This window comes from Agromyces sp. Marseille-Q5079, from assembly GCF_051016555.1.
Classification (GTDB): domain Bacteria; phylum Actinomycetota; class Actinomycetes; order Actinomycetales; family Microbacteriaceae; genus Agromyces.
The window spans coordinates 229113-286783 of record NZ_JBPEJF010000005.1; the positions used below are offsets into that span (position 1 = coordinate 229113).

The 57671-nt window shown below is 71.4% G+C and carries 44 protein-coding genes (2 of these 44 cut by a window edge); 18 read left to right on the forward strand and 26 right to left on the reverse strand.

Features of this window, described 5'->3' with window-relative positions; all coding sequences use genetic code 11:
- From ACR3IO_RS13665 to ACR3IO_RS13675, 3 genes are all read right to left on the reverse strand, one after another.
- A protein-coding gene (locus ACR3IO_RS13665) for a 1,4-dihydroxy-2-naphthoate polyprenyltransferase (RefSeq protein ID WP_434071761.1) crosses the window boundary here: on the reverse strand, positions 1-566 show its 5' portion. Its footprint begins 445 nt before the window's first position; the window shows 566 of its 1011 coding nt (coding positions 1-566); its start codon is at positions 564-566; its stop codon lies off the left edge, out of view.
- 76 nt (positions 567-642) lie between these two features.
- The gene (locus ACR3IO_RS13670) at positions 643-1866 is read right to left on the reverse strand and encodes an AMP-binding protein (protein WP_434071762.1); all 1224 of its coding nucleotides are present in this window, start codon (positions 1864-1866) and stop codon (positions 643-645) included.
- Between the two features lie 34 nt (positions 1867-1900).
- Complete coding sequence (locus ACR3IO_RS13675; protein ID WP_434071763.1) at positions 1901-2827, reverse strand: 1,4-dihydroxy-2-naphthoyl-CoA synthase; 927 nt, start codon at positions 2825-2827, stop codon at positions 1901-1903.
- A 140-nt stretch (positions 2828-2967) separates the two neighbouring features.
- On the opposite strand from ACR3IO_RS13675, the gene ACR3IO_RS13680 reads away from it, so the two are divergent.
- Together ACR3IO_RS13680 and ACR3IO_RS13685 are read left to right on the forward strand one after the other, a co-directional pair.
- Entirely contained in the window at positions 2968-3516 is a 549-nt protein-coding gene (locus tag ACR3IO_RS13680) for a hypothetical protein (protein WP_434071764.1), read from the forward strand.
- 16 nt (positions 3517-3532) lie between these two features.
- The gene (locus ACR3IO_RS13685; RefSeq protein WP_434071765.1) at positions 3533-6544 is read left to right on the forward strand and encodes an ATP-binding cassette domain-containing protein; all 3012 of its coding nucleotides are present in this window, start codon (positions 3533-3535) and stop codon (positions 6542-6544) included.
- On the opposite strand, the gene metH is transcribed toward ACR3IO_RS13685, so the two are convergent.
- Positions 6459-10100 (reverse strand): methionine synthase, encoded by a 3642-nt coding sequence (gene metH, locus ACR3IO_RS13690; protein ID WP_434071766.1) that lies wholly within the window; start codon positions 10098-10100, stop codon positions 6459-6461. The genes ACR3IO_RS13685 and metH overlap by 86 nt on opposite strands.
- A 51-nt stretch (positions 10101-10151) precedes the next feature.
- On the opposite strand from metH, the gene ACR3IO_RS13695 reads away from it, so the two are divergent.
- Positions 10152-11171 carry an o-succinylbenzoate synthase gene (locus ACR3IO_RS13695; protein ID WP_434071818.1) on the forward strand — a complete coding sequence of 340 codons (1020 nt, stop codon included), beginning with the start codon at positions 10152-10154 and terminating at the stop codon, positions 11169-11171.
- 120 nt (positions 11172-11291) lie between these two features.
- Positions 11292-11948, forward strand: coding sequence for a hypothetical protein (locus ACR3IO_RS13700; protein WP_434071767.1), 657 nt, complete (start codon positions 11292-11294; stop codon positions 11946-11948).
- A 31-nt stretch (positions 11949-11979) separates the two neighbouring features.
- On the opposite strand, the gene ACR3IO_RS13705 is transcribed toward ACR3IO_RS13700, so the two are convergent.
- Positions 11980-12255: a hypothetical protein gene (locus ACR3IO_RS13705; RefSeq protein WP_434071768.1), complete on the reverse strand. Its 276-nt coding sequence runs from the start codon at positions 12253-12255 to the stop codon at positions 11980-11982.
- A gap of 165 nt (positions 12256-12420) precedes the next feature.
- Complete coding sequence (pulA, locus tag ACR3IO_RS13710; protein ID WP_434071769.1) at positions 12421-18477, reverse strand: pullulanase-type alpha-1,6-glucosidase; 6057 nt, start codon at positions 18475-18477, stop codon at positions 12421-12423.
- Between the two features lie 242 nt (positions 18478-18719).
- Here pulA and ACR3IO_RS13715 point away from each other — a divergent pair, with 242 nt between their 5' ends.
- Positions 18720-20840, forward strand: a complete 2121-nt coding sequence (locus ACR3IO_RS13715; RefSeq protein WP_434071770.1) for a carbohydrate binding domain-containing protein — start codon at positions 18720-18722, stop codon at positions 20838-20840.
- 114 nt (positions 20841-20954) lie between these two features.
- On the opposite strand, the gene ACR3IO_RS13720 is transcribed toward ACR3IO_RS13715, so the two are convergent.
- From ACR3IO_RS13720 to ACR3IO_RS13750, 7 genes are all read right to left on the reverse strand, one after another.
- On the reverse strand, positions 20955-21191 hold the full coding sequence (locus tag ACR3IO_RS13720) for a hypothetical protein (protein WP_434071771.1): 237 nt from the start codon (positions 21189-21191) through the stop codon (positions 20955-20957).
- A 128-nt stretch (positions 21192-21319) separates the two neighbouring features.
- Positions 21320-23890: an ATP-binding protein gene (locus ACR3IO_RS13725; protein WP_434071772.1), complete on the reverse strand. Its 2571-nt coding sequence runs from the start codon at positions 23888-23890 to the stop codon at positions 21320-21322.
- Positions 23891-23951: 61 nt separating this feature from the next.
- Entirely contained in the window at positions 23952-24950 is a 999-nt protein-coding gene (gene ccsB / locus ACR3IO_RS13730) for a c-type cytochrome biogenesis protein CcsB (protein WP_434071819.1), read from the reverse strand.
- Positions 24951-25001: 51 nt separating this feature from the next.
- Positions 25002-26726, reverse strand: a complete 1725-nt coding sequence (gene resB / locus ACR3IO_RS13735; protein WP_434071773.1) for a cytochrome c biogenesis protein ResB — start codon at positions 26724-26726, stop codon at positions 25002-25004.
- Entirely contained in the window at positions 26710-27465 is a 756-nt protein-coding gene (locus ACR3IO_RS13740; RefSeq protein ID WP_434071774.1) for a cytochrome c biogenesis CcdA family protein, read from the reverse strand. Before ACR3IO_RS13740 ends, resB begins: the two co-directional genes overlap by 17 nt.
- A 1-nt stretch (position 27466) precedes the next feature.
- Positions 27467-28081, reverse strand: a complete 615-nt coding sequence (locus ACR3IO_RS13745; protein WP_434071775.1) for a TlpA family protein disulfide reductase — start codon at positions 28079-28081, stop codon at positions 27467-27469.
- Positions 28081-28725 (reverse strand): histidine phosphatase family protein, encoded by a 645-nt coding sequence (locus ACR3IO_RS13750; RefSeq protein WP_434071776.1) that lies wholly within the window; start codon positions 28723-28725, stop codon positions 28081-28083. The genes ACR3IO_RS13745 and ACR3IO_RS13750 overlap by 1 nt, the downstream gene beginning before the upstream one ends.
- Positions 28726-28872: 147 nt before the next feature.
- Here ACR3IO_RS13750 and aspS point away from each other — a divergent pair, with 147 nt between their 5' ends.
- Positions 28873-30216, forward strand: a complete 1344-nt coding sequence (gene aspS, locus ACR3IO_RS13755; protein ID WP_434071777.1) for an aspartate--tRNA(Asn) ligase — start codon at positions 28873-28875, stop codon at positions 30214-30216.
- On the opposite strand, the gene ACR3IO_RS13760 is transcribed toward aspS, so the two are convergent.
- From ACR3IO_RS13760 to ACR3IO_RS13785, 6 genes are all read right to left on the reverse strand, one after another.
- Complete coding sequence (locus ACR3IO_RS13760) at positions 30213-31856, reverse strand: SulP family inorganic anion transporter (protein WP_434071778.1); 1644 nt, start codon at positions 31854-31856, stop codon at positions 30213-30215. The genes aspS and ACR3IO_RS13760 overlap by 4 nt on opposite strands.
- Positions 31853-32782 carry an HAD family hydrolase gene (locus ACR3IO_RS13765; RefSeq protein ID WP_434071779.1) on the reverse strand — a complete coding sequence of 310 codons (930 nt, stop codon included), beginning with the start codon at positions 32780-32782 and terminating at the stop codon, positions 31853-31855. The genes ACR3IO_RS13760 and ACR3IO_RS13765 overlap by 4 nt, the downstream gene beginning before the upstream one ends.
- A 9-nt stretch (positions 32783-32791) precedes the next feature.
- Positions 32792-35158 (reverse strand): arylsulfatase, encoded by a 2367-nt coding sequence (locus ACR3IO_RS13770; protein WP_434071780.1) that lies wholly within the window; start codon positions 35156-35158, stop codon positions 32792-32794.
- Between the two features lie 97 nt (positions 35159-35255).
- The gene (locus ACR3IO_RS13775) at positions 35256-37613 is read right to left on the reverse strand and encodes an arylsulfatase (protein WP_434071781.1); all 2358 of its coding nucleotides are present in this window, start codon (positions 37611-37613) and stop codon (positions 35256-35258) included.
- Between the two features lie 145 nt (positions 37614-37758).
- On the reverse strand, positions 37759-38028 hold the full coding sequence (locus tag ACR3IO_RS13780) for a glutaredoxin family protein (RefSeq protein WP_434071782.1): 270 nt from the start codon (positions 38026-38028) through the stop codon (positions 37759-37761).
- A 112-nt stretch (positions 38029-38140) separates the two neighbouring features.
- Positions 38141-38239 carry a 30S ribosomal protein bS22 gene (locus ACR3IO_RS13785; protein WP_003792170.1) on the reverse strand — a complete coding sequence of 33 codons (99 nt, stop codon included), beginning with the start codon at positions 38237-38239 and terminating at the stop codon, positions 38141-38143.
- A 141-nt stretch (positions 38240-38380) separates the two neighbouring features.
- Here ACR3IO_RS13785 and ACR3IO_RS13790 point away from each other — a divergent pair, with 141 nt between their 5' ends.
- Positions 38381-38890, forward strand: a complete 510-nt coding sequence (locus tag ACR3IO_RS13790; RefSeq protein WP_434071783.1) for a GNAT family N-acetyltransferase — start codon at positions 38381-38383, stop codon at positions 38888-38890.
- Positions 38891-38905: 15 nt separating this feature from the next.
- Here ACR3IO_RS13790 and ACR3IO_RS13795 read toward each other — a convergent pair whose 3' ends face one another.
- On the reverse strand, positions 38906-39346 hold the full coding sequence (locus ACR3IO_RS13795; protein WP_434071784.1) for an ArsR/SmtB family transcription factor: 441 nt from the start codon (positions 39344-39346) through the stop codon (positions 38906-38908).
- 75 nt (positions 39347-39421) lie between these two features.
- Here ACR3IO_RS13795 and ACR3IO_RS13800 point away from each other — a divergent pair, with 75 nt between their 5' ends.
- A complete protein-coding gene (locus tag ACR3IO_RS13800) occupies positions 39422-40864 on the forward strand; it encodes a TrkH family potassium uptake protein (RefSeq protein ID WP_434071785.1) in 1443 nt (480 codons plus the stop codon).
- The gene (locus ACR3IO_RS13805; protein ID WP_434071786.1) at positions 40857-41525 is read left to right on the forward strand and encodes a potassium channel family protein; all 669 of its coding nucleotides are present in this window, start codon (positions 40857-40859) and stop codon (positions 41523-41525) included. Before ACR3IO_RS13800 ends, ACR3IO_RS13805 begins: the two co-directional genes overlap by 8 nt.
- Before the next feature lie 51 nt (positions 41526-41576).
- On the opposite strand, the gene ACR3IO_RS13810 is transcribed toward ACR3IO_RS13805, so the two are convergent.
- Complete coding sequence (locus ACR3IO_RS13810; RefSeq protein WP_434071787.1) at positions 41577-41972, reverse strand: hypothetical protein; 396 nt, start codon at positions 41970-41972, stop codon at positions 41577-41579.
- Positions 41973-42289: 317 nt separating this feature from the next.
- On the opposite strand from ACR3IO_RS13810, the gene ACR3IO_RS13815 reads away from it, so the two are divergent.
- From ACR3IO_RS13815 to ACR3IO_RS13840, 6 genes are read left to right on the forward strand one after another with little or no spacing between them, the layout of a single operon-like run.
- Complete coding sequence (locus ACR3IO_RS13815; RefSeq protein ID WP_022891167.1) at positions 42290-42379, forward strand: potassium-transporting ATPase subunit F; 90 nt, start codon at positions 42290-42292, stop codon at positions 42377-42379.
- Positions 42379-44052 carry a potassium-transporting ATPase subunit KdpA gene (gene kdpA, locus ACR3IO_RS13820; RefSeq protein WP_434071788.1) on the forward strand — a complete coding sequence of 558 codons (1674 nt, stop codon included), beginning with the start codon at positions 42379-42381 and terminating at the stop codon, positions 44050-44052. Before ACR3IO_RS13815 ends, kdpA begins: the two co-directional genes overlap by 1 nt.
- 53 nt (positions 44053-44105) lie before the next feature.
- Positions 44106-46223: a potassium-transporting ATPase subunit KdpB gene (gene kdpB / locus ACR3IO_RS13825; RefSeq protein WP_434071820.1), complete on the forward strand. Its 2118-nt coding sequence runs from the start codon at positions 44106-44108 to the stop codon at positions 46221-46223.
- A gap of 25 nt (positions 46224-46248) precedes the next feature.
- On the forward strand, positions 46249-46854 hold the full coding sequence (kdpC, locus tag ACR3IO_RS13830) for a potassium-transporting ATPase subunit KdpC (RefSeq protein WP_434071789.1): 606 nt from the start codon (positions 46249-46251) through the stop codon (positions 46852-46854).
- A gap of 11 nt (positions 46855-46865) precedes the next feature.
- Entirely contained in the window at positions 46866-49355 is a 2490-nt protein-coding gene (locus ACR3IO_RS13835) for an ATP-binding protein (RefSeq protein ID WP_434071790.1), read from the forward strand.
- The gene (locus ACR3IO_RS13840; protein WP_434071791.1) at positions 49355-50062 is read left to right on the forward strand and encodes a response regulator; all 708 of its coding nucleotides are present in this window, start codon (positions 49355-49357) and stop codon (positions 50060-50062) included. The genes ACR3IO_RS13835 and ACR3IO_RS13840 overlap by 1 nt, the downstream gene beginning before the upstream one ends.
- Before the next feature lie 126 nt (positions 50063-50188).
- Here ACR3IO_RS13840 and ACR3IO_RS13845 read toward each other — a convergent pair whose 3' ends face one another.
- On the reverse strand, positions 50189-50767 hold the full coding sequence (locus ACR3IO_RS13845) for a DUF402 domain-containing protein (protein WP_434071792.1): 579 nt from the start codon (positions 50765-50767) through the stop codon (positions 50189-50191).
- Positions 50768-50800: 33 nt separating this feature from the next.
- On the opposite strand from ACR3IO_RS13845, the gene rlmC reads away from it, so the two are divergent.
- Positions 50801-51937, forward strand: coding sequence for a 23S rRNA (uracil(747)-C(5))-methyltransferase RlmC (gene rlmC, locus ACR3IO_RS13850; RefSeq protein ID WP_434071793.1), 1137 nt, complete (start codon positions 50801-50803; stop codon positions 51935-51937).
- A gap of 98 nt (positions 51938-52035) precedes the next feature.
- On the opposite strand, the gene ACR3IO_RS13855 is transcribed toward rlmC, so the two are convergent.
- From ACR3IO_RS13855 to proC, 4 genes are all read right to left on the reverse strand, one after another.
- The gene (locus ACR3IO_RS13855) at positions 52036-53331 is read right to left on the reverse strand and encodes a DUF6596 domain-containing protein (RefSeq protein ID WP_434071794.1); all 1296 of its coding nucleotides are present in this window, start codon (positions 53329-53331) and stop codon (positions 52036-52038) included.
- Entirely contained in the window at positions 53328-53717 is a 390-nt protein-coding gene (locus ACR3IO_RS13860; RefSeq protein WP_434071795.1) for a YciI family protein, read from the reverse strand. The genes ACR3IO_RS13855 and ACR3IO_RS13860 overlap by 4 nt, the downstream gene beginning before the upstream one ends.
- Positions 53718-53910: 193 nt before the next feature.
- Positions 53911-55221 (reverse strand): beta-N-acetylhexosaminidase, encoded by a 1311-nt coding sequence (locus ACR3IO_RS13865; RefSeq protein ID WP_434071796.1) that lies wholly within the window; start codon positions 55219-55221, stop codon positions 53911-53913.
- A 98-nt stretch (positions 55222-55319) separates the two neighbouring features.
- Positions 55320-56171 carry a pyrroline-5-carboxylate reductase gene (gene proC, locus ACR3IO_RS13870; protein WP_434071797.1) on the reverse strand — a complete coding sequence of 284 codons (852 nt, stop codon included), beginning with the start codon at positions 56169-56171 and terminating at the stop codon, positions 55320-55322.
- Between the two features lie 23 nt (positions 56172-56194).
- Between proC and ACR3IO_RS13875 the strand changes: the two genes are divergently transcribed.
- Together ACR3IO_RS13875 and ACR3IO_RS13880 are read left to right on the forward strand one after the other, a co-directional pair.
- Positions 56195-57157: a cation diffusion facilitator family transporter gene (locus ACR3IO_RS13875; RefSeq protein WP_434071798.1), complete on the forward strand. Its 963-nt coding sequence runs from the start codon at positions 56195-56197 to the stop codon at positions 57155-57157.
- Positions 57154-57671, forward strand: partial view of a glutamine amidotransferase-related protein gene (locus ACR3IO_RS13880; RefSeq protein WP_434071799.1) — the 5' portion only. Its footprint extends 235 nt past the window's final position; only the first 518 of its 753 coding nucleotides appear in the window; its start codon is at positions 57154-57156; the stop codon falls past the right edge of the window. The genes ACR3IO_RS13875 and ACR3IO_RS13880 overlap by 4 nt, the downstream gene beginning before the upstream one ends.

Consider the following 57671-nt stretch of genomic DNA (forward strand, 5'->3'; position numbering starts at 1 on the left):
AGGCCGTAGTAGCCGTAGGGGTGCTTGCCGCCCGTGTAGAACCAGGCGGCGACGATCGCGACCGCGCCGACCGCGAGGAGCCACCACTGCTGGGTGATGATCGTGAGCGCGAGGCCGGCGAGCGCCGCCACGGCGAAGAACGCGAGCGCGACGTACAGCACGGCCTTCGGGTTCACGAGCCCCGACGCGGTGAGCCGCGCCGGGCCGACCCGGTGGTCGTCGGTGCCGCGGATGCCGTCGGAGTAGTCGTTGGCGTAGTTCACGCCGATCTGCAGCGCGAGCGCGACGATGAGCGCGAGTGCGAAGCGGGTCGGATGCCACGGCCCCTCGGCGATCGCGACGACGCCGGCGCCCGTGCCGAGGGCCACGGGGGCGATCGCGAGGGGCAGGGTGCGCAGGCGCGCGCCGGCGATCCAGTCGCCGGCGGTCAGGCGGGTGCGACCGGCCTGCGCGGGGCCGGCCTTCGCGGCCGCGGCCGCCTTCGCGGGATTGCCGGAGCGGCCGACCGGGGTCGGGCGTCGCTTGGGGTCGGGCTGGTTCGAGCGCTGGGGTTTCGGGCGTGCCACACGATCATGCTAGTTCGCGGTTCCTATGACCCCGCTTCGTGCAGGCTGCACGGGCGCCGAGCGACGACGCGAGCGGTCAGGCGTCGCCGGCGAGCAGGGCGGCCAGCGCGCGGCGGTCGGGCTTGCCCGAGGCGAGATGGGCCATGCGCCCGACCTCGACGAGCCGGACGGGGCGTCCGGCGGGCGGCAGGCCCGCGGCATCGGTCGCCGCGGCGAGGTCGTCGAGGGTGGCGGATGCCGCGGCATCCGCTCGCTCGACCACGACGGCCGGGCGCTCGCCCCAGGTCGCGTCGGCGACGGGCAGCACGACCGCTCCCGCGAACCCGGCGACGCCGCGCACGGCGCGCTCGACCTCGCCGAGCGACACCTTGACCCCGCCCGAGATGATGACGTCGTCGGCGCGGCCCGAGATGCGGAGTCGGCGCGGCCCGCCCGGCTCCTCGGGATCGACCAGCTCGCCCAGGTCGCCCGTGCGGTACCAGCGGGTGCCGTCGGCGTCGGTCGTGAAGGCCGACTCGGTGCGCACAGGGTCGTCGAGGTATCCGCTCGCGAGCATCGCACCGCTCAGCTGCACCTCGCCACGGCCGGCCTCGGGCGACGCGTCGACGATGCGCACGCCCACGCCCGGCAACGGCAGGCCGTCGTAGACGCAGCCGCCGGCGGTCTCGCTCGCCCCGTAGGTGCGGTGCACGCGGGCCCCGAGGGCGGCGGCGCGCTCGACGAGGCCCGCGGGCGCGGCCTGGCCGCCGAGCAGGATGCGGTCGAACGAGCCGAGCGCCGTGCCGACCGCGCGGTCGTGCGCGGCGGCGTCGACCAGGCGGGCGAGCTGCACCGGGACGAGCGAGGTGAACCACGGCCGGTCGGGATCGAGCCCGCGCGCGGCCTCGACGAACGCGGCCGGCGTGAACCCGCCCTGCGGCAGCACGACGGGCTCGGTGCCCGCGACGATCGACCGCACGAGCACCTGCACGCCGGCGATGTAGGTGGCGGGCAGGGCCAGCAGCCACTGGCCGTGCTGCCCGCCGAAGAACCGTTCGGTCGCGTAGGCGCTCGCCCGCAGGGCGCGGCCCGAGAGCATGACGCGCTTCGGGGCATCCGTCGACCCGCTCGTCTCGACGACGACGGCGACCTCGCGCGGCACGTGCGCGGCCACGAGGTCGTCGCCGGAGGGTTCGATGTCGCCCGGCACGGGCAGCATCGCGAGCGCCGCCTCGTCGAAGAGCACGGCCTCGCGCAGCTGCCGGAGCATCGCCGGGATGTCGCCGGCCGCAACCCGGATGAGGGGTTTCCGCTCGGTCACGGCAACCGGCCCAGCCGGTGTCTCGTAACCGGCATCAGTAGTGCCAGGGGTAGGGGCCCCAGTCGGGGTCGCGCTTCTCGAGGAACGCGTCGCGGCCCTCGACGGCCTCGTCGGTGCCGTAGGCGAGGCGCGTGGCCTCGCCCGCGAAGACCTGCTGGCCGACCATGCCGTCGTCGACCGCGTTGAACGCGAACTTCAGCATGCGGATCGCCGTGGGCGACTTCGTGAGGATCGTGCGCGCCATGTCGAGCGCCTCGCGCTCGAGGTCGGCGTGCGGCACGACACGGTTGACGGCGCCCATCTCGTAGGCGCGGTCGGCCGAGTACTCCTCGGCGAGGAAGAACACCTCGCGGGCGAACTTCTGCCCGATCTGGCGGGCGAAGTACGCCGAGCCGTAGCCGGCGTCGAAGCTGCCGACATCCGCATCGGTCTGCTTGAACCGGCCGTGCTCGCGGCTCGCGATGGTGAGGTCGCAGACGACGTGCAGCGAGTGCCCGCCGCCGGCCGCCCACCCGGGCACGACCGCGATGACGACCTTCGGCATGAAGCGGATGAGCCGCTGCACCTCGAGGATGTGCAGGCGACCCGTGCTCGCCGCGGCGGCGGGATCGCGCACGACCTCGGCCTCGTCGGCGGAGTACTGGTAGCCGTCGCGACCGCGGATGCGCTGGTCGCCGCCCGAGCAGAACGCCCAGCCGCCGTCCTTCGCGCTCGGGCCGTTGCCGGTGAGCAGCACGACGCCGATGCGCGGGTTCGTGCGCGCGTCCTCGAGGGCCCGGTAGAGCTCGTCGACCGTGTGCGGACGGAAGGCGTTGCGCACCTCGGGCCGGTGGAACGCGATGCGCGCGATGCGCCCGTCGCTCGAGTGGTGGTAGGTGATGTCGCTGAGCCCCGCGGCGCCTGCGACGGCTGATGCCGCGTCGACCCACTCGCTCGCATCGAACAGTTCGGAAACGCTCACCGTGCCAGCCTACGGCCCCTCCCCGTGGGCGCGATCGTGCGTGCGTTCGTGCTCGCGAGCGCGACCGCGCGTGCGCCCGCGGGCGTACCCGCGACGACACATGCACGACCGCCGGACGGCACGCCGCCTACCCTTGGACCGTGACCACGACTCTGCGGACCTTCGCCGCCACTGCCGCCGCCGCCCTCCTGCTGACCCTGACCGCCTGCGCGGCATCCGCCCCCGCCCCCACCGAGGCGACGAGCGCCTCCCCGACCGCCGAGGCCGGCACCGACTCCGGCGCCTGCGCCGGCGTCGAGGTCGTCGTCGAACTCGCCGAGCTCGACCTGCCCGACTCCCCCGCGGGCACCACCTGCGTCGAGACCGACGCCCCGATCGCCGCGAGCGAGGCCCTCGCCGAGGCCGGCATCACCACCGAGGGCACGACGGAGTACGGCGACCAGGTCGTCTGCCGCGTCAACGGCGTGCCGGCCGAGGACTTCGCCCTCACCGCCGACGACGGCTCCGACTACTTCGAGACCTGCGAGTCGATGCCCGCCGCGTTCGCCTACTGGGGGCTCTGGACCAAGCCCGTCGACGGCGAGTGGGGCTACGCGCAGGAGGGCCTCTCGACCCTCCAGCTGCAGCCGGGCGAGGGCCTGGCGCTCCTCTTCACCGTGAACGACGAGCCCGCCGCCCCGAGCGCCTGATCGCTCGCACCACCCGATGAGCATCCGACCCGCACCGCTCCGAGCCGCCGCCGCCGTCGCCGCGGGCTTCGTGGTGGTGCGGGTCCTCTACCGCATCCTCTTCCACGGGGCGGATGCCGCGGGGCCGGTCGTGCTCGCGCTGCCCGAGATCCCGCTGCCGCCGCCGTTCGCCCACGTCGTGCTGTTCGGCCCGGTCACGACCGGGGGCCTGTGGGATGCCGCGACGAGCGCCGTGCCCATCGCGCTCACGATCCTCGCGTTCGGCCTGCTCAACGCGATGGTCGACGTGCCGCGGATCTTCGCGCGAGGGGCCCGGCGCGGCCCGCTGCGCGGGGTCGCCAGAACCCTCGCCGTGGCGTGGGCCGGCCTCCCGGCGCTCGCCGATGCCGTACGCCGCGTGCGGTTCGCGCAGCGGCTCCGCGGCGAGCGCGGCGGCGCGCGCCTGCTCGCCCCCGTGCTCGAGCGCACGCTGGAGCGAGCGACCGCGGTCGCCGCCGCGTTCGAGCTGCGCGGCCTCGCCGGCCGCCCCGTCGACGGGGCGTGCGAGCGGCCCGTCGAGATCCGGGCGCTCGAGCTCGGGCATCGCGGCGGCGCGACATCCGCCGTGAGGATCGACGGGCTCGACCTCGAACCCGGAACCCTCACGCTCGTGACGGGCGCGACCGGCAGCGGCAAGTCGACCCTGCTCCGGGCGCTCGCCGGGCTGCACACGCACCTCGACGGCGGCACCGCCTCGGGCGAGCTGTTCGCGGTCGGACACGACCGCGTCGCCACGCCGCCGCGCGACACCGCGCGACTCGTCGGCGTCGTGCTGCAGAACCCGCGCGAGGGCTTCGCGACCGAACGGGTCGCCGACGAGATCGGCCTCACGCTGGAGCTGCGCCGGGTCGACGTGGTGCTCGTGCGGGCGCGGGTCGAGGAGATCGCCCGTCGGGTCGGCATCGAGGCGCTCCTCGAACGCGACCTCGACGGACTCTCCGCGGGCGAGGCCACGCTCGTCGCGATCGCGGCGGCCATCGCCGAGCATCCGATCCTGCTGCTCGTCGACGAGCCGCTCGCCGACCTCGACACCGCGTTCCGGGCGCGCATCGTCGACCTGCTCGGCGCGCTCGCGCACGAGGCCGGCATCTGCGTGGTCGTCGCCGAGCACCGCCGCGCCGAGTTCGACGCCGTCGCCGACGGCCGCATCGACCTCTGCGACGGGGTGGCCGGGATCGACCTCGGAGATGACGCGCCCGTCGCCCGAGCCACGCGTGTCGCGGGCACCGCGCCCGCGATCCGCACGTCCACCGCCCGCGACGAGACGGCCCTGCGCGCCGAGGACCTGACGGTCCGCCACGGCGACACGCTCGCCGTCGACGCCGCGAGCCTCACCGTGCGGGCCGGCGAGATCGTGGCGATCACGGGGCCCAACGGAGCCGGTAAGTCGAGCCTGCTCGTCGCCCTCGCCACGACCGGCGGCGACGAGGCCTCGGCCGGCCGACGGCCCGGCTCGTCGAGGGCCGTCGACGGCGTCGCGCTGGTTCCGGATGCCTCGGACGACCTTTTCGCCCGCACGACGGTCGCCGCCGAATGCGCCCGCACCGATCGTCGCGCCCGACTCCCCCACGGCAGCACGGCGGCGCGCCTCGCGGAGTTCCTCGGCCTCGACGCCCGCGGGGCGGCCTTCGAGCAACGCCTGCAGCGGCATCCGCGGGACCTCTCGCTCGGCGAGCGCCGGTGCCTCGCGATCGCGATCCAGTCGGCGCGGCTGCCACGGGTGCTGCTGGTCGACGAGCCGACGCGCGGACTCGACCCCGCGGCGCGGAGCCTCGTCGCCGCGGCACTCTCCCGCGCGGCCGAACGCGGCGCGGCCGTGCTCGTGGCGACGCACGACGCCGACTTCGTCGCCGAGCTCGCCGATCGGGTCGTGCCGATGCGCGCGGGCGTCCTGGGCGAGCCGTTCGCGCCACCCCGGGCCGCAGGGGGCGTCGGGGGCGCCGGCGCGAGCGACGCCGGTGCGATGCCTTCCCTCTCGGTGCCCGCCACCACGACCGCCGCACCGCGCCCCGATCCGGTCGTCGGTCCGGCGGGCCCGTCAGCCGCGCGTCCGGCCGACACCTCACGCGCACCGGCGGCGGCACCAGGCGCTCCCCACGCTCGCACGCCCGCCCCGCGCGCCCTGCACGCCCGCGGCATCCGCCCGGGCACCGCCGCCCTGATCGTCGCGAACCTCGTCGCCCTCGCCTCGTTCACATGGCCGCTCGCCGCCTACGCGCTGCCATCGCAGGCCACCGCCGCCGCCCCCGCGGCGGCCCTCGCCCTCGCCCCGGTGGCGGCGCTCGTGGTGCTCGCCGCCCTCGACGGCACGGTGCGCAGCGCGCACACGCTCGCCCTGCTCGGCACGCTCGCCGCGATCGGCGCGGCCGTGCGCATCGTCGGCACGGGCGTCGGCGGGGTCGAGGCGGTGTTCATCCTGCTGATCCTCGCCGGCCGGGCGTTCGGCGCACGTTTCGGCCTGCTGCTCGGCCTCGTCACGATCGCCCTCTCGACGGTGGTGACAGGAACCTTCGGGCCCTGGACGCCGTTCCAGATGTTCGCCTGCGCCTGGGTCGGCGCCGGCGCGGGCCTCCTGCCACGGCGGATGCCGCGACGCGTCGAGATCGCGATGCTCTGCGTCTACGGCGTGGTGGCGTCGTACGCCTTCGGCCTCATCATGAACCTCTGGTTCTGGCCGTTCGCGATCGGCAGCGGCTCCGACATCTCGTACGAGGCGGGCGCGCCCATCGGGCAGAACCTCTCGAGCTTCCTGCTGTACTCGCTGGTCACCTCGTCGATCACGTGGGACACGCTCCGCGCCGTCACGACGGTCATCGGCGTCGTCACGATCGGCGCCGCCGTGCTCGCAGCCTTCCGCCGGGCCAAGCCCGTGCCGAGCGCCGCGACGAGCGGCGCCGCACCCGTCAGACCGAGAAGTACTTCGCCGCGGGGTGGTGGAACACGAACGCGTCCGTCGACTGCTCGGGATGCAGCTGCAGCTCCTCGCTGAGTTCGACGCCCATGCGCTCGGGCTTCAGCAGCTCGACGACCTTGCGGCGGTCCTCCATGTCGGGGCAGGCGGGGTAGCCGAGCGAGAAGCGCGCCCCACGGTACTCGAGCTTGAAGAGCCCCGCCGTGTCGGTCGGGTCCTCGGCGGCGAACCCGAGCTCGGAGCGGATGCGGGCGTGCCAGTACTCGGCGAGCGATTCGGTGAGCTGCATGACGAGCCCGTTGAGCTCGTAGTAATCGCGGTAGCGGTCTTCTGAGAAGAGCTTCGCGGTGACCTGGTCGATGTGGGCGCCCGCCGTGACGAGCTGCACGGGCAGTACGTCGACCCGGCCCGAGTCCTTCGCGGCCACGAAGTCGGCGAGGCACAGGTGCCGGTCGCGACGCTGGCGCGGGAAGTGGAAGCGCAGGCGCTCCTCGCCCGGCACGCCGCCCGAGCCGCCGTCGGGCGCGAGCAGTCCGGCCTGGCCGAACGCACCGGTCGGGTCGTCGCCGTGGTGCAGCACGATGAGGTCGTCGCCCTCGCTCACGACCGGGAAGTAGCCGTAGGCGACCGAGGCGTCGAGCATGCCCTCGGCGAGGATGCGGTCGAGCCAGTAGCGCAGGCGCGGGCGCCCCTCGGTCTCGACGAGCTGCTCGTAGGACAGGCCGTCCTCGCCGCGACCCGGCTTCAGGCCCCACTGGCCCATGAACGTGGCCCGCTCGTCGAGGAAGGCGCTGTAGTCGGCGAGCGCGATGCCCTTGACGATGCGCGTGCCCCAGAACGGCGGCACCGGGATCGGGTTGTCGGAGGCGACATCCGAACGGCCGGGCATCTCCTCGGGTTCGGTGAGGGTGAGCTTCGAGCCCGCGGAGTGGATGCGCTTCTTCAGCGCCGGCAGCCCGACCTCGGCCGGGTCGGCGCCGCGCGCGATCTTCACGAGCGGCTCCATGAGCGTGAGGCCCTCGAACGCGTCGCGGGCATAGCGCACCTCGCCGTCGAAGAGGCTCGCGAGGTCGTCCTCGACGTAGGCGCGGGTGAGGGCGGCGCCGCCGAGGATGATCGGCCACTTCTTCGCGAGGCCCCGCGACTGCAGCTCCTGCAGGTTCTCCTTCATCACGACGGTGGACTTCACGAGCAGGCCGGACATGCCGATGACGTCGGCGTCGTGCTCCTCGGCCGCCTTGATGATGTCGGCGATGGGCTGCTTGATGCCGAGGTTGATCACCTCGTAGCCGTTGTTGGAGAGGATGATGTCGACGAGGTTCTTGCCGATGTCGTGCACGTCGCCGCGCACCGTGGCGATGACCATCTTGCCCTTGCCGCCCGCCGAGGACTTCTCCATGTGCGGTTCGAGCAGCGCGACGGCGCTCTTCATCACCTCGGCCGACTGCAGCACGAACGGCAGCTGCATCTCGCCCGAGCCGAAGCGCTCGCCGACGACCTTCATGCCCTCGAGCAGGTGGTCGTTGATGATCTGCAGCGCGCTCAGGCCGCCGGCCCGCGCGAGGTCGAGGTCGGCCTCGAGGCCCTTCGACGCGCCGTCGATGATGCGCCGCTCCAGCCGCTCGCCCACCGGGAGGGCCTCGAGCTCGGCGGCCCGCTGGTCGCGGAGGGCCGCGGTGTCGACGCCGGCGAAGAGGTCGAGCATGCTCGCCAGCGGGTCGTAGGTGGTGTTGCCCTCGGCGTCGTACTCGCGCCGGTCCCAGACGAGGTCGAGCGCGACCTTGCGCTGCTCCTCCGAGAGCGAGGCGAGCGGCACGATCTTCGCGGCGTCGATGATGCCGGAGTCGAGACCGGCCTCGACCGCCTCGTGCAGGAACACCGAGTTGAGCACGCTCCGCGCGGCCGGGTTGAGCCCGAACGAGACGTTCGAGACGCCGAGCGTCGTGTGGATGCCGGGGTACTTCTCGTTCAGGCGCCGGATCGCGTCGATCGTCTCGATCGCGTCGCGCCGGGTCTCCTCCTGGCCGGTGGCGATCGGGAAGGTGAGGCAGTCGACGATGATGTCCTCGACGCGCATGCCCCAGTCGCCGACGAGCGCGTCGACGAGCCGCGAGGCGATGCGCAGCTTGTGCTCGGCCGTGCGGGCCTGGCCCTCCTCGTCGATCGTGAGCGCGATGACCGCGGTGCCGTGCTCCTTGACGAGCGGCATGATGCGCCCGAAGCGGCTCGTGGGGCCGTCGCCGTCTTCATAGTTCACCGAGTTCACGACGGGGCGGCCGCCGATGAGCTCGAGGCCGGCGGCGATGACCGCGGGCTCCGTGGAGTCGATGACGAGCGGCAGCGTCGAGGCGCTCGCGAAGCGCGACACGACCTCGCGGACGTCGGCGACGCCGTCGCGGCCGACGTAGTCGACGCAGACGTCGAGCAGGTGCGCGCCCACGCGGATCTGGTTTCGCGCGATCTCGACGCACTCGTCCCAGTTGCCGTCGAGCATCGCCTCGCGGAACGCCTTGGATCCGTTGGCGTTCGTGCGCTCGCCGATCGCGAGGTACGAGGCGTCCTGGTGGAACGGCACGTGCTGGTACAGGCTCGCGACGCCGGCCTCGGGCTGGGGATGCCGCGCCGCATCCGCGCCGAGCGAGTCGCGCAGCGGGCGCAGCCGGTCGACGACGGCCTGCATGTGCTCGGGCGTCGTGCCGCAGCATCCGCCGATGAGGCCCAGGCCGAACTCGCGCACGAACTGCTCGTGCGCGGTGGCCAGCTCCGCGGGTTCGAGCGGGTAGTGCGCCCCGTTCGCGCCGAGCACGGGCAGGCCCGCATTCGGCATGCACGCCACCGGCACGCGCGAGTGCTTGGACAGATGGCGCAGGTGCTCGCTCATCTCGGCCGGGCCGGTGGCGCAGTTCAGGCCGATCGCGTCGACGCCGAGCGGCTCGAGCGCCGTGAGGGCTGCGCCGATCTCGCTGCCCATGAGCATGGTGCCGGTGGTCTCGACGGTCACCTCGACGAAGATCGGCAGGCGGATGCCGCGGCTGACGATCGCCTGCTTGCAGCCGTTGACGGCGGCCTTCGTCTGCAGCAGGTCCTGCGAGGTCTCGATGAGGAAGGCGTCGGCCCCGCCGTCGATGAGCCCCTCGGCCTGCAGCGCGAAGGTCTGCTTGAGGTGGTCGTACGTCGTGTGCAGGAGGCTCGGCAGCTTGGTGCCGGGGCCCATCGACCCGAGCACCCACCGCATGCGGCCGTCGGATGCCTCGGCCGCCTCGACGCGCTCGCGCGCGATGCGCGCGCCGGCCTCGGCGAGCTCGTGGATGCGATCGTCGATGCCGTAGTCGGAGAGGTTCGACCAGTTCGCGCCGAACGTGTTCGTCTCGATCGCGTCGATGCCGACGGCGAGGTACTCGTCGTGGATGTCGGCGATCATGTCGGGCCGGCTCACGTTGAGGATCTCGTTGCAGCCCTCGAGCTGGCGGTAGTCGTCGAGCGTCGGCTCGTGCCGCTGCAGCATCGTGCCCATGGCGCCGTCGGCGATCACCACGCCCGACTGCACGGCGTCGAGGAGCGCCTGCGCGCGCGACGGCCTGGCGACCCCGTCGAGGTCGAGGGGGTGGCGGAGGAGGTTCGACTGACCGGTCACTCGCGCGAGTCTACTGAGCGCTCACGGGTCCTTTGCCATGATGAGGACATGATGACGCTCCCCCCGCTCGACGACCTGCTCGCGACCGCTCGCGTCGTCGCGCTGCCCCTGGTGACGCGGTTCCGCGGCATCGACGTGCGCGAGGCACTGCTCATGCGGGGGCCCGAGGGCTGGACGGAGTTCTCGCCCTTCGTCGAGTACGACGACCAGGAGGCATCGGCGTGGCTCGCCGCGGCGATCGACTACGGCTGGACGCCGACGCCGGCGCCGCTGCGCACCTCGATCCCGGTGAACGCGACCGTGCCCGCCGTCGACCCCGACAGCGTCGCCGCGGTGCTCGCCCGCTTCCCCGGATGTCGCACCGCGAAGGTGAAGGTGGCCGCGAGCGACCAGGACCTGGCCCAGGACGTCGCCCGCGTGCGCGCCGTTCGCACCGTCCTCGGCCCCGAGGGACGCATCCGCATCGACGCGAACGCCGGCTGGAACGTCGACGAGGCCGAGCACGCCATCCACGCGCTCGCGGAGTTCGACCTCGAGTACGTCGAGCAGCCGTGCGCGACCGTCGAGGAGCTCGCCGAGATCCGGCGCCGCACGGCGTACATGGGCATCCCGATCGCCGCCGACGAGAGCGTGCGCCGGGCCGACGACCCCCTCGCGGTCGCCGAGGCCGAGGCCGCGGACCTCCTCGTCATCAAGGCGCAGCCGCTCGGCGGCATCCGCCGGGCGTTGGCGGTCATCGAGCGGGCCGGCCTGCCCGTCGTGGTGTCGAGCGCACTCGACACGAGCGTCGGCATCGCGATGGGCGCCGCGCTCGCGGCATCCGTCGCCGACCTCGAGTTCGACTGCGGCCTCGGCACGGCCTCGCTGCTCGCCGCGGATGTCACGGCGTCGCCCCTGGTGCCCGTCGACGGGGCCATCCCCGTCGGCCGCGTGCAGGTCGACGCCGAGCTGCTCGACCGCTTCGCCGCATCCGAGGAGCGCGCCGACTGGTGGCTCGAGCGACTCGGCCGGTGCCACGCCGTGCTCGAGCGCGTCGCATCCGCCGACGGCGAGGCACCCGGCGACGCCTGAGGATCACGGTCCGTCATCGTTCCCGGCCTCGTGCGGCGCCGCCACTCGCCCGGGTGCGAGAATGCTCGGACTCGACCGTCACCGACCCGGCCCGCCGGGGACACCACCATGGAGGGTTCCATGCAGCCTCGCGCTCGCCTCGCACTGACCGGCTCGATCGTCGCACTCGCGGCCCTGACCCTCGCCGGGTGCAGCGGCTCACCCGACGACGCCTCCGCGAGCGATGCGGCATCCGCGGGCCCGACCTCGACCGCCGATGCGACGGCGAGCGCCCCGGCGACCGACGAAGCCGGCGACGACGCGGGCGACGACGCCGAGGCCGAGGCGTCCAACTGCCTCGTCGGCGACTGGGTGCTCGCCGACGACCAGATGCAGAAGTACTACGACCAGGTCAACACCGACCTCGCGGAGTACGCGATCGTCTACGACCCGTCCGGCACCTCGGGACTGTCCTTCGCCGAAGACGGCACCTACGCGTACACGCCCTCGCTCTCGCTCACCGTCGACATCGCCGGCCTGCCCGCCGAGGCGACGCTCGGCGGAACCCTCTCGGGCGAGTACGCCGTCGACGGCGAGACCGTGCGCACGAGCAACGACACCAACGACCTCTCGATGGACGTCACGGTCGACGGCGAGGCGATGGACGGCACGGCCGTGACCGAGCAGATCCTCGCGTCGCCGATCATGTCGGCGCCTTACGACTGCTCGGGCGAGACGCCCGTGATCCACTTCTCGACCGGCGCCAGCTCGGTGCCGCTCACGCTGTCGCGCGGCTAGCCGCCCCGACTGCCGGCCGAGTCGGTCGGCATCAGGCGAGCTCGCCCTGCTCCGACGAGACGAGCTCGTCGATCGCGGCGAAGAACCGGGCGATGCCGGGGCGGTTCGCGCCCTTGGCACGGGATGCCGCGAAGTCGTCCTCGCTGCGCCACTCGACGATGTCGAGCCATTCGCCGTCGGCCAGCTGCACGAGGCGCGCGTCGACGAAGCCGTCGCGGTCGGCGCGGAAGTCGGCGAGCATCTCCGACCTGGTCGCCAGCAGGGCGAGCGCGTCGGCGGCGCGGAATCTCGTGAGTTCGATGGTCATGTCGTCCCTCTCTTCTCCACACCGGACGCTATAGCCTCGCCAGCCCCCGTGTCGATGACCGCGCCGCACCGGCCCGCCGGTCGAGGTGGCGCCCCGGCCGCCGAATTGCAGGAGATGAGGCGGCATCCATGCCCACCGGCCGGATGCCGCCTCATCTCCTGCGCATCACCAGACGACGAGCGGGATGGGCAGCGACCGCGAGTCGGCGAAGCCCTCGCCTGCGTCGAACGACGTGCGGATCAGGTGCACGCCGCGGGCGAGCTTCGGCAGCTGCACCTGGAACCGCCCGCGATCCTTCGCCGCGACCTCGACCGTGGCGATCGCCTTCCCGCCGTCGAAGACGGTGATCGTGCCGACCGGGCGCCCGCCGTCGACCGCGAACGTCTGGCCGACGACCTTCACGGCCGAGCCTGCCTTGACGAGCAGCTTGTTGGGCGCCGCGACGGTGACGGTCGCGACCGCGGGCGGCGGCTGCTCGTCGACGAGCACGGCGACCGAACGCGCGGGCACCGTGACCGTGCCGGTCGCGGCATCCCACGTCGTCGTCTTCACGACCGCGTCGGAACCGGATGCCTGCGCCTCGGCGAGCGCGAATCCGCGACCCGCGAGCCCGTCGACCTGCTCGGTGACCGCCTCGGGCGAGGCGTTGAACACGACGAGTGCTCCGTCGAGCTCCGGGTCGACGTCGCTGCCGACGAGGTCGTCGACGAGCATCGTGATCACGCCCGGCGTCGCGTCGGCGCCGCTGTTCGGGAACGACAGCTTCTCGTCGATGAGTTCGGCCGAGCCGAGCTGCAGCAGGTCGACCGACGAGCGCACGCGCAGCAGGTCGAGGGCGGATGCCTCGGCCGCGGCGATGTCCGCCGCCGCCGGCTTCAGCGCGGGGTCGGCCAGCAGTGGCTCCATGATCGACCACTTCTCGCCGTTGTCGGCCTCCATCGGCAGGCCGGAGCCGAACGTCGACTCCTGCCCGGTCCAGTCGATGCGGTTGAACCAGTCGCCCGAGTTGTAGCTGTTGCGATCGAGCGACTTCGAGCGCAGCAGCTCCGTGCCGGCGTGCCAGAAGGAGGGCGACTGCGAGAGCGTCACGGTCGCGAGCGACAGCGTGTTCATGCGCACGCGGTCGGCCATCGACGTATCGCGCGGGAGCTTGAACACCGAGAGGTCGTAGAGCGTCTCGTTGTCGTGCGCGTCGACGTAGTTGATGACCTCGTCGGGCTGGTCGGCGTAGCCGGCGGGCGCCCCTCGGTAGTCGAGCTCGTCGCCGCGCACGGTCTCGCCCGCGGCATCCGTCAGCTCGTACCCGCGGAGGTTGCCCGCGAGGCCGAGCTTCACCAGGTCGGTCTGGTGCCCGAGGTCGGCGAGCTGGTCGGCCTGCGACGGCGTGCCGGGCTGCTCGTTGGGATCGGTGCCGAGGCCGGTGCCGAAGCCCTGCTGGAAGGTCGACGTGCCGTCGACGGGGCTGCCGCCGTGCACGGCGTCGCGCAGCCGGTCGTTGAACGTGCCGATGCCCGTGCCGCCGAGCTGGCCCTGCGTGGCCTGCTCGAAGAGGGCGTTGTCCGCGACCTCGCCGAAGTTCCAGCCCTCGCCGTAGAGGTAGACGGCCTTGCCGTCGACGCCGTCTGCGGCGAGCGTGAGCTCGTCGAGCGCGGCGCGGACCGCGAGCAGGTTCTCCTTCGAGTGGTGTCCCATGAGGTCGAAGCGGAAGCCGTCGACCTTGTACTGCTTCGCCCAGAGCACGACCGAGTCGACCATGAGCTTCTGTGCGACCTCGTGCTCGGTCGCCACGTTCTGGCAGCAGGTCGAGGTCTCGACCGCGCCGTACGTGTTGAGCCGCTGGTAGTAGCCGGGCACGATGCGGTCGAGGACCGACTTCTGGCCCTGGCCCGCCTCGGCGGTGTGGTTGTACACCTCGTCGAGCACGACCTGCAGGCCCATGCCGTGCAGGGCGCCGACCATCTCGCGGAACTCGCTCACGCGGGCGCCGCCGTCGGCGTCGACCGCGTAGGAGCCCTCGGGCGCCTGGAAGTGGAACGGGTCGTACCCCCAGTTGAAGCCGTCGAGGTCGCGGATGCCGGCGATGCAGGCCTGCTGCTCCGGCGAGGCCGGCCCGAGCGACGCGAGGTCGCAGTCGGGCGTCGCCTGCGCCGCCCGCTCCTCCTCGATCGTCGCGAGGTCGAAGGTGGGCAGCAGGTGCACGGTGTTGATGCCGGCGTCGGCGAGCTGCTCGAGCTGCGCCGTGCCCGCCGAGTCGGCGGTGAACGCCTTGTACGTGCCGCGCTCGGCCTCGGGCACGCTCTCGTCGCCGATCGAGAAGTCGCGCACGTGGAGCTCGTAGATCGCACGGTCGACGGGCCGGTCGACGACGGGCGCCGCCGTATCGGCCCATTGGGCGGGCGCCAGCGCGTCGTCGTCGAGGTCGACCACGACGGTGCGCGCCGAGTTCGTGGTCAGCGCGACCGAGTACGGGTCGGTCACCGAGTTCGTCTCGATCGCGCCGGTGGACGGGGCGAACACATCGACGCTCCAGCGGTACTCGTCGCCCGCGACGAGGCCGGCGACCGACCAGGTGCCGTCCTCGTCGTCGCGTTCGGCGGCGAGGACCTCGGGGTCGCCCGTGGCGCCGGCATCCCAGCGCTGGATCGACACCGACTGCGCGGTCGGCGCCCAGACGCGTGCCGTCGCGCTCGTGCCGGCGTCGTTCCACTCGAGGCCGAGCGTGGCCGTCGCCACGGCGCCGCCGTAGACGTGGTCGAGCACGCCGGGCAGCTGCACCCCGGTGAAGGCGCTCAGCTCGCCGCCCGTCACCTGCGCGACCGCGAGCTGCTCCGTGAGGAGCTGCTCGACGTCGGCCCGGTCGAGTCCGACCGGGTGCAGGGCGACGAAGCCCTCGAGCGCGGGGAACGTGGCGAGCTGCTCGTCGGTGAGCCCGTCGGGGTCGACCTCGAGCTCCACGGCGCCGCCGCCGCCCGTGACCGCGCCGTCGGCGACCGCGAGGGTCGCCTCGACCGAGTGCTGGAGGGTGAACTCGGCGTCGTCGGCGGATGCCGCGCCGAGGAGTTCGGCCGGCCAGGCCAGCGTGTCCTCGCTCACCCAGTGCGCGCGGGACTGGCCGCTGCCGGCCAGCGGCGGGTCGCTCACGACGATCTCGAGCACGTGCGTCGCGATCGTGTAGCGGAACTGCACGAGCTCGCCGTCATTCGTGGAGAAGGTGTGGTTCGCGCCGCCGGGGGCGCCGCCGACGCCGTAGTTCTCGTCCCAGCTGCGGCCGTGCGCGACCTTCACCTCGTACGACCCGGTCGGCAGCGCCGAGGTCGAGTACGTGTACACGCCGTCGCCCTCGCCGTCCTGCATGAGGGTCGCGAGGCATTCGGGCTGCCAGTCGCCGGGGCAACCGACCTCGGACTGCAGGCTGCCGGGCAGGGTCACCACCGGGCCCTCGGCCGTCGAGGAGAAGACATGCGTCGTCGGGTTCCAGAAGAACGTGATCGGGCTGGTGCCGTCGGTCGAGTACGAGGCGTTGCCGCCGTTCGGCTCGCCGTTCACCCCGTAGTTGAGGTCCCAGCTGCCGTTGATCGCGACCTTGTACTCGTAGTCGCCCGCCGGGATGGCGAAGGTGCCCTCGTAGATGCCGTCGGCGCGGAGCGTCAGCTTCGCGACCTCGCAGCCCGGAGCCCAGTCGCCCGCGCAGCCCATCTCGGAGTTGTGGCTGCCGGGCACCGTCACGAGGTCGATCGGCTGCTCGGGCTCCTCCTCCTCGACGAGGTTCACGGCGTTGCCCACGCTCGCGTAGGTGCTGGCCGCCGAGCGCTGGCCCGCGGCATCCGTGGACACCGCGCGGTACTCGATGAGCGTGCCGTCGTCGAGGCCGGCCGTGTCGTGGAAGACGCGGGGGCTGGTGTCCTCGGCGGTGCCGAGCACGTTCCAGGCGTCATCGCCGGTCGCACCCGCGACGCGCCACGCGAAGCTCGTCTCCTGCCAGGTCGCGTCGTCGACGTCGGCGACGACGGGGGCGATGCCCGAGACGCCGGCGCCCGCCGCCGGGGTCGAGACGGTGATGGCGGATGCCGCGTCGGGGGCGCTCACCGTGCGGTCCGCCTTCCACACCACGGCGCCGAGCGCCGGCACGGTGATGGATGCCACGCCGTCGGCGTCCGCAGTGACGGCGGCACCGTCGCCCGACAGCACCGTGAACGCGCCGTCCTTCGTCAGCGTCGGCACCTCGACGGTGCGCGGCTCGTTCGCGTTGTTCGCCGCGACGAGGTACTCGACCTTCTCGGTGCGGTCGACGCGACTGAACGCGTAGACGCCCGCGCCGTTGTCGACGTAGCGCTCGATCTGGGCACCGGTCGCGAGGGCGGGGTGCGCCTGGCGCAGCTCCGAGAGCGCGGCGATGTGCTCGTAGAGCGGGGCATCCGTGTCGTAGCGGTCGACGCTGCCGGCCGTCTCGCCGGTCACGAGCTCCTGGTTCTCGTACTCGTCGACCTGGCTCGCGAACAGCGTCTGACGGGCGCTCTGGTCGCCGCCGATGCCGGCGAAGCCCTGCTCGTCGCCGTAGTACACGACGGGCTGGCCGCGCGTGAGGAAGAGCAGTTCGTGCGCGAGCTCGTCGCGCTGCAGCGGGGCATCCGTCGACTGCAGGAAGTAACCCACGCGACCCATGTCGTGGTTGCCGAGGAAGGTCGGCAGCGCCGTCGCCGACGAGTCGGCCGTCGTGTAGTAGTCGTCGCCTGCGAACAGCGACTGCAGGTTCTTCGCCGAGTTGCCTGCGGCGAAGCTCACCGCCTGCGACTGGAACGTGAAGTCGAGCACCGAGTTCATGTCGGTCTTGCGCACGTACGGCGAGAGCTTCTGCGGGTCGGCGTCGTAGACCTCGCCGAACATGAAGAAGTCGTCCTTGCCCTGCTCGTGCGCGTAGTCGAGCACCTGCGTCGACCACTGCTCCCAGAACTCGAAGTTGACGTGCTTGGCCGTGTCGATGCGGAACCCGTCGATGCCGAGGTCGATCCACTGGTCGTACACGTCGACGAAGCCGTTCACGACCGTCGGGTGCTCGGTCATGAGGTCGTCGAGGCCCACGAAGTCGCCGTACGTGACCGACTCGCCCTCCCACGTCGAGTCGCCGCGGTTGTGGTAGAGCGTGGGGTCGTTCAGCCACGCCGGGACCTTGAGGTCCTGGTCCTCGGGGCGGATGGTCGGCGTGTACGGGAAGCTCGTCGCGGCGTCGAGCGTCGGGAACGGCGTCTGGCCGTCGGCGTAGTCGGCGAGGTCGATCTCGTCGCCGGCGGCATCCGTGTAGGGGCTCGTCGCCTGGTCGATGTAGGAGTACTGCTGCTCCTCGTAGTCGATGACGTCGGCCGTGTGGTTCGTGATGATGTCGAAGTAGACCTTGATGCCCTTGGCGTGCGCCTCGGCGATGAGCGCCTCGAGCTCGGCATTGGTGCCGAGGTGGGGGTCGATCTGCGTGAAGTCGGTGACCCAGTAGCCGTGGTAGCCGGCGCTCGCGTTCGCGCCCTCGCCCTGCACCGGCCGGTTCTTGAAGCTCGGGGTGAGCCAGATGGCCGTCGTGCCGAGCCCGTCGATGTAGTCGAGCCGGTCGCGCAGGCCCTGCAGGTCGCCGCCGTTGTAGAAGCCCTTGTGGGAGGGGTCGAAGCCCGTGGTCAGCGCGTCGCCCGTGAGCCCGCCCTCGTCGTTCGAGGGGTCGCCGTTGGCGAAGCGGTCGGTCATCACGAAGTAGAAGCTCTCGTCGCTGCCCGGCTGTCGCACGGGGTCGACGGCGAGCGCCGCGTCGTCGGCCTCGGAGTAGGCGCCGCGGAGTCCCGTCGCCTCGAGCCCGACCCGCTTCAGGGTGTCGTCGAAGACGACCCGCACCGGGGTGTCGCCCGCGACGGTCAGCGGGATGTTGTCGCCGCCGCCGTTCAGGCCGTAGGACTCGTCCCAGGCGTCGTTCACGGCGACCTTGTACTCGTAGGTGCCGGCCGGGAGCGTGAACTCGGCGGCGTAGACGCCGGGCGTCGCGGTGGCCAGCAGCTCGGTCTCGGCGCAGTCGGGCGCCCAGTCCGCGGCGCAGCCGAGCTCGTCCTGGAGCGACCCGACGAGGGCGAACGTGCGGGGCTCCTCGGCCGCGGCGGCGATGCCCGGCACGACGGCCAGGGCGGATGCCGCGAGTGCGGTCGAGACGGCGAGTGCGAACCAGCTTCGAGCACGTGCCTGTTGCGTCATCCTTGACTCCCGATTCCGGGCACGACTGCGTGCCACCGACATTGGTGCCGAAGCTAGCAGTGGCCGGAAGGTTAATGCAAGCGCTTGCAGAATTCTGGTGAACCGCTTGCGGTGGATTCCAGCCTGTGCCTATCTTTGGGGGCAGTCGTCGTCGTGACGCGGCCGCCGCATCGACGCGGCGGCGGCGCGAATCGCCCGGACTCCCGGCCGGAGAATCGCTGATCTGCAAAGGATTCAGTCCCATGTCAGACCATCCGATCGACCACGCCTCCGGCGTTGTCGAATCCCGCAAACGCTTGCGATTCCTCGCAACGATCCTTCTGGGGGCGCTCATCGCGACGCTCCTCGCCACCGTGCCGTCGCCCGCCGACGAGACCGCCGACGCCGCCGCACCCGGACCGCGTGACACCACGGCCGTGCTCTTCTCCTGGACGTGGAACGCCATCGCCCGCGAGTGCACGGACAACCTCGGACCGGCGGGCTACGGGTACGTGCAGACCTCGCCGCCGCAGGAGCACGTGCAGGGCTCCGAGTGGTGGACGTACTACCAGCCCGTCAGCTACCGCATCGAGTCGCGCCTCGGCACCCGCGCCGAGTTCAAGGCGATGGTCGACACGTGCCACGCCGCGGGCGTGAAGGTCATCGCCGACGCCGTCATCAACCACATGAGCGGGAAGAGCGCAGGCGGCACCGGCTGGGCGGGTTCGTCGTTCCAGCACTACGACTACCCGGGCATCTACCAGTCGCAGGACTTCCACTCCTGCCGGCGCGACATCGCGAACTACCAGAACCGAACCGAGGTGCAGGAGTGCAACCTCGTCAACCTCTCCGACCTGAACACGTCATCGTCGTACGTGCAGGGCAGGATCGCCGGCTACCTGAACGACCTCGTCTCGCTCGGCGTCGACGGCTTCCGCATCGACGCCGTCAAGCACATCGCCGCGAGCGACATGCAGGGCATCCTGTCGAAGGTGAACGACCGCGCCAGGCTCTACGTCGTGCAGGAGGTGATCCGCGCCAACGAGCCGATCCAGCCCGAGGAGTACACCTCGTACGGCGACATCCACGAATTCGCCTTCGCGCGCAAGCTCAAGGAGGCCTTCGGCGGCGGCACGATCAACTGGCTCGTCACCGGCAACGGCATCGGGCCGAGCTGGGCCGGCTTCCTGCCGAACCAGAACGCGGCCGTGTTCGTCGACAACCACGACACCGAGCGCAACGGCGAGACCCTGAGCTACAAGGACGGCGCGAGCTACGACCTCGCGCAGATCTTCACGCTCGCGTGGAACTACGGCTCCCCCTCGATCCACTCCGGCTACGAGTTCTCGAACAAGGAGGCCGGGCCCGCGCTCGCCGGCAACGGCGAGGTCGTCGACGCCGTCTGCGGGCAGAACGGCTGGACCTGCAAGCACGCGCAGACCTCGATCGAGAACATGGTCGGCTTCCGGGTCGCCACGTACGGCACGGCGGTCACGAACCGATGGGACAACGGGTCCTCCGCCATCGCATTCGGCCGCGGCGACAAGGGATTCGTCGCGATCAACCGCGGCGGATCGCTCACGCGGACGTTCCAGACCTCCCTGCCGGCCGGCGCCTACTGCAACGTCGTCGTGGGCCTGCCGACCTCGAGCGGATGCTCCGCGGGAGGTGTCGTGACCGTGAACGCCGCCGGCCAGTTCACCGCGACCGTCGACGGCAACCAGGCGCTCGCCCTGCACATCGGTGCGAAGGCCGGCCAGGGCGGCACGGACCCCGGGACCGATCCCGGCACGAATCCCGGCGCGGGCGACCTCACGGTGTACTACTCGACCTCGAAGGGGTGGAGCGCGTACAACGTGCACTACCGGGTCGGGTCGGGCGCCTGGACGACCGCTCCCGGCGTCGGCCTGACCGCCGCGTGCGCGGGCTGGGTGTCCAAGACGATCACCGGTGGCGCCTCCGGGGTCACGGCCGCGTTCAACAACGGATCCGGCACCTGGGACAACAACGGCGGCAACGACTACGCGCTGAGCGGCACGATCGCGACCGTGAACGGCGGCGTCGTCGGGTCGGCGAATCCGTGCGGCGGCACGCCGCCGACCACGACGACCACCGTGTACTACGCGACCGGATGGGCCGCCGCGAACATCCACTACCGCGTCGGCACCGGATCGTGGACCGCGGTGCCCGGTGCCGCGATGGCCGCCGCCTGCACCGGCTGGAAGGTGAAGACGATCGAGCTCGCCGGGTCCACCGGCATCACGGCGGCCTTCAACAACGGATCGGGCACCTGGGACAACAACGGCGGCAACGACTACGCGATCGGATCAGGCCCGGTGAAGGTGTCGAACGGCACCGTCACCGCCGGCGACCCGTGTAGCTGAGAGACCTCGCGGCTGCCGAGCCCTTCGGCGCCGCGAGCCGGGAACGGGGCGGCACCGGAGCGATCCGGTGCCGCCCTGTGACGTGCTTCACCCGTGCTCGATCCCGTGGCCCGATCACAGCATGCGACCGACCGCGACCGTGCGGAACCGCTCCTCCTGCAGCTGCGCGGCGACCTGGCGGCGCTCGTGCCGTTCGGCGAGCTCCTCGCGGCTCAGCTCGCGGCGCCGCGGGCGCGTGTCGCCCCACGCCGTCAGGGCGAGCCCGGCGCGGCGCGACATCCGCCGCAGCATGGTGCGGGGTGCGATCGGGCCGATGGATGCCTGCCCGGTTCCGACGAGTGCGGTGTTCATGATGTCCTCGATTCCCTCGGTGCGCCCCGGTTGATGAGCACACCTCAGTTCTACGGCCGGGCGGTCGTACCGCTCATCGGCGACGACTACCGAGATCTCACCGAGTACCTACCGAGATCTGCCCGGCGTCACGCCGGGAGCACGCCGAGCCGCCGCGCCGTGCGCACGGCCTCCTGACGGGACGGTGCCTCGAGCTTCGCGAGGATCGCCGCGACGTGGCTGTCGACCGTGCGCACCGAGACCACGAGCCGCTCGGCGATCTCGACGTTGGTCAGCCCCTCGCCCAGCAGGGCGAGCACGCCGACCTGGCGATCGGTCAGGCCCTCGGGGTTGCGGCGGGTCGGGCTCGTCGGCCCGCGCGGGATGCTGCGCACGCCGCGGGAGCGCAGCTCGGCCCGGACCCGGCGCGCGAGCGGCACCGCTCCGAGCCGGTCGAGGATTCCGAGCGCGGCGACGAGGTCGGCGTCGTGCGGGCTCTCCGCGAGGGCTGCCGCCTCGTGGTACGGCGCGCCGACCTCCCGCCACCGGTCGGCGGCGCCTCGCCAGTCGCCCTGAGCCTGCACCGCGAACGGGTGGTCGACGTCGGGCGCGCCGACGTCGACGCCCGCGTGTCGCAGCAGTGCCGCGAGCTCGGCCTGCTGGTTCACGGCGCCCAGTCGCGCGGCCTCCGCGTGGGCCGGCGCCGCGATGGCGATCGCCTCCGATGCGTCGCCGCGGAGGAGCGCCGACTCGGCGCGGGCGATCGCCACAGGCCCGGTGCGCTGCCATTCGCCGAGCCGGGTCGCGACGGCTCGAGCCTCGTCGAGCGTCTCGTCGCCCTGCGGATCCCCCCGCCTGACCTGCGCCGTGCCGATCACCGTGAGCGCGACGCAGTGCGCGTGCGGAAGCGCCTCGCGCCCGTGCCCGGCCGCGGCGACGGCGTCGTCCCACTCGCCCCTCGCGAGATGGAGCCGCGCCCGTTCGACCTGCTGGTAGGTCCAGAGCCCCATCACCTCGGCGCGCGACGAGAACTCGAGCGCCGCTTCGAGGTGCCGCTCGGCGAACTCGAGGCGGTACTGGTCGAGCAGGCTCCACACCAGGTTGACGTGGGCGCGGGCAGCGTCGTCCATGAGGTTGCCCTCGGCCGCGACGGCGCCCGCCTCGACGAGTTCGGCGATGCCCTCGTCGCGGTTCAGCAGCAGGTGCGCCGTGCCGAGGTTGTTGAGCGAGTGCGAGAGCGCCCGCCGATCGCCCGTCTCCCGCGCGATCGCGACCGCCCTGGGCGCGAGCTCGAGCGTGCGCGCGAGGTCGTGCGCGAGCATCGCCAACTGCGCCTCGTTGCTCAACGCGAGGGCGAACAGCGCTCGGTCGCTCGAATCCACGAGGCAGTCGGATGCCTCCCGCGCCGCGGCCTCGGCCTCGGGTCGCTGCCCCGCCAGCCAGTGGAAGCGCGACGCCCACCGGAGGCTCGCCCCGAGGGCGGTCGCATCGCCCGCCACTCGCCGCGCGCGGAGGACCTCCTCCTGCACCGCGACCGCCTCCTGGTCGTACCCGAGCACGTAGAGCTCGATCGCGTACGCCTGCATGAGGTCGACGCGCTCAGCCGGTTCGAAGGCGTCGGCATGCTCGAGCGCGGCCCGGTAGTGCACGACGGCCTGCCGATGCGCGCCGTTCACCGAGGCGTCGCGGGCGGCGCGCGGCGCCCACGCCGCGACGACCTCGGCGTCGCCCGCCGCCAGGGCGTGCGACACGATGCGCGCGGGATCCGCGTCGAGGTCGAGCAGCACGGCCAGCACGCGGGCGTTCAGCTCGATTCGTCGCGCGGCCGGCATCGCGTCGACGATCGCGCGCCGGGTGAGCTCGTGCCGGAACGCGACCCCCTCGGGACGCACGGTGAGCAGTCCACGCTCCTCGGCCGCGACGAGCGCCCCCGTTCCGCCGGGCACCAGGGCCGCGACCTCCGGGGCGGACACCGCCGACGGGATGACGGCGAGCTGCTCGACCTGCGCCCGGGCCTCGTCGGGGAGGCGGTGCACCCGACCCGTCACGGCGTCGACGACCGAGCGCGGCACGTGCGCGGCATCCGCCGACGCCACCAGTTCGCCGACGAAGTACGGGTTGCCCTGCGTGAGGTCGAACACCTGCCCCGGGTCGAGGCCGCGCTCGGCCGAGATCTCGCGCACGGCGTCGGGCGACAGGCGCGCGATCGCGAGGTGCCGCACGTTCACGTGCAGGTCGCCGAGCAACCGGGCGAGCGGATGCCCCTGATCGACCTCGTCGTCGCGATACGTCAGCACGATGAGCACGGGGAGCGCGTCGATGCGCCGCGCCAGGAAGCTCATCGCGTCGAGCGTGGCCTCGTCCGACCAGTGCAGGTCCTCGATGACGAGCACCGTGCCGGGCGCCGACGAGAGCTCCTCCCAGAGCGCGTCGAAGACCTCCTCGCGGTCACCGGCGCGGAGTGCCGCGGCCAGCCTCGGTCCGACGAACGGCGTCAGGTCGCGCAGCGGCCCCAGCGTTCGCGGCGTGGCGAGGGCGTCGCACGCTCCGACCAGCACGCGGCATCCGTCCGGCGGGTCGGCCTTCAGCGCTGAGACGAGGCTCGACTTGCCGATGCCGGCCTCGCCGTGCACGAGCAGCACCTCGCCGCGTCCGTGGAGCGCCGAACGCGCGGAGGCGGCGAGCTCGCCGAGCTCGCGGCCGCGCTCCAGCAGCTCCATACAGCGATGGTGCTCCCGCGAGGGCGGGCGCGCAATGCCCGGGGGCTGCGCCCGTCGCGGATCAGAGGCCCGAGTAGGCGTGCAGTCCCTTGAAGAACAGGTTGACGACGGTGAAGTTGAACATCACGGTCGAGAAGCCGATGATCGCCAGCCACGCCGAACGCGAACCGCGCCAGCCGCGCGTGGCCCGCGCGTGGATGTACCCGGCGTAGACCACCCAGATGATGAAGGTCCACACCTCCTTGGTGTCCCAGCCCCAATAGCGGCCCCACGCAGCCTCGGCCCAGATGGCGCCGGCCATGAGGGTGAACGTCCAGAGGATGAAGCCGATGATGATGACCCGGTACGCGAGGTTCTCGAGCGTCGCGGAGTCGGGCAGGGTCGCCAGGAACGAGCGCTTCGCGGCCTTCGCGCTCGCGACGATGGCCTCTCGCCTGGCCTGCATGAGCTGCACGACCGAGAGGGCGAAGCCGAGCGCGAGGAAGCCCACGGCCGAGGTCGCGACGAACACGTGGATCACGAGCCAGGCCGACTGCAGTGCCGGCGGCAGCGGCACGACGCTGACGTAGAAGTTCACCGTCGCGATGCCGAGCAGCACGAGCACGAGGCCCGTGATGAACGTGCCGAGGAAGCGCAGGTCGTGCTTGGAGACCACGAGCACGAGCAGGTAGACGGTCGTGATGACGAGCGTGCCGGTGAGCGCGAACTCGTACATGTTGGCCCACGGCACGCGGCCGGCGGCGAGCCCGCGCGTGATGTCGGCGGCCAGGTGCAGCGCCCACGCCAGCACGGTCATGGCGACGCCCACGCGCAGCGACGGCGAGCGACCGTAGGCGACGCTCGCTCCGTCGACCCCTCGAGCGGCCGCGGCGGGCGTCGCGGCACCGGCCGTCGTCGCCGAGCCCGAGGCGCCCTTCGCGGCGGCGCCGACCGCCGCAGGTGCGGCGACGCCCGCGGAGACCGGGGCGCCCGACGCGGCATCCGCGGCCGCGGTCGCGGCCGCCGAGCGGCGCGCGAGGTCGATCGCGTAGGCGATGAAGGCGATCGCGTAGACGGCCATGGCCGAGTACACGAGCGTGATGGAGATGTCGTCGAGCGTCACGCTACAACCTTACGTCGTGGGTTTCGCCGGATCACCGGCGGTTTCGGGGGCGTCCTCGGGTGCCGGCCCACCATGGCGGTCGGCGAACGAGCTCACGGCGTCGTCGAGCCCGGGATCCTCGCCGCGGGCGAGGCCGGCGTACTCGAGCACGACCGAACCGTCGGGGCGCGTCGCGGCCTTGACCCACACGCGGCGGCGCGGGATGAACAGCGACACGAGCAGGCCCGCGATGATGAGGATCGCGAAGACGAGCACCCAGCCCTGCGAGGGATCGCGATGGATGTCGAAGCTCGCGAAGCGGTCGACGCTGTGCGAGTAGTCGCCGTCCTCGGCGTTCGGGAGCCCGTCGGGCGTCGCATCCTCGAAGGTGACCGTGCCGAGCCCGTTCGGCAGCTCCTGCGTCTCGCCGGGCATGAGCTCGATCGAGTCGACACCCGTCTTGCCGCCGGTGAGCTGCTCCATGGTCGACGGGTCGAGCGTGTAGACCGAGGTCGGCGTGCCCTCGTCGATGCCGAGGTCGCCGGCGTAGACGTTGAGGGTCAGCACGGGATAGACGAGGTCGGGGTAGGTGGACGCGAACGCGCCCGAGTCCAGCGTGGTCTGCGTCGGGTAGAGGAACCCGATCATGCCGAGCTGCTCGGGCATGCCGTCGGGCACCTTGACGACGCCGATGGAGGTGAGGTTCGCGTCCTGCGGCAGGAACGGGATCGCGTCGGTGAAGACGACCTCGCCGTCGGCGTTCGTCACGGTGATCGTCGGCGCGTAACCGTTGCCGAGCAGGTACACGTCGGTGCCGTGCACGCGCAGGGGGTGGTTGACCTTGACCTCGCCCTCGGCGACGCCCTCGCCATCGCGGCCCGTGATGCCGACCTCGGCCGTGAAGTCGACCGGCTGCCCGAGGGCGTCCTGGTTCTGGGTCTCGTAGACGGCGTCGAGGTCTTCGAGCGTGAGCTTGTACGGGTCGAGGGTGGCGTCGTTGAAGAAGCGACCCGGGTTGAACGAGTCGTAGGCCGCGAGCGTGTTCACGAAGGACTGCCCCTCGACCACCACGCGCTGGCCCGCGAAGCCGAAGCCGCCGCCGATCGCCACCGTGACCAGCACGCCGAGCAGCGCGGTGTGGAACACGAGGTTGCCGGTCTCCCGGAGGTAGCCGCGCTCGGCGGAGACCGAGGGCTCGCCGCGCAGGTCGTACCGCTCGATGCGGTAGCCGGCCCGCTTCAGGTCCGCGGCGGCGCGCTCGATCGCGGCATCCGCCGTCTCGCCGTCGGGAAGGGCGCGCTCGGTGTAGCCGCCGAGCCTCGCGAGCCGCGCCGGCGTGCGAGGGGGCCGGGCCCGCAACGCGTCGAAGTGGTGCTTCGTGCGCGGGATGATGCATCCGATCAGCGACACGAACAGCAGCAGGTACACGGCCGAGAACCACGCCGACGTGTACACGTCGAACATCTGGAACCCGTCGAGCACGGGCGCGAGGTTCGGGTTGTCGGAGAAGTACTGCGTGACGCCGTTCGGGTCGCTCGAGCGCTGCGGCACGAGCGAGCCGGGCACGGCCGCGATCGCGAGCAGCAGCAGCAGCAGCAGCGCCGTGCGCATGCTCGTCAGCTGCCGCCAGGCGAAGCGCATCCACCCGACGAAGCCGAGCTTCGGCTGGGCGACGGATGCGTCGACCGAGGGTTCGGGCGAATCGATGTGGTCGTCGGGGCGCGAGAGCGCACCCGGGTCAGATCGCGGGGACAAAGCCGGAGATCACCGCCTGCAGTTCGTACATCCAGATGGTCCAGAGACCGGAGAGCATGAGCACGCCGATCGCGATGAGCAGCGACCCGCCGATGATGTTGATCGCGCGGATGTGGCGGCGCAGGAACGCGAGCGAGCCGGTCACCCATCCGAAGCCGAGGGCGACGAGCAGGAACGGGATGCCGAGGCCGAGGCAGTACGCGAGGCCGAGCAGCACGCTGCGCCACACCGAGCCCGAATCGGCGCTGAGCGAGAGGACGACCGCGAGCGTCGGACCGATGCAGGGCGTCCACCCGAGACCGAAGACGACGCCGAGCAGCGGAGCACCGGCGAGCCCGGTCGCGGGGCGCCACGACGGCTTGATCGTGCGCTGCAGGAACGTGAACTGCCCGATGAACACGAGCCCCATGACGATGAGGACGACCCCGAGGAACCGCGTGATCACGTCGCCGTACGCGTTGAACCAGGCGCCCGCGACCCCGGCGAGCAGGTTGAACGTGACGAACACGAGCGTGAAGCCCGCCACGAAGAGCAGCACGCCGAACACGAGCCGGCGACGGTACCGGCGCTCCACGGCGGCATCGGACGACGCCTCGACGAACCCGCCGATGTAGCCCAGGTAGCCGGGCACGAGCGGCAGCACGCACGGCGAGAGGAACGAGACGATGCCCGCGGCGAGGGCGATGGGGACGGCGGCGAGCAACTGCCCGTTGAGCACGACCTCTCCGACGCCGCCCACGCTAGGCCTGCTCGTCGAGCACGCGGTCGACGATCGACGAGAGGATCGAGGCGTCGGTGAGCTGGCCGAGCACGCGGGCGGCGACGCGCCCCTCCTGGTCGAGCACGATCGTCGTTGGCACCGCGGCGGGCGGCACGGGGCCGGCGAACGCGAGCTGCGCCTCGCCCGACTCGACGTCGATGATCGACGGGTACGTCACGCCGTAGGTCTTCTCGAAGGATGCCGCGGTGTCGGCCTGGTCGCGCACGTTCACGCCGATGAACGCGACGTCGGCCTCGTCGTAGCCCTGGTGCACCTCTTCGAGGATGGGCGACTCGACCCGGCAGGGGGCGCAGCCGGCGTACCAGAAGTTCACGACCGTGACCTCGCCGAGCGTGTCGGCGGAGTCGAACGTGTCGCCCTCGACGGTCTCACCCGAGAACGAGATCGTCTCGCCGCGGTCGTCGGCCGCGTACTCGGAGATGCTGCCGTCGCCGGCGATGTAGTTCTTGCCGCTGCCCTCGCGGAACTGGTCGGCGAGCGGATCGCTCGTGCAGCCGGTCAGGAGCAGGGCGGATGCCGCGACGAGCGCGGCGACGGCGGCTGCGGGCCCGCGCCCGCGGGTGGTTCGGCGCATCACACGGCTCCCACGTCGGTGGCCTGCGCGGCGAGGCCGGAGGCGGGGTCACGGTAGTCGACCTCGACGAAGCGGTCGCCGCGACGCTCGAGCGTGGTGATGCTCGAGAGCGCGCAGCGACGGCGGCGCGGGTCGTGCGCGAGCGATTCGCCCGCGAGCCTGCGATGCACCATCCAGATGGGGAGCTGGTGGCTGACGACGACGACGTCGCCCGAGTCGACGCCGTGCCAGGCCTCGTCGATCGCGACGAGCATGCGGGTCGCGATCGAGCCGAAGGCCTCGCCCCAGCTCGGCTCCCACGGGTTGATGAGGAAGCGCCAGTTGCGGAGGTCGCCGAGGGCGCCGCCGGGGCCGGTCATGCGCTTGCCCTCGAAGCGGTTCTCGGGCTCGATCACGCGCTCGTCGAGCGTGGGCTCGAGGCCGAACGCGGCGGCCACCGGCTCGGCGGACTGCTGGGTGCGCTGCAGCGGCGACGCGATCAGCGAGGTCACGGGGCGCTCGGCCGCGAGGAGCAGGTCTGCGGCGGACTGCGCCATCTTGCGCCCGAGATCGGAGAGGCCGTACCCGGGGAGTCGCCCGTAGAGCACGCCCTGGGGGTTGAAGACCTCGCCATGGCGCACGAGATGGATCTGCTCGGCAGGCACGGTCTCCAGTCTAGGGAGCGCGATCCTTTGAAATCGCCGAGCGTTCGGCCTCCCGGACCGCATCCGGCGGCGCCGCGTCGGGCCAGGGGTACCGCATTGACCGGTTAGCCCGTTCGTCCCCCTCCCGCCCCAGTAGGATTGACCCTCGTGAACGAACGCACCCTGGTCAAGAACCTCGCCGCCCTCCCCGACGGCCCCGTCACGATCGCCGGATGGGTCGAAACCGTCCGCGATCAGAAGAAGGTGCAGTTCGTCATCCTCCGCGACGAGTCCGGCGCCGTGCAGGTCGTGAACCCCGCGACCCGCGAGCTCGAGGAGGGCGCCGACGACGCGGCATCCGCTCGCCTCGCGACGACCGAGGCCATCTCGGCGCTCGCGCACGGCTCGTTCATCCGCGTCAGCGGCGAGCTCAAGCACGACGAGCGCGTGAAGCTCGGCGGCCTCGAGGTCAAGCTCGCGTCACTCGAGGTCGTCTCCGAGGCCAACCCCGAGACGCCGATCGCGGCCGACTCGAGCCTCGACAAGCGCATGGACTGGCGCTTCCTCGACCTGCGCAACCCGAAGCAGGCGCTCATCTTCCGCATCCAGACCACCTTCCTGCACGCGCTGCGCGGGGTCTGGGTCGAGAAGGGCCTCATCGAGATCCAGACGCCGAAGCTCATGGCCTCCGCCTCCGAGTCGCGCGCCGAGCTCTTCGAGGTCGACTACTTCGAGGGCAAGGCGTACCTCGCCCAGAGTCCACAGTTCTTCAAGCAGATGGCCCAGGCCGCGGGCTTCGGCGGCATCTTCGAGGTCGGCCCGGCGTTCCGCGCCGACCCCTCGTTCACCTCGCGCCACGCGACCGAGTTCACCTCGGTCGACACCGAGATCAGCTGGATCGACTCGCACGAAGACGTCATGGCCCTGCATGAAGAGCTCATGGTCGCCGGCTTCCAGGCCGTCGTCGACGCGCACGGCGCCGCGATCCAGGAGTACTTCGGCATCGAGCTTCAGGTGCCCTCGCGCCCGTTCCCGCGCATCCCGCTCGCCGAGGCCAAGCAGATCGTCGCCGACCGCGGCTACGTGGTGCCCCGCGCCGACGCCGACATGGACCCCGAGGGCGAGCGCCAGATCTCGGCGTACGTCAAGGAGGCGTTCGGCCACGACTTCGTGTTCCTCACCGACTACGCGTCGAGCATCCGGCCGTTCTACCACATGCGCCACGAGGGCGACCCGAGCCTCACGAACTCCTACGACCTCATCTACAACGGCGTCGAGATCTCCACGGGCGCGCAGCGCGAGCACCGCATCGACGTGCTCGTCGAGCAGGCTCGCGACAAGGGCATGGACCCCGAGGAGCTCGAGTTCTACCTCGACTTCTTCCGCTACGGCGTCCCGCCGCACGGCGGCTTCGGCATGGGCCTCGCGCGCGTGCTGATGCTCATGCTGGGCGAGTCCTCGATCCGCGAGACCACGTACCTGTTCCGCGGCCCGACGCGCCTGCTGCCCTAGTCGGCGGCGCGGGTCGTGCGCGGCCCGGCGACGGCGGCCTCGAGCGTCGGGTACACGCGCCCGGCCTCCTCGAGGCCGCTGAACCAGCTCGTGCGACGGGCGATGTCGGCGCCGCCCGCGGGTACCGCCGCCAGGCGGAGCTCGACGCCCTGGTCGGCGAGTTCCCGGTCGAGGTCGGCCAGCGTGTCGAGCACGGTGATCGACGTCGTGACGAGGTGCGTGAGCTCGAGCGCCACGGCCCGCAGCCCCGGAGTCGCGTCGACCGCGGCGAGCACGGCGTTCTCGTTCGCGAGCACGTTCGCCGTGTAGAGCGGTCCCTCGAGGCGTACGGGCAACACGTCGTCGACGACGGCATCGGTCACGACCCGCAGGCGGTTCAGTTCTCGCAGCACCACGATCAGCGTCGAGACCACGCCGATGGCGACGGCCGGCAGCAGGCCGGCGGTGAGGCCGACGACGGCCGTGACGAGCGCGATCCAGAAGTCGACCCGGCTGATGCGCGCGAAGCGCACGAGCGAGCGGATGTCGATGAGCCCGATCACGGCGACGAGCACCAGCGATGCGAGCGTCGCCTGCGGCAGGAGGCTGATCACCGGCGCGAGGAAGAGCACGACGAGCAGAGCGAGCACCACGGTGGTGATCGACGCGAGTTGCGTCCGAGCGCCCGCCGCCTGGTTCACCGCGCTCTGCGAGAACCCGCCCGCCGCCGGCAGCGTCTGGAAGAACGAGCCGACGGCGTTCGCCGCCCCCGTCGCGAACAGCTCCTGATTGCTGTCGATCTGCGCCTCGCCCGGCTTGCGGATGCCGCGGGCGACCGCCGCCGACTCCAGCAGGGCCATCACGGCGATGGCGAGGGCGCCGGGCAGGAGCGCCCCGAGGTGCGCGAACGACGGCAGCTCGGGCGGCGGGAACCCCTGCGGAACGGGGGCGATGAGTTCCACTCCCGCGGCTTCGATGCCGCCGAACGCGACGAGGAGGATGCCGGCGGCCACCACCACGAGCGGCCCGGGCACCCGGGGCACCCAGAGCTTCAGCCCCACGAGGACGACGATCGATCCGGCCGACAACGCGATCGTGGCGAGGTTCGCCGCGGGCAGCGCCTCGACGACGGCCACGAGCGACCTGATGAACCCGTGCCCGGAGAAGTTCGTCGTCTCACCCAGCAGCTTCGGCAGCTGGCCGACCGCGACGGTCGCGCCGACGCCGATCTGCACGCCCACGAGCGTGGCCTTCGAGATGTTCTCGACGAGCGACCCGAGCTTCGCGAGGCGCGCGAGCAGGAGGATCACGCCGACGAGCAGGGTGAGCCCCATGAGGTCGGGCACCGGGTCGTCGGAGCCCGCCGCGACGCCGGCCGAGACCAGCGTCGTGGCCGTGAGCGTCGCGATGGTCGACGTCGTCGAGACGCTCATGGCCCGCGAACCGCCGAGGAGCGCGTAGACCAGCATCGGCACCATGCAGGTGTAGAGGCCGACCTGCACCGGCAGGTTCGCGATGGTCGCGTACGCCATGGCCTGCGGGATGACGACCGCGCCCGCCGAGAGGCCGGCGAGGACATCCGGCCCGAGCCACGCCCGCCGGTATCCGGCGAACGTCGGCAGCAGGACCCGGCGGTGGCCCGCGGTGACGCCTGGACTCACCCTGCCGCCGGATCCACGAAGACGCCCGCCCAGTCGTGCTTGACGCTGACCACCGTGTACCCGCGCTCCTCGGCCGCGGCGAGCGCGGCATCCGCCCCCTTGTCGTAGGGCGGGTCGCCGCGGCCGGTGTCGTCGTCGTGGTGCACGAGCAGCGCGAGGCCGTCGCCCTTGCGGGTGAAGTCGAGCATCTGCATGTCGCCGTTCGAGTTGCCGCCCGCGATGAGCGGACGGCGGCCGATGCGGCTCCAGATGCGCACCGGCTTCTGCGGACCGTCGTCGAAGAAGTCGAGATCGGCGGCGTACCGCACCTCGTGCGTGTCCTCGTCGTAGGCGAGCCCGAGGGCCGACCCGACGACGTGCTCGGGCGGGATGCCGTAGTACTCCTGCGTCATCGGGCGCATGAAGTCGCGCTCTCCTCCTGAGACGATGTACACCGTGAAACCGTGCGCCTCGAGGTAGCGGAGCAGCTCGACCATGGGCCGGTAGACGGCGTCCGCGTACGGCGTGCCGAGCGTCAGGTGCTTCGCGTTCTCGTAGAACTCCGAGACGGATGCCGCGTAGTCGTCCACGCTCAAGCCGGCGGTGACGCCGACGAGCGCGCCGATGAGCACCTTGAGATCGCTGTCGTCGCCCTCGTAGTGCTTGTCGACGGCCCCGCCGAGCCACGCGTAGTCCCCGGTGACGGCGGCCTTGTAGGGCTGCCGATCGGCGAGCGACGGATCGGCCTCGGCCTGCTTGCGCCACTGCTCCACGACGTAGACCAGCTGCGTCGGCATCGGCTTCTCGGTCCAGAGGGTGCCGTCGTTGTCGAACACGGCGATGCGCTCGGCCTCGGGCACCGCGTTCGGACCCGTCGTGACCCGTTCGACGAACGACTCGACGGCCGAGCGCGTGTCGGTGTCGCGCCACGAGGCGAGGTCGGTCATGAGCGCCTCCTACTGCTTCAGCATGGCGACGGCGAGCTTGTGCTCGTCGTCGATGAGGTGGGAGTGGTCGTCGTCGCCGAGGTCGATGCGCACCCAGCTCAGCGTTCCCGTGAACTCGTTGCCGGTGGCCGCGTAGTCGCTCGATACCGGCGAGGCGAGGTCGGCACCGACGTCGACGGTCTCGTCGAAGCTGAACTGATACGGGATCGTGCGCTCCACGCGGCCCCCGCCGAGCTCGTCGTCGCCGGCGAACAGCGTGACGGTGCCGCCCTTCGCCACCCCGCCGCCGTCGTACGCGAAGTGGACGCGCAGCTCCTGAGCGCCGACCGGCACGTCTGACTCGGATCGCACGATGTCAGTGGTGATGCCGAGCAGGTTGTACGCGAACGCGAGCTTGCCGTCGACGGCATAGAACGACCAGCCGCCGTAGGCGCCGCCCTGGGCGAGGATGACGCCGTCGGCGCCCGCGTCGGGCACGTCGGCCTGCGCCGTCACGGTGAACGACTTGTTCTTGATGTTGATCGTCGTGTTCTCGCTGAGCCGCCGCATGCCCGGGTAGAACTTCTGCGACGTGCCGACGACGAGCTCGGGTCGCCCGGCGATCTCGGGGTTCATGCGCTCGGCCGAGCGGATGTCCATGGGCAGCACGTTGAAGCGGGCGGCCTGCACGAGGAAGAGCTGCTGCAGGTGCGCCAGCTTCTCGGGCTCCTGCGCGGCGAGGTCGTTGGACTGGGTCCAGTCCTCCTCGACGTTGTACAACTCCCAAACATCGTCGTCGAGGCCGTGGCTCGAGGCCAGCCACGGGTCCTTGTGCTTGGCGACGGCCGTCCAGCCCTTGTGGAAGATCGCGCGGTTGCCGAGCATCTCGAAGTACTGCGTCGTGTGCCGCTCGTCGGCATCCGCCTGGCCCTCGGCGAACGTGTAGTTCATCGCCGTGCCCTCGTACGGACGCTGGGTCACGCCGTTCACCGTCGACGGCTCGGGGATGCCCGCGGCCTCGAGCACCGTCGGGGCCACGTCGATCACGTGGCTGAACTGGTTGCGGATGCCGCCCTGCTCCACCCCGCCGTTCGGCCAGCTGACGATCGTGCCGTTGCGGGTGCCGCCCCAGTGCGAGGCGACCTGCTTGGTCCACTGGTACGGGGTGTCCATGGCGTGCGCCCAACCCACCGCGTAGTGGTTGTACGAGTTCGGGGTGCCGATGTCGTCGATGTGCGCGGCGACGTACTCCTCGGTCTCGATCTCGTTCATGTGGTTGATGGTGAAACCCTCGTTGGTGGTGCCGTGCATCGACCCCTCGGCGGAGGCGCCGTTGTCGCCGATGATGACGTAGACGAGCGTGTCGTCGAGGATGCCGAGCTCCTCGTAGGCGTCGAGCAGCTTGCCGACGTAATGGTCGGCGTAGGCGAGGAAGCCGGCGTAGACCTCCATCTGCCGGGCGAGCGCCGGCTTGATGACGTCGCTCATCTCGTCCCACGACGGGATGCCGGGGCTGCGCTCGGTGAGCACGGCGTCGGCGGGGATGACGCCGAGCTCGAGCTGACGGGCGAAGGTCTCCTTGCGCACCTCGTCCCAGCCCTGGTCGAACTTTCCCTTGTACTTGTCGGCCCATTCCTTCGGCACGTGGTGCGGCGCGTGCGTCGCACCCGGCGCGAAGTAGGTGAAGAACGGCTTGTCGGGAGCGAGCGACTTCTGCTGGCGGGTCCAGTCGATGGCCTTGTCGGTCATGTCGGCCATGAAGTGGTAGCCCTCCTCGGGCGTGCCCCACGGCTCGATCGGCGAGGTGTTCTCGTAGATGGCTGGGTACCACTGGTTGGTCTCGCCGCCGATGAAGCCGTAGAAGTACTCGAAGCCGCCGCCCGGGTGGGGCCAGTGGTCGAACGGGCCGACCGCGCTCGCCTCCCAGACGGGGACCTCGTGGCACTTGCCGAACTGGGCGGTGTTGTAGCCGTTGAGCTTCAGCGTCTCGGGCAGCGGCGCGCAGTTGTTCGGTCGCACCGAGCTGTAGCCGGGGGCGCTCGTCGCGATCTCGGTGATGCCGCCCATGCCCACGGTGTGGTGGTTGCGCCCGGCGAGGAGCGCCGCGCGGGTGGGCGAGCACAGCGCCGTCGTGTGGAAGCGGGTGTACTTGAGGCCCGCTGCGGCGACGCGCTCGAAGTTCGGCGTCTGCACCGGACCGCCGAAGGCGCTCGACGCCCCGAAGCCCGTGTCGTCGATGAGGACGACCAGCACGTTCGGCGCCCCCTCGGGCGGCAGCAGGCGCTCGATCGGCGGGTAGTGGGTGTCGGGGTCGGTCGCGTCGTACGTGACCGTTCCCGTGTACGCGAGGTCGGGGATCGGCAGTGCCCCCCGCTGGATGTCCTCGTTCTTCGCCATGGTGCCTTCGCTTCCCCTCATCGGCGGCGGTGCCGCCATCATCGCGCTCGTGAGTCCGTCCCCCGTGGCTCGAGCACTGCCACGCGGCATCCGCTCGCTACTGGTGCCGCATCGCCGCCTGGAGCCACTCCTCGGGGTCGATGAGGTGGCCGTGGTCGTCGGTGCCGAGATCGATCTGGGCCCAGTCGATCGTGCCGGTGAACCGGCCCTGCTCGGTCGCGTAGCCCTCGTACGCCGGCATGCCGGTGTCGACGCCGACGTCGAGCCCCTCGTCGAACGAGAAGTACATCGGGTGGGTGCGCTTCACGATCGCCGGAGCTCCGGATGCCGCGCCGTCGATGAAGAGCGACACGGTGCCGCCGCGCCCGATGCCACCGCCGTCGTACGCGAACTCGGCCCGCACCTGGTGCGCGCCCGCGCCGATCTGCGCGTCGGAGAGCGCCGTCGCGCGCAGCAGCCCGCAGAAGTTGTAGTGGAAGCCGAGCTTGCCCCCCTCGGCGAAGAACGACCAGCCGCCGGTGCGCCCGCCCTGCGCGACGATCGCGCCGTCGAGCGAACCGTCGTCGGGCACGACCACCTCGGCGGTGACCGACCACGACCGGTTCTTCACGTTGATGGCGACGTTCTCGTTGAGACGCGTCATGCCCTCGTACAGGCGCAGCGTTTGGCCCTGCACGATCGTCGGACGCCCGGCGAACTCGGGGTTCATGCGCTGGGCTGCGCGGTCGTCGAGCGGGATGACGTTGTAGCGCGTCGCCTCGATGAGGAAGAGCTGCTGCAGCTCGGCGAGCTTCTCGGGGTTCTGCTTCGCGAGGTTGTTCGACTGGGTCCAGTCGACGGTCGTGTCGTAGAGCTCCCAGACGTCGTCGGAGAAGTCGGGGGCGGCGCCCACGACGTCCCACGGCGTGCGGTGCCGTGTCTGCGCCGTCCAGCCCTTGTGGTAGATGCCGCGGTTGCCCATGATCTCGAAGTACTGGGTGGTGTGCCGTTCGTCGGCGGATGCGTCATCGAACGAGTACGCCATGGAGACGCCGTGCATCGGCACCTGCGTGACGCCGTTCACCGTGTGCGGCTCCGCGAGCCCGGCGAGGTCGAGGATCGTCGGCGCGATGTCGATGACGTGGTGCCACTGGTTGCGGATCTCGCCCTTGGCCTGCACGTTCGAGGGCCAGTGCAGGATCGTGCCGTTGCGGGTTCCGCCGTAGTGCGAGGCGACCTGCTTGGTCCACTGGTAGGGCGTGCACATCGCGTGCGCCCAGCCCACCGCGTAGTGGTTGTAGGCCTCGGGACCGCCGATCTTGTCGAGGTTCTCGGCCCAGAACTCGGGCGTCTCGTACTCGGCGCCGCCGTTGGCCGCCGTGGACAGCATGAAGGCGCCGTTCAGGCCGCCCTCGGCCGAGGCGCCGTTGTCGCCGATGATGTAGAGCACGAGCGTGTCCTCGAGGATGTCGAGGGCCTCGAGCGCGTCGATCACGCGACCGGTGTGGTGGTCGGCGTACTCGAGGAACGCACCGTAGACCTCCATCTGGTGGGCGAGGATCGGCCGCATCTCCTCGTCGGTGTCGTCCCAGGCCGGGATGCCCTCGGAGCGCTCGGTGAGCACGGCATCCGCGGGGATCACGCCGAGCGCCTTCTGGCGGTCGAACGTCTCTTCGCGCAGCTTGTCCCAGCCCTGGTCGTACTTGCCCTTGTGCTTGGCGATCCACTCCTTCGGCACGTGGTGCGGGGCGTGGGTCGCGCCGGGCGCGAAGTAGACGAAGAAGGGCTTGTCGGGCGTGAGCGCCTTCTGCTGGTTGATGTACTGGATCGTCTTGTCGGCCAGGTCGGGCATGAGGTGGTAGTCGGGATCGGTCGGCGGCTCGATGAACCCGACGCCGTCGATGAGGGCCGGCGTCCACTGGTTCGTCTCGCCGCCGATGAAGCCGTAGAACTTCTCGAAGCCGCTGAACGCGGGCCAGTGGTCGAACGGGCCGGTCGGGCCGCTCTCCCACACGGGCACCTCGTGGCACTTGCCGAACTGGGCGGTGTTGTAGCCGGACTGCCGGAGGATCTCGGGCAGCGGCACGCAGGAGTTCGGCCGGGTCGACCGGTAGCCGGGCGACGGCGTCGCGGTCTCGGTGATCTGGCCCATGCCCACCTGGTGGTGGTTGCGGCCCGAGAGCATCGCGGCGCGCGTCGGCGAGCAGATCGCCGTCGTGTGGAAGCGGCTGTAGCGGAGGCCGCCGCCGGCGAGGCGCTCGGCCGTCGGCATCGGCACCGGCCCGCCGAAGGCGCTCGAGGCGCCGAAGCCCACGTCGTCGAGGAGCACGAGGAGCACGTTGGGCGCCTGCTTCGGGGGCCGCTTCATCTCGATCGGAGGAAGCTTCTCCTCCATCTTCTTCGCGTCCATGACCATCGGTCCGGTGTAGACCTGGTCGGGAATCGGAAGGACTCCCCCTGGCAGAACGTCGCCCATGAATCGCCTTTCCCCGCATGCGAACGCGCCACCCCCCGGCGGCGCTGATCCCACCGTTTCATGCGGGTTCGCGAAAGACAAGCCGCTCCCTGTGAACGCGCAGCCGATCGCGCGGCGACGGGCGCCCGGAGCCGTCTGACGCCGGTCAGCGCGCGAGCAGCGCCGTCTTCAGGCGCACGGGATCGACGTGCCAGTAGGCGTGCATCTCGCCGTCGACGAGCAGCACGGGGATCTCCTCGGCGTACCGCTCCGCGAGGGTCGCGTCATCGAGGATCGACACCTCGTCGAGCGACAGTGCCGGCGCGGCGTCCGATGCGGACACCTCGTCGATGACGGCCTGCACGATGACACGCGCGTCGTCGCAGAGGTGGCATCCGGGCTTGCCGATGAGGGTGAGGCGGATGTCGCGGGTCATCCCTCGATCGTACGCACCGTAGATCGACGGGCGACGCGCATCGCGGCCTCGCCCGGGTACAGCGAAAAGCGCCAGGCCGTCGGCCTGACGCTCTCAGCGGTGAAGCAGCGGACTACTTCTTGTTGCGACGCTGGTGGCGCGTCTTGCGAAGCAGCTTGCGGTGCTTCTTCTTCGCCATACGCTTGCGGCGCTTCTTGATGACGGAACCCATCAGAACCTCACAGAAAAGATCGAGTCGGCCGCGCGAGTCGCAGCCGGTGGCCAGAAAGCCTCGGGATAGTCTAGCCGATTCGAGACGTGTCCATGATCACGTGCCGGTCACAGGCTCGATCGCATGCATTAACGTCGAGGGATGCCCCGACCCGAACCGCTCATCCGCACCACCACCGAAGCCGACTGGAAGCAGGTGCGCGAGCTCCGGCTCGAGATGCTGCGGGACACGCCCATCGCGTTCGGCGAGACGCTCGAGCATGCCGAGGCGCAGGGCGAAGCGGTCTGGCGACTCCGCGCGGCGCGTGGCACGACCCCCGGCCAGACCTCGATCGTCGCGATCGACCGCGACCGCTGGGTGGGCCACATGGGCGGATGGATTCCGGATGCCGCGTCGGGCCCGCTGCTCGTCGGCGTCTACGTGACCCCGACGTACCGCGGCGAGCGGCGAGGCGTCTCGCGGCGGCTGCTCGAGGCCGTCGAGGAATGGGCGCTCGAGCACGACGACGCCCTGCGGCTCGAGGTGCACGAGTCGAATTCGAGGGCGATCGCCTTCTACGAGAAGCTCGGGTTCAGCCTCACCGGGCACTCCCGTGCGTACGATCTCGAGCCGGGCGGCCTCGAGCTCGAGATGATCAAGCGACTGCGCTGACGACGCGCCCGGCGCTCAGCGGCGCTTGATGGGCGAGACGACGGCGCTGACCTGGTGCGCGGTCTCGGCGAACGCCTTGCCGATCCTCGACGCGAACGCCAACTGCTCGGTCCGCAGCGACTCCGCGTCGGAGGCCTCGACGCCCGCGAGCATCGCGGCGTCGGCGGCGGCATCCGAGGACATGAAGGGGATCAGCCAGTCCTCGAGCGTCTCGAGCGGGCCCCGGTCGAGACGGTAGTAGCGGTGCTGGCCCTCCTCGCGGACGCTGACCAGCCCGGCCTCGCGAAGCACCTTGAGGTGCTTGGAGACGGTCGGCTGGCTGAGCCCGAGCGAGGCGACGATCTCGGAGACGCTGATCTCGCCATGCGATTCGGGAGAGACCTCCTCGCGGTCGAGGAGCACCGCAAGGATGTCGCGTCGGGTCGCGTCCGCCACCACGTCGAAGATGTCCGCCATGCCCCAAGGCTAGTCATTCCGACCGGGGAGTACCATGACTCACGCCTTCGAACGATGGCGGGGTGAGGGGGGTCGATGCGCGTGCAGCCGATGGTTCGCTCGGGTCGGTACGACCGGCGTTCATGGCTCGGAGTGGTGCGCGACGCGGTCGACGCGTTCATGAAGAGCTCACCGTCGCGCTTCGCGATCGTGATCTTCGCCGGCCTGATCCTGCTGTTCACCCTGCTCTTCTCGCTGCCCATCGCGACGGTGGACCGCAGCGTCACGCCCCTGCACGACGCCCTCTTCACGGCCGTCTCCGTCATCTGCGTCACCGGCCTCGCGACCGTCGACATGGCCACGCACTGGTCGCCGTTCGGCAATGCGCTCGTCTTCATCGGCGTGAACATCGGCGGTGTCGGGGTGCTGACGCTCGCCTCGATCCTCGGCCTGGTCATCTCGCGCCGGCTCGGCCTGCGCTCGAAGCTCATCGCGGCGAGCGACACGAACCCCTCGCGGATCCATGTCGGCCCCGTCGCCGAACGGCAGGCCGTGAAGCTCGGCGAGGTCGGCGGACTGCTCGTGACCGTCGCGATCAGCATGCTCGTCATCGAGGGCACCATCGCGCTCGCGATGATCCCGAGCATGTTCGAGGCGGGATACGAGGGGCTGCGGGGCGTCTGGTACGCGTTCTACTACTCGGCCATGGCGTTCACGAACACGGGCTTCAACCCGAATCCCGGCGGCCTGGACGCCTTCGCCGGCGAGTACTGGTTCCAGTCGATGCTGATGCTGGGCGTGTTCCTCGGCAGCCTCGGCTTCCCGGTGATCTTCGCGCTGGCCCGCGCCTGGCGCCAGCCGCGGCGCTGGAGCGTGCACGTGAAGCTCACGCTCACGACGACCACGATCCTCTTCGTCGCCGGCGCCGCGATGTTCCTGCTGCTCGAGCACAGCAACCCGAAGACGTACGGCGGGCTCGAGGCGGGTCCCACGATCTTCCAGTCGTTCTTCATGTCGGTGATGACGAGGTCCGGCGGGTTCTCGACCATCAACATGCACGACCTCTACGGATCGAGCCTGCTCGTCTCCGACATGCTCATGTTCATCGGCGGCGGCTCGGCGTCGACCGCCGGCGGCATCAAGGTGACCACGCTCGCCGTGCTCTTCCTCGCGGCGTTCGCCGAGGCGCGCGGCGCGCCCTCGATGGAGGCCTTCGGCCGCCGCATCCCCCGCGACATGCTGCGCCTCTCGGTCAGCGTCGTGCTCTGGGGCGCGACCATCGTCGCGGTCTCCTCGATCGCGATCCTGCAGATCACCAAGCAGCCCTTCGACTACGTGCTGTTCGACGTCATCTCGGCGTTCGCGACGTGCGGACTCTCGACCGGGCTCACGGCCGAACTGCCGCCCGAGGGCGTCTACGTCATGGCGGCCACGATGTTCATGGGTCGCGTTGGTACAGTGACACTCGCCGCGGCCCTCGCAGCGAGCCAGCGACGTCAGCTGTTCAAGCGTCCGGAAGAGAGGCCCATCGTTGGTTGACCGCATCAAGCACGACGCACCCGTGCTCGTCATCGGCCTCGGCCGCTTCGGCGCCGCCACGGCGGGCCAGCTCGACCGCCTCGGCCGCGAGGTCCTCGCCGTCGACGACAACGAGGGCCTGGTGCAGAAATGGTCCGAACGCGTCACGCACGCGGTCGTCGCCGACGCCCGGTCCATCGACGCGCTGCGCCAGATCGGCGCGCAGGACTTCTCGATCGCCGTCTGCGCCGTCGGCTCATCCGTCGAGGCCTCCGTGCTCATCACCGCGAACCTCGTCGACCTGAAGATCCCGCAGATCTGGGCGAAGGCGATCTCGGCGTCGCACGGCAAGATCCTCGAGCGCATCGGCGCGAACCACGTCATCTACCCCGAGCGCGAGGCCGGCGAGCGCACCGCGCACCTCGTGTCGGGCCGCATGCTCGACTTCATCGAGTTCGACGACGACTTCGCCCTCGTGAAGATGTACCCGCCCAAGCCCATCCGCGGCAAGAACCTCACCGAGTCGGGCGTGCGGTCCAAGCACCGCGTGACCGTGGTGGGCGTGAAGAGCCCCGGCAAGCCGTTCACCTACGCGACCGAGCAGACCGTGGTCTCCAACCACGACCTCATCATCGTGTCGGGCACCGAGGGCGACATCGAGAAGTTCGCCGCGCTCGAATAGGGCGGATGCCGCGGACGTAGCGGCCTCGCGCGACGGCGCCGCGCCTCGCGGTCAGCCGACGAGCAGGCCGATGACGCCGACGACGCCCGCGACCAGGGCGAGCGCGAGGAACACGATGCCGAGCAGGCGCAGCACGCGACGGCCGGCGGGCGGCTCGTGCAGCCGGAGGTGCTCGGGTTCGCGCTCACGGTAGAACGCCTTCTCCTCGTCGACGTCCTCGACGTGGTGCCGCTCGGCGGCGCTGAGCCGTCGGGCGTGGAACTCGCCCTCGGCGAACCACCGCACGGTGCTGCCGTCGGCCTCGTCGGCGATCACGGCATCGGTGGGCAGCCACCGGCCGTCGGCGATTCGGATCAGGAGCACGAGTCCGAAGCACGCGAGCCCCACGCCCAGGCCCACCCAGCCGATGACCTCGGCGATCACCCCGATCGTGTCCCACGCATCCATGGTGAGAACGCTACCGGCCCGCGTCAGTGCTTCCCCGACGGATGCCGCTGACGCGCCGTCGCCGAGCCGTCGCCGAGCCGTCGCCGTCAGCAGCGCATTCGGATCGGTGGTCGAGGCGTTAGGGGTCCGTGAGGATCGGCACCGCGGCATCCGCCCCGGTGTTGCATCAGGGGTGCAGCAGATCGGCTGCCCGCGTGCCGCGTCTGCGGCTCGCGCCCTCGTGAATCTGGAGTCCTCGTGCTCGACGTCGTCTACCTTCTCGGCATCATCGCCGTGTTCGTACTCGTCGGCCTCATCGCCAGGGGGGTCGAGAAGCTGTGATCTTCTTCGAACTCCTCGCCGCCGCGCTGGGTGTCGCCGCCGTGGTGTACCTCGTGTACGCCCTCGTCAAACCTGAGCGGTTCTGATGGAGGTCCTCTTCGCCGTCCTGCAGGCGGCCACCCTCGCCCTCATCCTCGCCCTCCTCTACCGCCCGCTCGGCGACTACATGGCGCGCATCTACACGAGCGACCGCGACTGGAGGTTCGAACGCGGCCTCTACCGCCTCATCGGCGTCGACCCGCGCTCGGAGCAGTCGTGGCCGGCCTACCTGCGCGGCGTGCTCGCGTTCTCGGTCGTCGGCGTGCTGTTCGTCTACGTGCTGCAGCGCGCCCAGGCGGTCCTGCCGTACTCGCTCGGCCTGCCCGCCGTGCCGGAAGGGCTGTCGTTCAACACCGCGGCATCCTTCGTGGCGAACACGAACTGGCAGTCGTACTCCCCTGAGCTCACGATGGGCTACACGGTGCAGCTCGCGGGCCTCACCGTGCAGAACTTCGTCTCCGCGGCCGTCGGCATCGCCGTCGCGGTCGCTCTGGTGCGCGGGTTCGCCCGCCGCGGCTCGGGCACGATCGGCAACTTCTGGGTCGACCTGTTCCGCGGCTCGTTCCGGCTGCTGCTCCCGCTCTCCATCGTCGGCGCGATCGTGCTCGTGATCGGCGGAGTCGTGCAGAACTTCAACGGCTTCACCGAGATCACGACCCTCGCGGGCGACACGCAGAACCTGCCCGGTGGCCCCGTCGCCTCGCAGGAGGTCATCAAGGAGCTCGGCACGAACGGCGGTGGGTTCTTCAACGTGAACTCGGCCCACCCGTTCGAGAACCCGACCGCCTGGACGAGTCTCTTCCAGAACGTGCTCATGCTCGCGATCCCGTTCGCCCTCCCGCGCACCTTCGGCAGGATGGTCGGTTCGAACAAGCAGGGGTACGCGATCCTCGCCGTCATGGCGACGCTCTACGTCGTCTCGCTCGTGGCGCTGAGCGCGCTCGAGTACGGCGGCAACGGCACCGCGCCCGAGCTCGCCGGTGGCGCGCTCGAGGGCAAGGAGCAACGATTCGGCATCTTCGGATCCGCGCTCTTCGGCACCACCTCGACGCTCACCTCGACCGGCGCCGTGAACTCGATGCACGACTCGTTCACCGCCCTCGGCGGCATGATGCCGATGCTCAACATGATGCTCGGCGAGGTCGCCCCCGGCGGCGTGGGCTCGGGTCTCTACGGCATGCTCGTGCTCGCGGTCATCGCGGTGTTCATCGCGGGCCTCCTGGTCGGTCGCACGCCCGAGTACCTCGGCAAGAGGATCGGGCCGCGCGAGATCAAGCTCGCGAGCCTCTACATCCTCGTCACGCCGACGCTCGTGCTCGTGGGCACCGCGCTCAGCTTCGCGATCCCGGGCATCCGCGAGGACGTCGAGTCGGTCTCCATCTGGAACCCCGGCATCCACGGCATGAGCGAGGTGCTCTACGCGTTCACGAGCGCGTCGAACAACAACGGCTCGGCGTTCGCGGGTCTCACCGCGAACACGCCGTGGTTCAACACGGCACTCGGCGTCGCGATGCTGCTCGGCCGGTTCGTCCCGATCGTGCTCGTGCTGGCGCTGGCCGGCTCCCTCGCGGCGCAGGACAAGGTGCCGGCCACCGCAGGCACCCTGCCCACCTACCGGCCGCAGTTCGTCGGCCTCCTCGTGGGCGTCACGGTCATCGTGACCGCGCTCACCTACTTCCCCGTTCTCACGCTGGGTCCCCTGGCTGAAGGGCTGAACTGATCCCCATGTCCACCATCACCGAACACCCCGCGACCGGGCACGCGCCCCGTCAGATGGGTTCCCCCTCGAAACGCCCTACGGGCGCCTTCGGTCCGGCGCAGGTCGTGCAGGCACTGCCCGGCGCGTTCCGCAAGCTCGACCCGAGGCAGATGTGGCACAACCCCGTCATGTTCCTCGTCGAGGTCGGCGCCGCGCTCACGACCGTGCTCGCGATCGCAGAACCGTTCCTCGGCGGCCCCGAGGCATCGGGCGGCACGGCCGTCCCGCCTTCGTTCACGTCGGCGATCGCCGTCTGGCTCTGGCTCACCGTGCTCTTCGCGAACCTCGCGGAATCGGTGGCCGAGGGCCGGGGCAAGGCCCAGGCCGACACGCTGCGTCAGACCCGCACCTCGACCGTCGCGAAGCGCGTCACGGCGTACGACGAGGTCGCGGATGCCGCGGCCGAGCGCTCCGCGATCGGCGAGGTCTCCTCGGGCGACCTCCGGCTCGGCGACATCGTCGTCGTGACGGCGGGTGAATCGATCCCGGGCGATGGCGACATCATCCACGGCATCGCCTCGGTGGACGAGTCGGCGATCACCGGCGAGTCGGCTCCGGTCGTGCGGGAGTCCGGCGGCGATCGCTCTGCGGTCACCGGCGGCACGCGCGTGCTCTCCGACCGCATCGTCGTGCGCATCACCTCGAAGCCCGGCGAGACCTTCGTCGACCGCATGATCGCCCTCGTCGAGGGCGCGTCGCGCCAGAAGACGCCGAACGAGATCGCGCTCAACATCCTGCTCGCGAGCCTCTCGATCATCTTCGTGGTCGTCACCCTCACGTTGAACCCGATCGCCTCGTACGCGGCGGCGCCGGTGTCGATCCCGGTGCTCATCGCACTGCTCGTCTGCCTCATCCCGACGACGATCGGCGCCCTGCTCTCGGCCATCGGCATCGCCGGCATGGACCGCCTCGTGCAGCGCAACGTGCTCGCGATGTCGGGCCGCGCGGTCGAGGCCGCCGGCGACGTGACGACCCTGCTCCTCGACAAGACCGGCACCATCACGTACGGCAACCGTCGGGCGAGCGAGTTCGTGCCGATGCCGGGCGTCGCCGTCGCCGAGCTCGAGCGGGCGGCCGCCCTCTCGTCACTCGCCGACCCGACCCCCGAGGGTTCGTCGATCGTCGACCTGGCGGCGGAGCGGGGCATCCGCTTCGACGACGCGCCCGCCGGCGAGATCGTGCCGTTCACGGCGCAGACCCGCATGTCGGGCCTCGACCTGCCCGACGGCTCGAGCATCCGCAAGGGCGCAGGCTCGGCGGTCATCGCCTGGGTCGAGGCTTCCGGTCGCACCGCGTCGAGCACGCTCGACGAGCTCGGCCAGCGCGTCGAGGCCATCTCGAACAGCGGCGGCACGCCGCTCGTCGTCGCCGCGAAGGATGCGAACGGCGAGGCCCGCCTGCTCGGCGTCGTGCACCTGAAGGACGTCGTGAAGGACGGACTCATCGAGCGCTTCGCCGAACTCAGGGCCATGGGCATCCGCACGGTCATGATCACGGGCGACAACCCGCTCACCGCGAAGGCGATCGCGGCCGAGGCGGGCGTCGACGACTACCTCGCCGAGGCCACGCCCGAGGACAAGATGGCGCTCATCAAGCGGGAGCAGGCGGGCGGCAATCTCGTCGCCATGACCGGTGACGGCACGAACGACGCCCCCGCGCTCGCGCAGGCCGACGTCGGCGTCGCGATGAACACGGGCACGTCGGCCGCGAAGGAGGCCGGCAACATGGTGGACCTCGACAGCGACCCGACGAAGCTCATCGAGATCGTGCGCATCGGCAAGCAGCTGCTCATCACGCGCGGCGCGCTCACGACGTTCTCGATCGCCAACGACGTCGCGAAGTACTTCGCGATCATCCCGGCGATGTTCGCGGGCGTCTTCCCGGGCCTCGCGGTGCTGAACGTCATGCAGCTGCACTCGCCCGCCTCGGCGATCCTGTCGGCGATCATCTTCAACGCGATCATCATCGTGATCCTGATCCCGCTCGCACTCCGCGGCGTGAAGTACAAGGCCGGCGGCGCGTCCGCGATCCTCAGCCGCAACCTGCTGGTCTACGGCCTCGGCGGCATCATCGCCCCCTTCATCGGCATCAAGCTGATCGACCTCGTCGTCAGCCTCATCCCCGGGTTCTAGGCCCGGGAGCGAAAGGAAACACACCATGAGCTCCACTCGCACTGCGGTCCGCACCCACTGGGTGGCGGTTCGCGCGATGCTCATCTTCACCGCCGTGCTCGGCGTCGCCTACACGATCGTCGTCACGGGCATCGGGCAGGTCATCCTGCCCGCTCAGGCGAACGGCTCCGTCGTCCGCGAGGGCGACGAGGTCGTGGGCTCCGCGCTCATCGGCCAGTCGTTCGCGGATGCCGACGGCAACCCGCTTCCGGAGTGGTTCCAGCCCCGCCCGTCGGCCGCCGGTGACGGCTACGACGGCGGCGCTTCGAGCGGCAGCAACTGGGGCCCCGAGAACGCCGACCTCATCGCCGCGATCGAGGAGCGCACGGCGCAGGTCGCCGAGTTCAACGGCGTCTCCGAAGCGGATGTCCCGGCCGACGCGGTCACCGCATCGGCGTCGGGTCTCGACCCGCACATCAGCCCCGAGTACGCCCTGCTGCAGGTCGCGCGGGTCGCAGACGAGCGCGGGCTCCCCGAATCCGAGGTGCGCGAACTCGTGGAGTCTAGGATTCAGGCACGGGATCTCGGGTACCTGGGCGAGCCGACCGTCAACGTGCTGCAGCTGAATCTCGCCCTTTCCGAGCTGGGCTGAGGGGCAGGCGCATGAAACGGGGGCGGCTTCGCGTGCTGCTCGGCGCCGCCCCCGGCGTCGGCAAGACCTACTCGATGCTCGAAGAGGGCCGACGGCTCCGGGGCGAAGGGCACGACGTCGTCGTGGCCTTCGTCGAGACGCACGGTCGCAAGGCCACCGCGTCGATGGTCAGCGGGCTCGAGGTGGTTCCGCGCACCACGGTCGAGCACCGCGGCATGGGCCTCGACGAGATGGACCTCGACGCGGTGCTCGCGCGACGGCCCGAGATCGCCCTCGTCGACGAGCTCGCCCACACCAACGCGCCAGGGTCACGGCACACCAAGCGCTGGCAGGACGTCGACGAGCTGCTCGAGGCCGGCATCGACGTCATCTCGACGGTGAACGCCCAGCACATCGAGTCGCTCGGCGACGTCGTGCAGCAGATCACCGGCGTCGTCCAGCGCGAGACGATCCCCGACGCCGTGCTTCGCGCGGCCGACCAGATCGAGGTCGTCGACCTCGCCCCGCAGGCGCTGCGCGACCGGCTCGCCGGCGGCCTCGTGTATCCGGCCGAGCGCATCGACGCGGCGCTCTCCAACTACTTCCGGCTCGGGAACCTCACGGCCCTCCGCGAACTCGCGCTCCTCTGGCTCGCCGACGAGGTCGACTCCGCGCTCAAGGCCTATCGGGTCGAGCACGGCATCGACCGCAAGTGGGAGGCGCGCGAGCGCGTCGTCGTCGCCCTCACGGGCGGCCCCGAGGGCGAGACGCTCCTTCGCCGAGGAGCGCGCATCGCCTCGCGAGCCTCGGGCGGCGAGCTCATCGCCGTACACGTCACGAATCCCGACGGCATGCGTGCGCGGCATCCGGGGGCCCTCGACCGGCAGCGCACGCTCGTCGAGCAGCTCGGCGGCACGTTCCACCAGGTCGTCGGCGAAGACGTGCCGCAGGCGCTCGTCGAATTCGCCCGCGCGGCGAACGCGACGCAGCTCGTCATCGGCGTCAGCCGACGGTCGCGGCTCGCGGCGGCCTTCACCGGCCCGGGCATCGGGGCGACCGTCATCCGCGAGTCCGGCGACATCGACGTGCACATCGTCACCCATGCGGCCGCCGGGTCGGGGTTCTCGCTCCCGAGACTCGGCGGGGCCCTCAGCCGGCGGCGCCTCATCGTCGGCTTCGCCGTGGCGCTCATCGCCGGTCCGCTGCTCAGCTGGCTGCTCGTCACCTTCCACACCGAGGCGTCGATCACGAGCGACGTGCTGGCCTACCAGCTGCTCGTCATCGTGGTCGCCCTCATCGGCGGCATCTGGCCGGGCCTCTTCGCGGCCGTGCTCTCGGGCCTCACGCTCAACTTCCTGTTCGTGCAGCCGACGTACACCCTCACGATCAGCGACCCGCGGCAGTTGCTCGCCCTCGTGTTCTACGTCGCCAACGCCCTGCTCGTGAGCTACGTGGTCGACCAGGCGGCGCGGCGCACGCGCATCGCCCGCCGAGCCGCGGCCGAGTCGCAGCTGCTCGCGACCCTCGCCGGCAGCGTGCTCCGCGGCGAGGACGCGCTCCAGGCGATGGTGACCCGCACCCGCGAGGCGTTCGGCCTCACCGGCGTGCGCCTCCTCGTCGACGGCGAGGCCCGGGTCGCCGACGGCGAGCCGACCCGCAACGACCGCGTGACCGAGATCCCGATCGGGTCCCGAGGCGTGCTCGAACTGGACGGCCAGGACCTCGAGGCATCCGAACGCCGCCTGCTGCAGGTCATCGCGACCCAGATGGATGCCGCCATCGAGCACGGCGCGCTCGCGACCGCGGCATCCGCGGCCGATGCCCTCGTCGAGACCGACCGCGTGCGCTCCGCCCTGCTCGCCGCCGTCGGGCACGACCTGCGGCGCCCGTTGACCTCGGCGTCGGCGGCGATCAGCGCCCTGCGGTCGCACGAGGTCGAGTTGCCGGCCGCCGAGCGCGACGAGCTGCTCGCGACCGCGTCCGAGAGCCTCGACGCGCTCGCCGAGCTCGTCACGAACCTGCTCGACGTCAGCCGGGTGCAGGCGGGGGCCCTGGCGGTCACGCTCGCGCCGACCGAGGTCGCCGACGTCGTGCTGCCCGCCCTCGACGAGCTCGCGCTCGGTCCGGGCGACGTGGAGCTCGACCTCGCCGACGACCTCGCACCGGTGCTCGCCGACGGCGTGCTGCTGCAGCGCGTCGTGGTCAACCTGCTCGCGAACGCGGTGCGCCACAGCCCCGACGGCGAGCGCGTGCGCCTCGCGGCGAGCGCGTTCCAGGGCCGCATCGAACTGCGCGTCGTCGACCGCGGACCCGGCATCCCCGTCGAGCGCCGCGACGAGGTGTTCACGCCGTTCCAACGCCTCGGCGACACCGACAACGACACCGGCCTCGGACTCGGCCTCGCCCTGTCGAAGGGCTTCGTCGAGGGCATGGACGGCACACTGGAGGTCGAGGACACCCCGGGCGGCGGCCTGACGATGGTCGTCACCCTGCCCACCGCCACGACCACCGAGGAGCAGTGATGAGGATCCTCCTCGCCGATGACGACGACCAGCTGCAGCGGGCGCTGCGCATCACGCTCGCGGCCCGCGGCTACGAGATCGTCGCCGCGCACGACGGCGCCGAGGCGATCGACCTCGCGGCGAACGCGCATCCCGACCTGATCCTCCTCGACCTCGGCATGCCGAAGGTCGACGGCATCGACGTGATCCGCGCGGTTCGCGCGTGGTCGAAGGTGCCGATCCTCGTGCTCTCGGGGCGCACCGACTCCGCGGAGAAGGTCGAGGCGCTCGACGCCGGCGCCGACGACTACGTGACGAAGCCCTTCGCGATGGACGAGCTCCTCGCCCGCATCCGCGCCCGGGCCAGGTCGACGACCGGAGAGTCGGATGCCGCGGAGTACGCGGTCGGCGCACTCACGGTCGACCTCGCCGCGAAGACGATCAGGTCGACGGACGCCTCGGGCAACGCGACATCCGTGCGCCTGACGCCGACGGAGTGGCGCCTGCTCGAGCTGTTCCTCAAGAACCCGGGCAAGCTCCTGACCCGGCAGATGCTGCTGAGCGAGGTGTGGGGGCCGTTCCACGCGAACGACGCCGGGTACCTGCGCCTCTACGTCGCCCAGCTGCGCCGGAAGCTCGAGCCGACGCCGTCGGAGCCCCGCCTGTTCCTCACCGAACCCGGCATGGGGTACCGCTTCGAGCCGGGCGCGGCTCCGCCGGTCGAGTAGCGACGAAGGAGCGTATCAAGACCCCGGTCCCGCCGGTCGAGGAGCGACGAACCGCACCGCCGGTCGAGTAGCGACGAAGGAGCGTATCGAGACCTCGCGTCAGGTCTCGATACGGCGCCGGGGCGCCTACTCGACCGGCGACCGCTCCGCCAGGCGCGCGAGCCACCCCGCGGCCGTCGCCCCGTCGAACGGCGCCTCGCGGCGCCGCACGGCCCGCAGCACCGCATCTGCGTCGGCGCGGACCCGCTCCACCACCTCGGCCGGATACTCGAACTCCACCGCGTGCTCGGCGAACTCGTCCTCGTCGTCGATGAACGCCGGCGCTCCCGTGCGCTCGACGACGTCGAGATCGAGGTCGATGTACGAGACCGTCGCGCCCGAGGCATCCGCTCGCCATTCGGGAACCGTCGAGAGGTCGACGTAGATGCCGAGGCCGCGCGGATGGCCCGCGTTGAACGCCGCCGCCCAGCCGGCGCGCGGGAACAGCGAGACCGACTCCCAGGTCGCGGTGAACCCGTGACCCGGGCGCGCGAACGGGGTGCCAGCCGGAAAGCCGACCCAGTCGCCGTGCGCGTCGGCACCGAGCCAGACGCCGTCGAACGCCCAGTGCGGCTGCCCGAGCCACTTCATCGCGCGAACGCGGACGGGTTCGCCGGGCACGCTCGGGGGTGCGGAGGCGAGGGGACGGTCATCGGCGGCGCTCACCCGACCACCGTATCCGCGCCTACGCTGGAACCCGTGGACTGCTCCTACTTCGACGCCCGGCGCTGCCGGTCGTGCTCGCTCATGGGACAGCCCTACGCCTCGCAGCTCGCGGACAAGCAGCGGCACGCAGAAGACCTGCTGGCCGCCCACGACGGCCTCGACTGGCTGACGCCCGTCGGCAGCCGCGAAGACGGCTACCGCAACAAGGCGAAGATGGTGATCGGCGGCACGACGGCCTCGCCGACGATCGGCATCCTCGACGCCGACGGGCACGGCATCGACCTCGAGGCCTGCGGCATCTGCTCACCCGGGCATCGCGCGGCCTTCCCCGTGATCGCCGCGTTCATCACACGCGCGGCGATCGCGCCCTACGACGTGCCGAGCCGCACTGGCGAGCTCAAGCACCTGATCCTCACCGAGTCGCCCGACGGCGAGCTGATGATCCGCTTCGTCGTGCGCTCGACCGAGCCGGTCGGCCGCATCCGCAAGCACTTGCCGTGGCTCCTCGCCGAGCTGCCGAACGCCCGGGTCGTCACGGCGAACGTGCTGCCCGAGCACAAGGCCGTGCTCGAGGGCGAGCACGAGATCGTCTTCACCGAGGCGTCGACCCTGCCGATGCGGCTCGGCGACGTGACCATGCACCTGCGCCCGCAGAGCTTCTTCCAGACCAACACCGAGATCGCCGAGGCGCTCTACGTCGAGGCCCGCGACTGGGTGCGCGCCCTCGCGCCCGACTCGGCCTGGGACCTCTACTCGGGCGTCGGCGGCTTCGCCCTGCACATCGCGGATGCCGCGGCATCCGTCACGGGCATCGAGACGAGCGTCGAGGCCGTCGCGAGCGCCGAGCTCAGCCGAACGGATGCCGCGCTCTCGCGCGTTCGGTTCGCCGCCGGCGACGCCACGGCGTTCGCCCTCGAGTCCGAGGAGTCGCCCGACCTCGTGATCGTGAACCCGCCCCGCCGGGGCATCGGCCGCGAGCTGAGCGGATGGCTCGAGGCATCCGCCGTTCGCCACGTGCTGTACTCCAGCTGCAACGCGGCCTCGCTCGCGCGGGACCTCGAGGCGATGCCGTCGCTGCGCCCGGTGCGCGGGCGGGTGTTCGACATGTTCCCGCAGACGACGCATTTCGAGGTGATGGTGCTGCTCGAACGCAGCCCGTCGGTCGGATAGCGACCGGGCCTCCCGGTCGAGTGGCGGCGCCATGCTGTCGCCGGTCGAGTGCGACGCAGGCGCGTATCGAGACCCCCGGTCCCGCACCGCGACGCCCGTCAGCGCACGCCGGCCGCGCGCCCGAGGCAGAAGCGGCGCACGGGCTCGGTGGGCACGAGGGTCGCGAGGCGCGCGTACTCCGTGGCTGCCTCGTCGCGACGCCCGGTGCGCCACGCGAGGTCGGCGAGGGCGAGGCTCGCGTCGAGCGCCGCGTACGGGGCCGAGCCGTCGGCGAGCCGCTGCAGCTCGGCCCGGATGCCCCGGAGGGCCGCCGTGCGCTCGCCCGACTCGGGCGCGAGGAGGCTCCGGTGCAGCTCGGCCGAGAGCCGTCCGGCCGTGACCGACGGCGAACCCCACACCCGTTCGAGCGCGACGTAGAAGGCGACGACGCGGTTCCAGTCGGTCTCGGCGAAGCTCGGTGCCGACGTGTGCAGGCCGGCGATCGCCGCCTCGAGCACGAACCGGCCGTCCCCTCGATCGGCCGCCGCCGCCGCGTCGTCGAGCCCCGCCTCGATGAGCCGTCGGTCCCACAGGCCTCGGTCGACCTCGTCGAGGGGCAGCGCGGCGCCGTCGGCGCCGAGGCGTCCCGGCCGGCGCGCGAGCCCCAGGCGCACGACGGCTCGGAGCCCGCGCACCTCCGGGTCGTCGGGGAACTCGGCGACGAGCGCGTCGGCGATCGAGAGCGCCTGCCGGCCGAGGTCGTCGAGCGGGCTCTGCGGGTCGAGCACGTCGCGGTGCGCGACCGTGAACATGCCGGCCACGCTCGCGAGCACCACGGGCAGGCGCACGCGACGCTCGGGAGCCTCGGGCACGTGGAAGCGACCACGGGCCTCGGCGAGCGCGTGCTTGGCCCTCGTCAGCCGCGCGGCGGCGGCCGAGGGCTGGATGCCGAGGTGCGCCGCGATGCGCGGCACGTCGAGCCCGCACACGACGCGCAGCGCGAGCACGAGCCGCGCCTGCTCCGTGAGCGCGGGGTCGCACGCCACGAAGAGCAGCGCGACCCGGTCGTCGAGCGCGTCGCCGAGCATCGTCTCCCGATCGGATGCCCCGGACGCGGCATCCGCCTCGCCCGCGCCCTGCCGCAGTTCCCCGGCCAGCTGCTCCGCGTGCCGGAACTCGACGGCCGCACGCCGGCGGTCGTCGATCCAGGCGCGCTTGCCGACCGCCGTGCACCACGCGGCGAGCGAGCCGAGCGGCGGCCCCTCGCCGCCGGCCTGGGCGACGGCTCGCGCCACCGCCTCGGCCGCGTACTCCTGCGCGTCGTCGAGGCTGCCGGTGTAGGCGGCCAGTGCGCGCACGATCCGCGGCCAGGCGTCGACGAAGTCCTCGCCCAGGTCGGCGATCGGGTCGGTCACGAGATCGGGAACACCTTGCGCCACTCGATGTGCCCATCCGTCGGCACGAGGGCCGCGATGCGTCGGGCGAGCGCCTCGTCGTCGGTCTCGACGACGTAGTAGCCCGAGACGACCTCGCTCGTGTCCGGGTACGGCCCGTCGGAGTAGACCGCGTCCTCCTCGACGCGATCGCCTGCCCCGGGCGTCACGCGGCCGCCGTGGCGCGCGTTCTGCAGGGCCGCGGCGCCGACGATGCGGGCGCCGAGCCGGGCGACCGCCTCCTGGAACGCCTTGTGCGCCGGGAAGTTGTTCTCGGGCTCACCGCCCGGCACGCCCGGGCGTTCGCCGAGGAATGCGTCGGAATCCCAGTCGGGCTCGTGGATCAGATAGACGTACGTGTCGGTCATGGTGTCGCTCCTTGGGTCGATGCCCTCTCGTGCCGTGACGAGGTCCGTCACACCATGGTGACGAGGAACGCCCTCGGAAATCGACATCCGAGGGCAATGAATTGCGTGCAGTCCAACGGCGGGAGGAGGTCGGCCGCTTCGGAGGCGCCATCCGTCCGAGACGTCCTCCCACGCGCGCGACGTCCTCCCGGCGCTACGCGGAAGCGGACGGCAGGCTCGCCGTGAGCTCGGCGAGCTCCGCGATGCGCGACGCGCGGTCCCTGGGCGCGCCGGGCACGCCCGGCCGCTGCTGGTCGGCTCGAGGCCCGCCGAGGGGTCGGTAGTCGACGCCCTGCTCGCCCAGCCACGCGATGTATGCGGGCAGGCGCTGCTCGAACGCCGCCCAGTCGAGCGGCCCGCCGTTCCACGCGACCTCGGCGAACGCACCGAGACGTGGGAACACCGCGTAGTCGAGCCGGTCGCGCGTGTCGAGGTGCTCGGTCCAGACGTTCGCCTGCACGCCGACGACGCGCTCGCGCAGGGCGGCCGACGCATCCGCCGGGAGCGGGTCGAACGACGCGGCGTCCTCGAGCGAGAGCACGGTGCCGACGGGGATCGGCTCTTCGGCGGCATCCGACTGGCGATAGTCGAGGTAGGTCCAGAGATCGGGGCAGAGCACGACGTCGTGGCCGAGGCGCGCACCGAGCTCGGCGCCGACGGGCCCGCGCCACGACGCCACGACGGCATCGGCGGGCAGGGCGGACGCCACGGCATCCGCCCCCTCGAGCATCTCGTCCCAGCCGATGACGCGACGCCCGCGCGACGCGAGGTGCCCCGCCACCTGTGCGAGGAACCACGCCTGCAGCTCCTCCTCGGTGGCGAGTCCGCGCTCGGCCATGAGCTCCTGCGTGCGCGCGTCTGCCGCCCATCGCTGCTTGCGAACCTCGTCGCCGCCGAAGCCGACCACGTCGGAGTCGAACACCTCGCAGAGCTCGTCGAAGACCGTGCGCACGAAGTCGAGCGTGGCCTGCTCGACGTTCAGCACCTCGTCGTTGATGCCGTAGCGCGTCCAGGGCTCGACGTTGCGCGCCCGCACGTCGTCGACCTCGCCGACGCCGAACTCGGGGTACGCCGCGAGGATCGCCTTGGCATGGCCCGGCACGTCGACCTCGGGCACCACGCGGATGCCGCGGGCCGCCGCATACGCGACGAGCTCGCGCAGCTCGGCCTGCGAGTAGGAGCCCTCGTGCGGCACGCCGTCGAGGGTCGACGCCGGCCCGTGCCCGAGCTGCGACGCGGAGCGCCGCCCGCCGACCTCGGTGAGGCGCGGATACGCCCGCACCTCGAAGCGCCAGCCCTGGTCGTCGGTGAGGTGCAGCTGCAGCACGTTGAGCCCGTGCGCCGCGAGCAGGTCGACGAAGCGCAGCAGGTCGGGCAGCGGCCGGAACCGGCGGGCGACGTCGAGCATGACCCCGCGCCAGGCGAACCGAGGCTCACCCTCGAGGTCGAGCGGGGCGCGAGGCACGGGCACCGCCGCCGCCGGTCGATTTGACGCCCCGGCGCCGTATCGAGACCCCTGATCGGCGTCTCGATGCGCGCCGCTGCTCGACGGCAGCGCGACGCTCACGCCCCCGCCGCCAACTCCCGGGCACGGGCGAGCGCGGCATCCGTCGCCTCGTCGAAGATGCGCTCGAGCCCGGCCCCCTCGAGCACGGCGACCGCGCGTTCGGTCGTGCCCTTGGGGCTCGTGACGCGTCGGCGCAGCTCGGTCGGGTCGACGTCGGATGCCGCGAGCAACTCGCTCGCGCCCCGGAAGGTGCCCTGCACCATGAGCGCCGCCTGCTCGGGCGTGAAGCCCTTGCCGATCGCCGTCGCCGTGAGCTGCTCGATCAGGTAGAAGACGTAGGCCGGGCCAGACCCCGAGATCGTGGAGAGCGCGTCGATCTGCTCCTCGGGCACGACGATCACGTCGCCGACGGTCTCGAACAGGGCGACGGCGAGCGCGAGGTCCGCCTCGCTCGACCGCGTGCCCGCGGCGACGCCGGTGACCGCACGGCCGACGAGGGCGGGCGTGTTCGGCATCGAGCGGATGACGGCAACCGACGACGGCAGCAGCGATTCGAACGTGGCGACCGTGACGCCGGCCGCGACCGAGACCACGACGGCATCCGGTTCGAGCGCGTCGCCGATCTCGCGCAGCAGGTCGGGCACCATCGCGGGCTTCACGGCGACGACCACGATCTTCGCGCCGGCGACGGCCGTGCGGTTGGCCGCGGCATCCGTCTCGGTCGCGTAGGCGGTGACGTTCTCGAGCGCCGACAGCTCGGCGGCGTTGGCCGCGGAGCGGTTGGTGGCGCGGATGCCGCCGTCGACCTCGATGCCGGGCTGCAGGAGCCCGGAGAGGATGGCGCGGGCCATCGAACCGGCGCCGAGGAAGGCGATCGTGGGCAGCTTCGCAGGCGATCGATCAGGCATGCGTCCCATCCTAGGATTGACCCATGAGCGCATCGGGCGGCACCAGAGCCATCATCGCGGCATTCCTCGCCAACGCGGGCATCGCCCTGACCAAGTTCATCGCGTGGTTCTTCTCGGGCTCCACCTCGATGCTGGCCGAGGGCGTGCACTCGCTCGCCGACGCCGGCAACCAGCTGCTGCTCATCCTCGGCGGTCGCCAGGCCAAGAAGGCGGCCGACAAGGAGCACCCGTTCGGCTACGGCCGCGAACGTTACGTGTACGCCTTCGTCGTGTCGATCATCCTCTTCTCGGTCGGCGGCATCTTCTCGATCTACGAGGGCATCGACAAGCTGACCCACCCGCACGAGCTCGAGAACGCCTGGCTGCCGCTGCTCGTGCTCACCATCGCGATCGTGCTGGAGTCCTTCTCGCTGCGCACCGCGGTCAAGGAGTCCAACCACGTTCGCGGACGCCAGACCTGGGTGCAGTTCGTGCGCCGGGCGAAGGCGCCCGAGCTGCCCGTCGTCCTCCTCGAAGACGTCGCGGCGCTGATCGGACTGGTCTTCGCCTTCCTCGCCGTCGGCCTCACCGTGATCACGGGCAACCCGACGTTCGACGCGATCGGCACGCTCATGATCGGCACGCTCCTCGTGATCGTGGCCGTCGTGCTCGGCATCGAGACCAAGTCCCTCCTCGTCGGCGAGGGTGCGAACGACGACGACGTCGAGTCCATCCGCAAGGCCATCACCGACGGCCCCGAGATCGAGCGCATCATCCACATGAAGACGCTCTACCTCGGCCCCGACGAACTGCTCGTCGCGGCGAAGCTCGGGTTCACCGCCGACCAGCCGCTGCTCGAGGTCGCGGCCGCGACGAACGTCATCGAGCAGCGCATCAGGGCCGCCGTGCCCGCCGCCCGCGTCATCTACATCGAGCCCGACGTCTGGGTCGACCCGAACCTCGCGGCCCCGCCCACCGACGCGATCGTCATCAAGGGCCTCGAGTGACGGATGCCGCGACCGGGCGCCGCCCCACCGCGCTCGTCTTCCGGCACGACTCCGCCATCGGCCTCGGCAACCTCGGCCCGACCCTCGAGGCTCACGGCTACGAGATCGTCACGATCGACGCGCCCGAGACGGATGTCGCCGCGCTCGACGCGCTCGCACCCGACCTCGTGGTCGTGCTCGGCGGCGACGAGGCGGCATACGAGACCGACCGCTACCCGTACCTCGCCGACGAGATGGCGCTGCTCCGCACGCGCATCGAGGCCGAGGCCCCGATCTTCGGCGTGTGCCTCGGCGCGCAGATGCTCGCCGCGACGCTCGGCGGCCGCGCCTACCGCGGCGCGCGCAAGGAGGTCGGCTGGCTGACGGTGCAGCCGACCGAGGCCGGTTCGGCGTCGCCCGTGCGGCACTTCGACGGCGTGCCCGCGGTGCAGTGGCATGGCGACTCGTTCGAGCTGCCCGACGACGCGGGCCTCGTTCGCCTCGCCGGTTCGTCGCAGTACGAGAACCAGGCGTT

Bases quoted from the DNA above. Each gene is read 5' to 3' on its own strand.
- ACR3IO_RS13795 (WP_434071784.1), bottom strand. From the start codon at position 39,346: ATGGCGGACATCTTCGACGTGGTGGCGGACGCGACCCGACGCGACATC.
- ACR3IO_RS13785 (WP_003792170.1), bottom strand. From the start codon at position 38,239: ATGGGTTCCGTCATCAAGAAGCGCCGCAAGCGTATGGCGAAGAAGAAG.
- ACR3IO_RS13770 (WP_434071780.1), bottom strand. From the start codon at position 35,158: ATGGCGAAGAACGAGGACATCCAGCGGGGGGCACTGCCGATCCCCGAC.
- ACR3IO_RS13715 (WP_434071770.1), top strand. From the start codon at position 18,720: ATGTCAGACCATCCGATCGACCACGCCTCCGGCGTTGTCGAATCCCGC.
- ACR3IO_RS13695 (WP_434071818.1), top strand. From the start codon at position 10,152: ATGACGCTCCCCCCGCTCGACGACCTGCTCGCGACCGCTCGCGTCGTC.
- kdpB (WP_434071820.1), top strand. From the start codon at position 44,106: ATGGGTTCCCCCTCGAAACGCCCTACGGGCGCCTTCGGTCCGGCGCAG.
- ccsB (WP_434071819.1), bottom strand. From the start codon at position 24,950: ATGGCCGTCTACGCGATCGCCTTCATCGCCTACGCGATCGACCTCGCG.
- ACR3IO_RS13840 (WP_434071791.1), top strand. From the start codon at position 49,355: ATGAGGATCCTCCTCGCCGATGACGACGACCAGCTGCAGCGGGCGCTG.
- ACR3IO_RS13765 (WP_434071779.1), bottom strand. From the start codon at position 32,782: ATGACCGACCTCGCCTCGTGGCGCGACACCGACACGCGCTCGGCCGTC.
- proC (WP_434071797.1), bottom strand. From the start codon at position 56,171: ATGCCTGATCGATCGCCTGCGAAGCTGCCCACGATCGCCTTCCTCGGC.
- ACR3IO_RS13700 (WP_434071767.1), top strand. From the start codon at position 11,292: ATGCAGCCTCGCGCTCGCCTCGCACTGACCGGCTCGATCGTCGCACTC.
- ACR3IO_RS13775 (WP_434071781.1), bottom strand. From the start codon at position 37,613: ATGGGCGACGTTCTGCCAGGGGGAGTCCTTCCGATTCCCGACCAGGTC.
- pulA (WP_434071769.1), bottom strand. From the start codon at position 18,477: ATGACGCAACAGGCACGTGCTCGAAGCTGGTTCGCACTCGCCGTCTCG.
- ACR3IO_RS13835 (WP_434071790.1), top strand. From the start codon at position 46,866: ATGAAACGGGGGCGGCTTCGCGTGCTGCTCGGCGCCGCCCCCGGCGTC.
- ACR3IO_RS13780 (WP_434071782.1), bottom strand. From the start codon at position 38,028: ATGACCCGCGACATCCGCCTCACCCTCATCGGCAAGCCCGGATGCCAC.
- ACR3IO_RS13810 (WP_434071787.1), bottom strand. From the start codon at position 41,972: ATGGATGCGTGGGACACGATCGGGGTGATCGCCGAGGTCATCGGCTGG.
- ACR3IO_RS13725 (WP_434071772.1), bottom strand. From the start codon at position 23,890: ATGGAGCTGCTGGAGCGCGGCCGCGAGCTCGGCGAGCTCGCCGCCTCC.
- kdpA (WP_434071788.1), top strand. From the start codon at position 42,379: ATGGAGGTCCTCTTCGCCGTCCTGCAGGCGGCCACCCTCGCCCTCATC.
- ACR3IO_RS13705 (WP_434071768.1), bottom strand. From the start codon at position 12,255: ATGACCATCGAACTCACGAGATTCCGCGCCGCCGACGCGCTCGCCCTG.
- ACR3IO_RS13720 (WP_434071771.1), bottom strand. From the start codon at position 21,191: ATGAACACCGCACTCGTCGGAACCGGGCAGGCATCCATCGGCCCGATC.
- ACR3IO_RS13800 (WP_434071785.1), top strand. From the start codon at position 39,422: ATGCGCGTGCAGCCGATGGTTCGCTCGGGTCGGTACGACCGGCGTTCA.
- ACR3IO_RS13685 (WP_434071765.1), top strand. From the start codon at position 3,533: ATGAGCATCCGACCCGCACCGCTCCGAGCCGCCGCCGCCGTCGCCGCG.
- kdpC (WP_434071789.1), top strand. From the start codon at position 46,249: ATGAGCTCCACTCGCACTGCGGTCCGCACCCACTGGGTGGCGGTTCGC.
- ACR3IO_RS13745 (WP_434071775.1), bottom strand. From the start codon at position 28,081: ATGCGCCGAACCACCCGCGGGCGCGGGCCCGCAGCCGCCGTCGCCGCG.
- ACR3IO_RS13790 (WP_434071783.1), top strand. From the start codon at position 38,381: ATGCCCCGACCCGAACCGCTCATCCGCACCACCACCGAAGCCGACTGG.
- ACR3IO_RS13860 (WP_434071795.1), bottom strand. From the start codon at position 53,717: ATGACCGACACGTACGTCTATCTGATCCACGAGCCCGACTGGGATTCC.
- ACR3IO_RS13875 (WP_434071798.1), top strand. From the start codon at position 56,195: ATGAGCGCATCGGGCGGCACCAGAGCCATCATCGCGGCATTCCTCGCC.